This window comes from Pseudooceanicola profundi (genome assembly GCF_050897955.1).
GTDB lineage: Bacteria > Pseudomonadota > Alphaproteobacteria > Rhodobacterales > Rhodobacteraceae > Pseudooceanicola.
This window is the reverse complement of the sequence record NZ_JBPAXZ010000001.1, coordinates 112,706-167,295: the sequence shown is the minus strand read 5'-3', so window position 1 is coordinate 167,295 and position 54,590 is coordinate 112,706. Positions and strand designations below refer to the sequence as shown.

The following is a 54,590-nucleotide window of genomic DNA, read 5'->3' as shown; positions in this document are numbered from 1 at the left end:
GTACAAGGTAGGATCGGCCAGCTTTTTGGCCAGTTTGTCGGACATGTCCTGCAGCTTTTCCAGCCGCCCTTCGCATTTTCGGACATCCGCGCGCAGCACCAGGATTTCATCCCGCGATGCACGTTGCTTCTTTTTCTCTTTTTCTTTTTTTTCTGAAGCTTGAGGGGCGGAGTTCGTGTTAAGCAGGAAGTTTCTGTACCCTTCCAGATCGTCCTCAAACGCCGCGACCCGCCCGTCCTTCACCAGCCAGAGCCGGTCCGCGACAAGGCTCAGCAGGTGCATGTCATGCGACACCAGCACCACGGCGCCGGTGTAGTCGGTCAGCGCCTCCACCAGCGCCTCCCGGCTTTCGATATCGAGGTGGTTGGTCGGTTCGTCGAGGATCAGCAGATGCGGCGCATCAAGGGTTGCCAGTAACAGTGTAAGTCTGGCCTTCTGTCCACCCGACAGCCGCCCGACCTCCGTCTCCGCCTGTTCGGCCATCAGGCCAAAGCCCGCAAGCCGGGCGCGCAGCCTGGCGGGATTCTCTCCGGGCCGTTCGCGCTGAACATGCTGCACGGGCGTTTCGTCCAGATGCAGCTCATCCACCTGATGCTGGGCAAAGAAACCGATGCGCAGCTTGGACGACCGGGTGATCTTGCCGTCGATCAGCTTCAGCCGGTCCGAGAGCAGCTTGGCCAGCGTCGACTTGCCCTCGCCATTGCGGCCCAAGAGCGCGATCCGGTCATCTTGGTCGATCCGCAGATCAAGCCGCGACAGAACCGGCTGGCCGTCATAGCCGACCGACCCGCCCTCAATCCGGATGATCGGCGGCGACAGCTCTTCGGGCGAGGGGAAGGTGAAGGCGCGCAGCGCGGCCTCCTGCGGGGTCGTGATCGGCTTCATCTTCTCGATGGCCTTCAGACGTGACTGCGCCTGCCGGGCCTTGGATGCCTTGGCGCGGAACCGGTCGACAAAGCTCTGCAGATGTTCGCGCCGGGCATCCTGCTTCTTGGCCTCTGCCGCAGCGACGGCCAGACGGGCGGCACGAGTTTCGGCAAAGGTGTCGTAAGGCCCGCGATAATAGGTGAGCTTGCGATCCTCCAGATGCAGGATCGACCCCACCGCACGGTTCAGAAGCCCCCGGTCGTGGCTGATAATCAGCACGGTATGGGGATATTTCTGCAGATAGCTTTCCAGCCACAGCGCGCCTTCAAGGTCGAGGTAGTTGGTCGGCTCGTCGAGCAGCAGCAGGTCCGGCGCCGAGAACAGCACCCCCGCCAGCGCCACGCGCATCCGCCAGCCGCCCGAAAAGGCGGAGCAGGGCATGTGCTGCTCTTCTTCCGTGAAGCCCAGCCCCTTGAGGATGGCGGAGGCGCGCCCCTCCGCCGACCAGGCGTCGATATCGGCCAGCCGCGTCTGGATATCGGCGATCCGGGCGGCATCGGTCGCGGTTTCCGATTCCGCAATGAGCGCCGCGCGCTCCTTGTCCGCCGCCAGCACGGTATCGAGCAGCGAGACCTCATTGCCCGGCACCTCCTGCGCGACGCCGCCCACGCGGGCACGTTCGGGCATGGTGATGGTGCCGCCGTCGAGCACCAGCTCGTTCCGGATCAGCTTGAAAAGCGTCGTCTTGCCGGTGCCGTTCCGCCCCACGATGCCCACCTTGTGGCCCTCGGGGATGGTGGCAGAGGCATTCACCAGCAGCGGACGACCGGCAATGGAATAGGATATGTCATTGATGCGCAGCATGGCCGTCCCGTAGCAGAGAGCATCGCCCCCCGCCAGAGCCATCCCGCATACGCGGCCTCCGCGTCACCAAGATGCCTTTTCAAACCGCGGAACCCATGTTACCCGGGCGCCGATTTCATTCGGAGCAGACGCTCCACCGCAGGAGAGAGACCACCATGGCCACCGAACGCACGCTGAGCATCATCAAGCCCGACGCAACCCGCCGCAACCTGACCGGCAAGATCAACGCCAAGTTCGAAGATGCCGGTCTGCGCATCGTCGCCCAGAAGCGGATCCAGCTGACCAAGGCACAGGCCGGCAAGTTCTACGAAGTGCACGCCGAGCGTCCCTTCTACGACGAACTCTGCGAATTCATGGCCTCCGAGCCGGTTGTCGTGCAGGTGCTGGAAGGCGAAGGCGCCATCGCGAAGAACCGCGAAGTCATGGGTGCGACCAACCCCGCCGATGCCGCTCCGGGCACCATCCGCGCCGAATTCGCCGAAAGCGTTGGCGAAAACTCCGTGCACGGCTCCGACGCGGCCGAGACCGCAGCGCAGGAGATCGCCTATTTCTTCTCCGGCCTCGAACTGGTCGGCTGATCAGCTTCTGATCGGATCGGAACGAACAGGCCGTGCCTTCCGGGGCGCGGCCTTTTTCATATCCGGCGGTGCTTCGGCCAGCGCATGGGGCAGGGCATGCTCCCGCAGCAGCGCCGCGTTGCGGACATTGGCCTTCCAGCCGACATCAAAGATGTCGCCGATCAGCGGGACAAGGCCGATCGCCCAGTCCACCGCCAGATTGCCGACCATCCGTCCCATGACATGACGCGGCACACCCAGCCGGTGCGCCTCTGCCAGCACAAAGGCAGAGGGCAGCAGCGTCAGCGTATCGCCCACACCCGGCACCAGCCCCAACACGGAATCGAGGCCCAGCCGGATCCGCGTCCCCGGTAGCCGGACCGCCCGGTCCATCAGCTGGGCCACGCGGTCCACCCGGTCAAGGCGGCGCAGGATATCGGCCTGCGGGCTCATGCCCGGGCCGGTCCGCGGCTGAGAATGATATAGAGCGCATGCAGGATGCCGGGGATATAGCCCAGGATCGTCAGCAGCAGGTTCAGCCAGAACGCGCCCCCAAGACCAACCTGAAGGAAAACCCCCAGCGGCGGAATGAAGATCGCGATGAGAATACGAAGAATGTCCATGTGATTTGCCTTTCGGTTTCCCAACCAACCGCAAATCAGCGCAGAAAGTTCCCAAAGGTCAGCGCCGCCGCCCTGTCCCGATCTCGTTCAGCACCCGTTCCAGCGCGCTGTCGGGCGTCCCGCCCTGCGACCCCGCCACCAGCGCATCGAACCGCACCCGCATCTGCACCTTTTCCTCGCCCCGCAGGTCATTCCAGGGCCGTCCCTGCAATCCCATGACCAGAGCGTAAAAGCCGATGAAATGCGGCCGCGTGCCAGCCCGGACCATCGCGGCATAGACCACATCCGCTCCGGCCGCCCGCACCGCCTCCGCATCGGCAAAACCGGCCCGCTGCATCTCCGCCGCCATGGCAGGTCCGACGTTCCGGATCGCCGTGACCTCTTCGCTCATCGCGTCAGCCGGTCCAGGCCGTCCAGGATCAGGTCCAGCCCAAACTCGAAATCGTTGATCTCTTCGGGTTTGGCCACCGCCAGCGCCTCCGCCCGTCGCCGAAGACTGGAAAACCCCTGTGCGGGCAGAGACTTGAGCTCCCGCTTGGCCTCCCGCGCAATCTCCCGCGTGCGTTGCGGCCGGGTCAGGCGCTGACGGGTGAAGCCATAGATATGGTTGTCGATCGTCACCCGCGCGGTATCGGCCTGCAGCGGCGTGAACCCGACCGCCATGAGGCACCCAAGCGTGGCATCGAGATAGGTCATCATATGCGGGCCGGGCGCCGTCTGTTCCATGAATTGCGACACCGCCCAGGGATGTTTCATCAACACCGCATGCGCAGAGGCAGAGCGTGCCCGCATCTGGCCTTTCCAGTCGAAATCCGGTCCGGGAAGAGCGATCTCTGCCGCCACGAGGTCCGTGATACCGGCCACAATCTCCGCCTTGTTGGCAATGTGATTGTAGAGCGACATCGCCTCGACCCCAAGCTCTGCTCCGACCTTGCGCATCGACAGGGCGGTCAGCCCCTCGCGATCCGCATAGGCCAGCGCGGCAGCAAGAATCCGGTCGCGGGTCAGGGGAAGTCTGAGCAGGGTCATCGGGCACTCCGTCCGGCAGCAGAGAGTGCTTACGATGTAAGCTCAGCGCTCGCAACCAGAAGCACATGCCCGGCGCCTATTTACAGATAATTACGGTTTGTCTGGCACATCCTCTGAGCGGGCCGTGAGCAGACCGGGCCGCTGGAACGATGGGCGGAGATATTGATGCAACATATGGATGAGCTGACCGAACAGGCGCTGGAACCCGGGGGGGCATTGAATGTCCTGATCCTCGACGACAATGAACTTGACCGGCTCCGGCTGTCGCGCCTGTGCCAGAAAGCTGGGCTGTTGTTCGACGCGACAGAAGTGGGGAGCGTGGCTGAAATGCGCACGGCGCTCGACCGCGGAATTTATGAGCTCATTTTTATCGACCACAATCTGGGCATGGAAACCGGGCTGGACGCGCTACGCCTGATTACGTCACACGAAAATCAGGTCGATGCGATCCCGATCATGGTGACCAGCGTGACCAATCACGAGATCGCTGTTCAGGCCATGCGCGAAGGCTGTTTCGACTATCTCGTGAAAGAGGAGCTGTCGGTCGACAGCTTGCGGAAATCTGTGTCCACGGCCATTGAGAAACACCTGTTGATACGGGCGCTTGGTGACGCCAGATCGTTCAAGAATTCCGTCATGCTCGCGGTCAAAAGGTTTTCGCGCAGTTGTGGCCCTGAAATGCGGGGCATTTTGGCAAAGACAATCCGCCAGATCCGTATGTCCAAAATGTCCGGGACGCTTGATGAGCAGCTGTTACCCAACCTGACCACACTGGAGGTCGGCGCCCGCGACATAATTGAATTTCTGGATCACCTGAATCTCATCATTGAAAACAGGGACGTGCCGGCGATCGGCGGAACGCCCATCAAGCCGCGCCTGAATTGAGGTTCGCTACATGGGGCGCGACGACCGTTTTAACCGTCTTCTACGCTTTCGCATCGTCGCTCTGACGGTTTGTGCGGCGCTGCTTGCCTGCGTGACAACAGCGGTGTTGAATTTCAGCGCCGCGCGGGAACGAGCGCTGGAAAATGCTCATGCCGAAATGACCCGGGATGCCCGCCTGTTCAACGAACGCATATCCGAAGGTGTCCGCATTGCAATGACGGATGCCGCCGGGATTGAGATGTTTCCGCCAATTGCGGGCCTTCAGAATGCCGTCCGCTTGCGAGACACGGAGCCGGGACGCGCGCGTGAGGAGGAAGCGATCTGGCGCGACCGTCTCCAGCGGATTTTCCATGGGTTGCTCGAGGGGCGCGCGCATTACACGCAGATACGCCTGATCGGCCAGGCGGGTGGCTGGCGCGAACTTGTGCGTGTCGACCGCAGGACGGAAGGCATCTACACCGTGAAAGCGGCCGATCTTCAGGTCAAGGGCGCGGAGCCCTATCTTGAAATGGTTCAGAACGGCCAAGAACGACCGTATTTCAGTGATGTGACGCTCAACCGGGAACATGGTGTGATCGACGGCGGGCCTACCCTGCGCCTGGTGCATCCCGTTCTGGCGGAATCTGGCGCGATCTTCGCCGTTGTGGTCATCAACGTCGACTATATTGCGCTGCTCGAACTGGCGCGCCCCGCGGATATTCCCGGCCGGCAGGTTACCATTTCCAATGCCGCCGGCGGTGCCATGCAATTCAGGTCCGCCACTCCCGGCGCTCAGGCTATTCTCCAAAGCGTTGAGGACGCGCAGCCCGATCCCGATGGCTCTGCGTCCGCGCCTGATACCGGCGCCGATCGGTCGGTGGTGAGTGTCGCAATGAATTTGCCGAACCCGGGGGCCGTGAATTTCCCGTCATTGACCACCACCGTGACTTTACCGTCTGACACAGTCATGTGGGGGGTCAGGCAGTCTCTCATGAGGATGCTTGTGGTTTGCGCGGCTCTGACAGCTGTCGTGGGATTGGTCGCGTGGGTATTCGCTTGGCGGCTGACGCATTTTCTTGATCGTCTGACGCTTGCGCTTCGCAACCGGATGAGCACGTCTGCCTTCGCCTTGGACACCGACAATTTCGGTGCGTTCAAAGACCTGGCCGTGACCGTGATTTCGCTGACACGCGAACAGGAAGCGATGAGCCAGGCCATATTGTCCAGTACCGGCGACGGTATTATCGCCGTGAATGAGGACAGTCTCATCGAATTGGCCAACGACGCGGCCGCGGAGCTGTTTGGTTATGAACCGGGAGAGCTGCTGAACCAGCCGCTATCCCGCCTGATGGATCCGGATCTGGACGTGAAACACCAGGCGCTGATCCGCCAGTCCGAGGCGTTTAACCGCCCGCGCCCCATGCTCAACAACCGGGTGATCAATGGGCGCCGGCGCGACGGAAGTCTGGTGCCCCTGGACATCACGATTTCTGCAGCCCGGTACAGCGAGAAATGGCACTATTTCGCAATTATCCGTGATGCAACCGAACGTTTGGGACACCAGGAACTGCTGGAACAACTGGTCTCAAGGCTGGAGAAATCGAACAGCCAACTGGATGATTTCACCAATATCGCCGCGCATGACCTGAGGAGTCCGCTTCGGGTTATCCATAACAGCGCAAAAATGCTGGAGGACGAACTCAACGACCAGAAAAGCACCGTCGCCTCCTTCTGCCTGGACCTGATTGGGGAGAGGGCGCAGCAGATGGATCAATTGCTTGATGAGTTGCTGAATTTCTCCCGGCTCAGCTCGTCGCAAGAGCCTGAAAATCTAAAATCGGGCGCGGAAATTCTGGAGGCGGTTCTTGCATTGATCGAAATTCCCACCGGGTTTGACGTTGTCGCAACTGACAGGTTCCGGTCTGTCAGGGTTGCAGGCGCGCCCATGATCACCATCCTGATGAATCTCGTCTCTAATGCAGTCCGGCATCATGACAAAGATCGTGGAATGGTTCGGATCGACGTAAACATCGGGGCGGAGTTTCTGTCCATTTCCGTATCTGACGACGGGCCCGGAATTGACGAAAGCGCGCGTTCGCAGATTTTCGATCCTTTCGTGTCGCTGGCCCGCGACGAGGATGCAAATGGCCACGGCATCGGGCTGGCGCTTGTTGGTAAATTGGTCATTCGCTCCGGCGGCCGCATCACCTGCCAGCCGACAACGCCACGCGGCACGATCTTCATCGTAGACTGGCCGCGGGAGGCAGGCGCGCTCGCCGCATGAACCATCTGTTTTGGTCAAGACCGGCGCATGCCGGAGAAACGCAAAATGTGTAACCTGGTTTGAATATGACGCATGTACTGATAATCGACGACGATCCCGCAGACCGAATGTTTTTGAAACGTCATATTTTCAGCGCCGATCCGGATGGACTCGTATCAGAGGTGGCTTCGGTCGAAGAGGCGCTTACCCAGGATGGCGCGGAGCCGACTCACATATTTGTCGATTTCTATCTGCCCGGGGCAGATGGTCAGTCCGGTCTCTCTCAGCTGCGGACGAAATGGCCGCGCGCCGGTTTGATCCTGTTGACCGGACAGGGGAACGAAGAAATTGCGAAACAGGCCATTCTCGCGGGGGCCAATGACTATGCCTCCAAAGGGCGCCTGACCCCCGAAGCCGTGGTGCGCATGCTGAGGTCCAGCCGCTCTATGGCGTTACTTGCCGATGCGGCGCGGGAAAGGTCCGAAGACCTGGCCATATTTTCGGAAGTTCTCGTGCATGATATCCGTTCGCCGATCCGGGGAGGGCGCTTTCTCGTCTCCCAGATCCGCGAGGCACTTGAAACCGGTGACGCACAGCAGGCCCGCGAAGATCTGGACCGGCTGGACATGGCTCTGAATGTCATGAGCGATCTCGTCTCAAGCCTGACCGCTCATATAGCGACCGGAGAGCCCGAGCCGGCAGAGAAGATCACACTTGCAGTCCTCGTGGAACGCGCCCGTCTGGCCCTGCTCAAAGACGTTGAGGAAAGCGCGGCGAAGATCGCCACAACAAACGGCGATCTTGTCCTCAACTGTCCGCCGGCGCTGCTGGTTCAGCTTTTTCAGAACGTCATCGGGAACGCGATCAAATTCGCCGGCGGGTCCAGGCCGCGGATCGAAATTTCGGCCCATCGCAAGGACCAGCTCCTTTCCCTTACCATCCGCGACCACGGGCAGGGCATTCTGCCAGAATATCGGGAGAGCATATTTCATCCTTTCAAGCGGATTAACGGCGCTTCGAATGTGTCTGGGACTGGCCTCGGCTTGTCGACATGTCGCAAAATTGCCGGGCGCTTAGGGGGGCGGATCTGGTGTGACCCGGAGGTCGACCCCGGTCTGGCCATCCATGTGGACCTCCCTCAGCCCGCGGTACCGGAGTTGGTAGAGAGCTGATCTTGTCGCACATGATCCTCGGCCGGCTAAGCGCGAATATCCGATCAACGGCAACGCCAGTAGTCCAATCGATCAATGAAATACCTCAAATCTCAGGTAAATATCTCAGCCCGGCTCGCGTGTGCAGGATTGCTTTGCAACGCATTCAAAACATGAGGTCTGGCGACTTTACCCCGCCATTCAGGCTGATGTCATCATCGATCAGTACTGATAAAATAGCGCTCGGCCCACTGGCGAAATGCGCCAATTGGGGCTGACCCAAGTGGCGGAGAGACAGGGATTCGAACCCTGGGAGGGCTTGCACCCTCAACGGTTTTCGAGACCGCCCCGTTCGACCACTCCGGCACCTCTCCGCGGGGGTCTGGAGGCGCTACCTAACGGCGTTTCCTTGCCACCGCAAGGGGCGTTTTGCATTTGCACCGCCGGGGAAATGACCTAACTTTACAGAAACAAATTCCAGATACGGACGAGGCGGGGCGCGTCCCGCCTTGACGACACAGTCACAGGCACAATCCCGAGGGTCTTCCATGCACTCACTTCGCCCAGCAAAAGCGGCCGGCCTCTTTCTTTTTACGCTATTTCTCAGCTTCGCCGCCGCGCTGTCCGCAGCTGCCGCGGACCGCGCCCGGGTCGAAGCGTTTCTGAAGACCACGGGGTTTGACGTGGCGCTCGAAAGCATAAAGCTGTCGGCAGAGGATGCGCCGCGCATGCTGGGGCTTGAAGCACGCGATTTCGGGGCCTCCTGGACCCTTATGAGCCGGGACGTTTTTGACGTGTCGGACATGCAGGAGGATGCCGTCGATATTCTGAGCGAAGCGCTGAGCGACGAGGCACTGGCGCATGCCGCTGAATTCTACGCATCCGACCTTGGCCAGAAACTTGTCGAGGCGGAAAATGCCGCGCATCTGCGCGAACGGACGGAAAAGCGCGATGAAGGCGGGCGCATCCTTGCCGATATGATGGATAACGATCAGCCGAGGCTGGCTGTGCTCGAACGCATGATCAATGCGATCGGCTCGGAAGAGCAAAGCCTCCGGGCGGTGAACGAGCTTGAGATCCGGTTTCTGATGGCCGCGCAGCAGGCCGGTGTCATCCGGCTCAAGATCGATGAGCAGGGGCTTCGCGCTGCCCAGAAAGAAAAGGCCGAGGAAATGGTGAAACAGATGCGGCTGTCTTCGCTGGCCTCGTCTGCCGCGACCTACAAATCCTTTTCGGATGAGGAGCTGACAGAATATACCGAGGCTCTGGAAACGCCCCTCATGCAGGAGGTTTATGAGCTGATGAACGCGGTCCAATATGAGATCATGGCCGATCGGTTCGAAGAGGTGGCCGCGCGTCTGGCCGAACTCAACCCGGGGCAGGAGCTCTGACAATGGGGCGGCCTCTTCTGGTCTGGATCCGAATTTTGGCCGTCTCCATCGCGGTTGCGGCCGGCAGCACTACGGGCCCGGCGGTCGCGCAATCGGTGACTGACCCGGGCCGGGACATGGCGCGCCCGGCAAGCTCGACGGACAAGCTGGATCAAATCTGGGCGGCTCTGGATATTCCGCAGGCTCTGCAGATCATGCGGGAGGAAGGCGCGGATATGAGCGAGGCCATCGCCGCGGATTACCTCTCCACCCGTCCCGGGGCAGGCTGGCAGGCAGCAATGGCGCGCATCTATGCGCCCGACGCGATGAGCCAGACAATGCGCCGCGCCTTCGGGGAAGACCTGGAAGGCGCGGATATCGACCCGATGATCGCGTTTTTCGACAGCACACTGGGGCACCGGATCATCGCGCTTGAGATGTCGGCCCGCCGCACGTTCCTGGACCGCGACGCAGAAGAGGACGCGCGTCAGAAAGTCCGCCGCGGTGAAATCGACGAACATCGCGCCGCCATGATCCGCGATTTCATGGACACCAATGATCTGGTCGAATTCAATCAGGCCGGGTCGATGAACACGAATGTCGCGTTCTATTCGGGCCTGTCGCAGAGCGATGTCTTCAAGATGACGGAGCAGGAAATTCTGCAGACCGTCTGGAACCAGGCCGAAACGGACCGGGCGGATACCGACGAATGGCTGCGCGCCTATCTGAGCCTGGCCTATCAGCCGCTGTCGGATCAGGAACTTGCCGCCTACATCTCCTTCTCTGAGACAGAGGCGGGGCAGCGGCTCAACCGCGCGCTGTTTGCCGGTTTCGGAGAGATGTACCGCCAGCAATATGCCGCCCTTGGGCTGGCGGTCGCACGGCAGCTTTCGGCAGAGGAATTATAGGGGCGGGACCGATCCGGCCCTTGACTTGATACCCCATCCCTCGTACATGCGCGCAACCCGGCGGGCATGCGGCCTGCGGGGAGTTGATTCAATTCGCCCGTAAAGGGCGCGCTGTCTGTTGGCGGAGATACCTCCGAAACGCCTGTCGATCAGGGGCCTAGGGACGCGGTAGAAAAGGGAAGACGCCCATGTTTGCGGTCATCAAGACCGGCGGGAAGCAGTATCGCGTGAAATCCGGCGATATGCTCCGCGTGGAAAAACTGGCAGCCGATGCCGGTGAGAAAGTCCAGTTCAACGAAATCCTGATGCTCGGCGGCGATGACCTCGTTGTCGGCGCTCCGCTGGTGGATGACGCCGGCGTGCAGGCCGAAGTCGTCGATCAGATCAAGGGTGACAAGCTCATCCACTACGTCAAGCGCCGCCGGAAGCACTCCTCGCAGCGCAAGAAAGGCCACCGTCAGCAGCTGACCCTGCTGCGCGTCACGGACATCCTGTCCTCCGGCGCTGGCAAATCCGGCGTGAAAGAAGCCATCGGCGCGGGCTCCGTCTCCGGTGCCGCCGTGGCTGCCGCTGCTCCGAAAGCCGCGCCCAAGGCCGAAGCCGAAGCCCCCAAGGCGAAGGCTGCCCCCAAAGCAGCCAAGACCGATGGCGCGGACGACCTCAAGGAACTGTCCGGCGTTGGCCCCGCTCTGGAAAAGAAACTGCATGAGGCGGGCGTGACCACCTTTGCGCAGATCGCGGCATGGACCGAAGCGGATATCGCCGAAATGGACGAGAAACTGTCTTTCAAAGGCCGGATCGAGCGTGAAGGCTGGGTCGAGCAGGCCAAGGCAAAGCTGTAAGAGGGAACTGACACATGGCACATAAAAAAGCTGGCGGTTCATCCCGTAACGGGCGCGACTCTATCGGTCGCCGCCTCGGCATCAAAAAATACGGTGGCGAAGCCGTCATCCCCGGCAACATCATCGCACGTCAGCGCGGCACCAAGTGGTGGCCGGGTGAGGGCGTCGGCATGGGCAAAGATCACACGATCTTTGCAACCGTCGAAGGCTCCGTCCAGTTCCACAAGGGTCTGAAGGGTCGTACCTTCATTTCGGTCGCGCCAGTGGCGGAGGCCGCAGAGTAAGCCGTCCTTAAGGATGATGAGACATCAGGGGGATCGGCAACAAGGCCGGTCCCCCTCTTTGTTTCCGGGCTATAACCCGGGGAGGGGGCGCAATGCTCCGGAGGATGATCATGGACGACACGCTGAACCGCATACCGGAAATCCAGGGCGAAGGGCTTCTGCTCCGTCCGCTGCGCCGCTCTGACTCAGGTCTGATCGAACTTTATGGCGCGGATGAACGCGTCGCGCGCATGACCCGCTCCATTCCCCATCCGCTGCCCCCCGGCACGACAGAGGCCTTCGTCACCCGCGCCATGTCGCCCGAGAACGAAGAGGTCGTTTGGGCCATGGATGCGTCCAGCTTTGGCGGGGCGGAGCTCAAGGGCCTCATCGCGCTCGACCGAATGGAGATGGGTGAAAAGGGCGGCTCCCAGTCCGAAATCGGCTACTGGGTTGCGCCCGCCTGGTGGAACACCGGCGTCGCCTCTGCCGCCGTTCAGGCGCTGGTCAATGCCAACCCCCTGAAGAACGACACGATCTTCGCCAGCGTCTTTCAGGACAACCCGGCCTCGGCCCGCGTGCTGACCAATGCCGGTTTCGTCTATACGGGCGATGCCGAAACCTATTCCGTCGCCCGCAAGACCAAGGTGGCGACCTGGACCTATATACGTAAACTGAATTGAGCCGCAGGCCGGGCTAGGCTAAGTCCCCCCAGCGGCAGGAGACGAAAGATGAAGTTCCTCGACCTCGCAAGGGTGACGATCCGGTCCGGTGCTGGCGGCAATGGCGCCGTCTCCTTCCGCCGCGAGAAATTCATCGAATTCGGCGGGCCGGATGGCGGCAACGGCGGCCGCGGCGGCGATGTGATTGCCGAGGCGGTGGAAGGGCTGAACACCCTGATCGACTTCCGCTACCAGCAGCATTTCTTTGCCCAGAACGGACGCGGCGGGGCAGGGCGCATGAAAACCGGCGCCGATGGCGAGGATATCATCCTCCGCGTCCCCGTCGGCACGGAGATCCTTGAAGAAGATGGCGAGACGCTGATCGCCGACATGACCGAACTTGGCCAGCGCGTGGTGCTGGCCAAGGGCGGCAATGGCGGTTTCGGCAATGCCTATTTCAAATCGGCCACCAATCAGGCCCCCCGCCGCGCCAACCCCGGTCAGGAGGCAGTGGAGCGTGAGGTCTGGCTGCGGCTGAAACTGATCGCCGATGTGGGCCTGCTGGGCCTGCCCAATGCCGGCAAATCCACCTTCCTTGCCGCCACCTCCAATGCCCGGCCCAAGGTGGCCGACTACCCGTTCACCACATTGCACCCGAACCTCGGCGTCGTCGGCGTCGATGGCGCGGAATTCGTCGTGGCCGATATTCCCGGCCTGATCGAAGGTGCGTCGGAGGGGCGGGGTCTGGGCGATCTTTTCCTCGGTCATGTCGAACGCTGCGCCGTGCTGCTGCACCTGATTGACTGCACCGCTGACGATATCGCCAAGGATTACACGACGATCATCGGAGAGCTGGAAGCCTATGGCGGCGAACTGGCCGACAAGCCCCGCATCACTGTGCTGAACAAGATCGACAGCCTCGACGACGAGCTGCGCCAGATGCAGCGCGAAGAGCTGGAGGCGGTTGTCGGCGGCCCCGTCATGATGATGTCGGGCGCCTCCAAGGAAGGCGTGACAGAGGTGCTGCGGGCCCTGCGGGCCAAGATCAGCGAAGACCGGCTGCGCTATGCGCCCGCCGATGAGGAAGACGAGCCTTGGCAACCCTGAGCCCCAGCCTGAAAGACGCGGCCCGGGTCGTCATCAAGATCGGCTCGGCCCTGCTGGTCGACCGCGACACGGGGGCGCTGCGCCGCGACTGGCTGACGAGCCTTGCCGAAGATGTGGCGATGCTACGCGGACGCGGGCAGGATGTGGTGCTTGTCTCCTCCGGCTCTATCGCCCTGGGGCGTGGCGTGCTGGGGCTGGGCCTTGGTCCGCTGGCGCTGGAACAGTCGCAGGCCGCCGCCGCGACGGGCCAGATCGGCCTCGCCGCCGCCTATTCCGAAGCGCTTGGCCGCCACGGGATCACCATCGGGCAAGTGCTTGTCACGCTTGAGGATTCTGGCGACCGTCGCCGCTACCTCAATTCCCGCGCCACGCTGGAGACGCTGCTGGGCTATGGCGTCGTGCCCATCGTGAACGAAAACGACACCGTCGCCACGGATGAGATCCGCTATGGCGACAACGACCGTCTGGCCGCCCAGATCGCCGTGACCGTGGGCGCGGACCGTCTGGTGCTGCTCTCGGATGTCGACGGGCTCTATACCGCCAACCCGTCGCTCGACCCCACGGCGCAGCGGCTGGACCATGTGGTCCAGATCACGCCGGAGATTGAGGCGATGGCGGGCGATGCGGGCTCTGGCCTCTCGAAAGGCGGGATGAAGACCAAGGTCCTCGCCGCCAAGACCGCCACCAGCGCGGGCTGCGCCATGGCCATCACCCACGGCTTCCGGATGAACCCGATCCGCGGGCTTGAGGAGGGGGCGAACGCCACCTGGTTCCTCGCCAATGGCGATCCGCAGCATGCGCGCAAGGGCTGGATCGCCTCCATGAAGCCCAAGGGGCGGCTGATCCTCGATGCCGGTGCCGTGCGTGCCATGGGGCAGGGGAAATCCCTGCTGCCCGCCGGGGTCGCCCGGATCGAAGGGCGGTTCGGACGGGGCGATCCGGTTGAAATCTGCACGCCCGAGGGGGAGGTTCTGGCGCAGGGCCTGACCCGCTACACGGCGGAGGAGGCGCGCCAGATCGCCGGACACCGCTCCGATGAGATCGAGGCGCTGCTGGGCTATCCCGGCCGCGCCGCGCTGGTACATCGCGATGACCTCGCGCTGCTGGCCACGGTTCACTAGACCAGAAAGGGAAGCGAAATGAAGGACATGGATGATATCCCCGGTATCATGCGCCAGATGGGCGAAAACGCCCGCAAGGCCGCAGCCGAATTGGCCTTCGCCTCCCCACAGCGGAAACATGCTGCCCTGATCGGCGCCGCCGAAGAGGTCTGGAACACCCGCGAGGCGATCCTTGAGGCCAATAAGGAAGACTTGACTTACGGTGTAAACAAGGGCCTCAGCGCCGCCATGATGGACCGGCTCAAGCTCGACGAAGACCGGCTGATGGATATCGTCAACAGCCTGCGCATGATCGCCGAACAGCGCGATCCCGTGGGAGAAGTCATCGCCGAATGGGACATGCCCTCCGGCCTGAATATCCGCCGCGTCCGCACGCCGCTGGGCGTGGTCGGCGTGATCTATGAAAGCCGACCCAATGTGACCGCCGATGCCGGTGCGCTCTGCCTGCGGTCGGGCAATGCGGTGATCCTGCGCGGCGGGTCGGAGAGCTTTCACAGCTCCACCGCCCTGCATAGCTGCCTGACCACCGGGCTGAAACAGGCCAACCTGCCCGAAGCCGCGATCCAGCTCGTGCCGACCCGCGACCGCGCCGCCGTCAGCGAGATGCTGACCATGACCGACCACATCGATGTCATCGTGCCGCGCGGCGGCAAGGGCCTTGTCGGGCTGGTGCAGCGTGAGGCCCGCGTGCCGGTCTTTGCCCATCTCGAAGGCATCTGCCACATCTACGTCGGCGCTACCGCCGACCCGGCCATGGCGGTGGAGGTCGTGCTGAATGCCAAGACCCGGCGCACCGGCATCTGCGGTTCCATGGAATGCCTGCTGATCGACTGGCGGTTCTACACCCAGCACGGGTCGATCCTGACCGATGCGCTGGCCGCCGCCGGTGTCGAGATCCGCGGCGACAAGGAACTGGCGAAGCTTGACGGTGTCATCCCGGCCAAGCCCGAAGACTACGGCCATGAATTCCTCGACATGATCTGCGCCGCCAAACTGGTCGACGGGGTGGACGAGGCGATCGACCATATCCGCACCTATGGTTCCAACCACACCGACGCGATCATCACCGAGGATCAGAAGGCGGCCGATTACTTCTTTGAACGGCTGGATAGCGCGATCCTGATGCACAACGCCTCCACCCAGTTCGCCGATGGCGGCGAATTTGGCATGGGGGCGGAGATTGGCATCGCCACCGGCAAGATGCATGCGCGGGGCCCGGTGGGCGCTGAACAGCTGACCAGCTTCAAGTATCAGGTCACCGGCAAGGGCACGATCCGGCCATAACCCGGTTGCGACGGGCTCAGGCCGGCAGCTCCATCACGGTAATAGCGCCGGTACTGTCGATCTGAGCCCGTTTGCCCTGCTCGCAAAGCGCGCTTGCCAGCAACAGGAATTGCACATGGGACGGGGCCGCCTCGCCCCCGGCGCTCCCCTGGCGCAGCAGATCCCAGAGCGCCGGGCCCGGTCGCGACAGATCGGCCGGACCGCGCAGTGTCCAGCCTGTTTCCGTCCGGTCGGCAACAACCTCACCGCCGCGCGGCATCGCGGCCTCCATACATAGAAAGCCAAGAAAGATTATCTGCAGGCTCGGACGGGAACAGCTCTCTGCCGTTCCCCATTTAAAGCGGACCTGGGCCGACTGGCTCAGGCTTTCCAGGATGCTTACGATTTCCTTGGCGCTCAGACGCTCGGCCCCGGCATGGCCAAAGGCGATCCGCATGAACCGTATGCGCGCTGTCGCATTGTCGACGGCATCCTGGATCAGCTGCATCTCCGGGCCAGACCGGCCCTCCATCTGCAGCAGCTCCAGCCCATTCTGGATTGCCCCGACCGGAGAAATCAGATCATGGCAGATGCGCGAGCCTAGGAGCGTGGCAAGATATCGCGTAGTGTTCTGCATGGTGTGCTCGATCTACCTCTCGCGGAGCCTGAATTATGGATGACTTGAACGCATTGCTCGAACCCGGCATGCGGGTGTCCCACCCGGACAATCCGGATTGGGGGGTAGGACAGGTCCAGTCAAACATCGCCGGAAAGGTCACTGTCAACTTTCCCGAGGCGGGCAAAGTTGTCATTGATGGCTCCCGCATCGCTTTGGTTCCGCATTTCTGAACATGGCGCCGCAGCTTTCACGGGTAAGGGTAAATATTTGGTTAACAACACGGAGGGCGCGACCGTCAGGCGGGGATTGCACCTTGGCGTGACACTCCGTAAACCTGCGCCACCCTTTTTGCTACGGCGGATCGATGCCCCGACCTGACCCAGAATTCAGTGTTCGCCTTGCGCGGGACGCGGCCGATCTCGAGGCGGCGCAGCACCTCAGATATCGCGTATTCATTCAGGAACTGGGTGGCAACGGCGCGCTTGTCGACCATGAAGCAGAGCTGGAAAAAGACCGCTTCGACCCGGAATTCGACCACCTTCTGCTGCTTGATGCGTCACGGGGCGGATCGGTGCGGGACCAGATTGTCGGCGTCTACCGTCTGCTGGACCAGGCCGGCGCCGACCGGATCGGGCAGTTCTACAGCGAAGACGAATATGACCTGACACCGCTGCGACAGTCGGGCCGGCGGCTGCTGGAGCTTGGCCGGTCCTGCCTGCATGCCGACTATCGCGGGGGCACAGGCATGTTTCATCTGTGGTCGGCTCTGTCGGATTATATCGCCGAGCGGGGGATCGAGCTGCTGTTCGGAACGGCCTCCTTTCACGGTACGGATGTGACCGCGCTGGCAGAGCCGCTGTCCCTGCTGCACCATCGCCACCTCGCGCCGCCGGAGCTGCGGGTGCGGGCCGCGCCGGGCGCATATGAGTCTATGGATCTGATTGCGGAACAAGACCTCGACCGGCTGTCGGCCATGCGGGCGATGCCGGCGCTGATCAAAGGGTATCTGAGGCTGGGGGCCATGGTGGGGGACGGTGCCTATGTCGACCATGATTTCAACACCACCGATGTCTGCATCATCATCGACACCGCCGCGATGAGCGCGGCGCAGGCGCGGCTCTATGGCGGGCGTGGCCGATGACCTGGAACCCCAATGAACACGAGGCAGAGACGCCGCCGAACCCGCTCTCCGTCCGGATACGCTTCTGGCTGCGTGCCGTGCCTTTTGCGATTATCTGTTTCGGCAGCCTCGGCATCCTGCTGATCCTGCGCCAGCCTGAGCGCTGGATCTACGGCATGCGGCGGCCCTTCACGCCCTACGTCACGCAATTTGTATGCCGGATGTTCTTTGTCATCACCGGCATACGGTTCCGCGTCACCGGCACGCCGATGCGCGAGGATCGCGGTGCCATCGTTGCCAACCATTCCTCATGGCTCGACATCTTCACGCTGCATGCCGCGAAATGGGTCTATTACGTGTCGAAGGCCGAGGTGCGCGGCTGGTTCGGCATCGGCTGGCTGGCCCGGGCGACCGGCACAATCTTTATCAACCGGGTACGCGGGGAGGCGAAGCTGCATGAGACCATGCTGCGGGACCGCCTTCTGCTGGGTCACCGGCTGCTTTTCTTCCCCGAAGGCACCTCGACCGATGCGCTGCGGGTGCTGCCCTTCAAGACGACGCTTTTTGCGGCCTTCTATGACCCTGCGCTGCGGGATGTGCTGAAAATCCAGCCCGTCACGGTGATCTACCGCGCCCCCGACGGTGCAGAGCCCACGTTCTACGGCTGGTGGGGCGAGATGGGCTTTGGCTGGTCGCTGGTCAAGGTGCTGGGCGCGGCCCGTCAGGGCTCGGTGGAGGTCGTCTACCACGCCCCCGTCGCCGTGGCCGATTACCCGGACCGCAAGGCACTGGCGAAAGCTTGCGAAAATATCGTGCGCGGCGGCATGCCGCCGGAGCGGCAGATTTAGCCCAGCGGCGCCAGCAGCGCCTTCAGCGCGGCCTTGGGATCATCGCCCCAGACCTCCTCGCCAATGCCGAAGAAATCGGTGACCGGCGCCAGCTGCCCGATCAACTCTGCCGTCAGCCCGCCCTCGGCCACCACCGGCAGTTCGATCATCTGCGACCACCATTCGAAGGTCTCGAAATCCGCGCTCTCGCCGTCAGACAGGGCCGAGGCGCCCACGGGCCCGAAGCTCACGTAATCCGCGCCCGCCTCGCCCGCGCTCATCCCGTCATGCCGGGACACGCCGCAGAAGGCGCCCACAATGGCATCCGTGCCAAGCTGCTTGCGCGCCTTGCGCACCGACCGGCCCGCATCGGTCAGATGCACCCCGTCGAGGCCCAGCCGTTCCGCCAGCAGGATATGGTTGTCGATCACCAGCGCCACGTCGCGCTGATGGCAAACCTCGCGCAGCGTATCGGCCGCGCGCGACAGCCGGTCTTCGTCCCGCGTGGCCAGCGCCATGCGGACACAGGCGATCTCGGCCACGTCCAGCACCGCGCCCAGCTCCTCCGAAAAGGTCGACAGGTCGAACTCGGGCGGCGAGATCAGGTAGATTTGCGGCTGCTCGTCACTGGCCATACTGGATTCTCCGGAAAGTTGCGGCGGTATACCCGCGAAGCCCCTGAAACGCAAAGGCTTGTTCCGAAGGGGCGCGGGCGGTAGAGGGGGCGGGTCCAGAGAGGTTCCCAGATGTCCCAGCCCGCCTTTGTCCTTGTCCGCCCCCAGATGGGGGAAAACATCGGCGGGGCCGCGCGCGCCATGTGGAATTTCGGCCTCGACCGGATGCGCATCGTCGATCCGCGCGACGGCTGGCCGAACCCAAAGGCCGTCGCCATGGCCTCCGGCGCGGGGCGTCTGCTGGATCACGCCGGGCTTTTTGACGACACGGCTAAAGCGCTCGAAGGCGCCACCCATGTCTTTGCCACTACGGCCCGTGCCCGCGGACTGACAAAACCCGTCGTCACCCCCGAACGCGCGATGGAGATGGCGGCAGAGATGATCGGGCAGGGCGGCCGCGTCGCCGTGCTCTTCGGTCCCGAACGCGCGGGGCTGGAGAATGACGACATCGCCCGCGCCAATACCCTGATCAACGTGCCGGTGAACCCGGAATTCGCCTCTCTCAACCTCGCGCAATGTGTGCTGCTCCTCGCCTATGAGTGGCGCCGCCAGACCGCACAGGTAGAGGCCGAGCGGGTGGAGCTTGCCGGCACTGACTGGGCCGAGGCGATCGAGGTGGAGAAACTGGCCGAACATTACGAAAGCCGCCTCGACGAGGCTGGCTTCTTCTTTCCGGAGCCCAAGGCGGAGGGGATGAAGATCAACCTGCGCAACCTCTGGTCCCGCATGCCGCTGACCCGTGCCGATGTGCAGATGCTGCACGGCATCCTGCGTCAGATGGTCCGCTGGAAGGAACGCGGCTGACCACCCGTTCGCCTTGCCGCCCGGACGGGACCGCACTAGGTTCCGCTCACCAGACAGCAAGAGGCAGGCATGGCCGAGAAACGTAAGCTTTTCGAAGAGGTCACCACCGACCAGCGCCCGGAGATCGCCACCGGCGCCATCGACAAGACAAGGCGCGGCGCCCGGCGTGGCATCCGCATCTGGCTGATGATCCTCTTTGCCCTGGTCGTCGTGATGATCGCCGTGGGCGGTCTGACCCGGCTGACTGACAGCGGGTTGTCGATCACCGAATGGAAACCGCTGACCGGGGCGCTGCCGCCGATGTCAGCGGCCGACTGGCAGTCGGAGTTTGAGAAATACCAACAGATTCCGGAATTTCAGGTGCAGAACGCCTGGATGGATCTGGCCGCCTTCAAGCAGATCTACTGGTGGGAATGGGGTCATCGTCAGCTGGGCCGGGTGATCGGCCTTGTCTGGGCGCTTGGATTCTTCGGTTTCCTGATCGCACGGCAAATCCCGCAGGGCTGGACCGGACGCCTGTTTTTCATCGGCGTGCTCGGCGGCATTCAGGGGGCGATCGGCTGGTGGATGGTCTCTTCCGGCCTCGAAGGCACGATGCTGGATGTCGCCTCCTACCGGCTGGCGACCCATCTTGGCCTCGCCTTCATCATCCTGGGCTTCATCACCTGGTACGTGCTGATGCTGGGCCGCCCGGAGCGGGAGCTGATGCAGGCCCGCCGGTCCCGCGATGCCAAGCTCTTCTCGCTGGGCACGGGCTGGATGCATTTCGCCTTCCTACAGATCATCTTGGGCGCGCTGGTGGCAGGGATCGACGCCGGGCGCAGCTATACCGACTGGCCCACCATGGGCGGCCAGTTCATCCCGCCGGACCCGATGATGCTGACGCCCGCCTGGCGGAACTTCCTTGAAAATCCGGGGCTTGTGCAGTTCATCCACCGGATGTCCGGCTATCTTCTGCTGGCCTTTGCGATCATGATCTTTGTGAAATCCCGCCGTGCATCGAACCGCGTGACCAAGGGCGCCTTTACCGTCGCCTTTGTCGCGCTCTGCGGTCAGGTCGTGCTGGGCATCGTCACCGTGATGACCGCCGCCCATCTGCATGTCGCGCTGACCCATCAGCTGCTGGCCGTCGCGACCTTCGTCTTCATCATCCGCGCGCGCTTCAACGCCGCCTATCCCATGCCCCAGTCCGTCCGAGGTTAATCCATGTCCACCAACGCCCAGACCGCCGCCCTGACCGACCTCCTCGCCTTCCAGAAGGAGACGGAGGCGCTCGCCCAGGTCTCCGGCCGGCTCGGCTGGGATCAGGAGACGATGATGCCGCGTGGCGCTGCGGAACAGCGGGGGGAGGAGATGTCGGCCATGGCCTCCATCCTGCACGCCCGCCGCACCGATCCCCGCATCGCCGACTGGCTGGCAGAGGCGGAAGGCGCCGACAAGACCGCCCCGCAGGCGTCGATGCTGCGTCTCATCAAGCGTGACCTCGACCGCACGATGAAGGTGCCCGCGCGTCTGGCGTCGGAAATCGCCCGCGCCACCTCTGTCGCTCAGGGCAAATGGGCGGAGGCGCGTGCCAATGACGATTTCAAGGCCTTCGCGCCCATCCTCGCCCAGATCGTCAAGCTGCGGCAGGAGGAGGGCGCGGCGCTGGCCGAGGGCGGCAATGTCTACGACGCGCTGCTCGACGTTTACGAGCCGGAGATGACGGCGGCAGAGCTGGAGAAGATGTTTGGGGAGATGCGCCCGCGCCTGACCGCCCTGCGCGCCGCCGTGCTGGAAAAACCCATGCCCAAGGGGCTGGACGGCCGTTTCGATCCCGACACACAGATGAAACTGACGGCAGAGGTCGCCAGGGCCTTTGGCTATGATTTCACCCGTGGCCGGATCGACAAGGCGGTGCACCCGTTCTCCTCCGGCTCCGGCTCCGACGTGCGGATCACCACGCGGACCAACCCGGCGAACCCTTTCGACTGCCTCTATTCCACGATCCACGAGGTTGGCCATGCCTGTTACGAACAGGGGATCGACCCGGATTATGCGCTGACGCCGTTGGGTCAGGGCGTGTCCATGGGCGTGCATGAGAGCCAGAGCCGCATCTACGAAAACCAGATCGGACGCTCGCGGGCCTTCACCGGCTTCCTCTTCGGCAAGATGACCGAAACCTTCGGCGATCTGGGCCTGCCCGATGCCGATGCTTTCTATGCTGCCGTCAACACGGTGCGAAAGGACTTCATCCGCACTGAATCCGATGAGCTTCAGTACAACCTCCACATCATGCTGCGCTTCGATCTGGAGCGTGCTCTGATCGCTGGAGATCTCGCTGTGCCGGATCTTGAGGCCGCCTGGAACGACCGGTTCGAAAAGGATTTCGGCTATGCGGTGCCAAAGGCCTCGCTCGGCTGTCTGCAGGACGTGCACTGGTCCGTCGGGCTCTTCGGCTACTTCCCGACCTATTCGCTGGGCAATGTCTATGCGGGCTGCCTGCATGCCGCGCTGCGCCAGTCCGTGCCGGACCTCGACGCCCATCTGGCAGGTGGCGACACCGCCCCCGCAACCAGCTGGCTGCGCGAGAATGTCCAGCAGCATGGCGGACTTATGAAACCGGCAGAGGTCATCACCCAGGCCTGCGGCACCGCCCCCACGGCGGCCCCGCTGCTGGACTATATCGAGGCGAAATTTACCGCGATCTACGGGCTCTGAGCGCTCAATAGGCGGGGAACAGCCCCCGGCTGTCCCGCCGACCAAACCGCGCGCCCTGACCGAATTCAAAACTCACCGCGGCAGAGGCGACAGTGTCGTGGTTATCCGTCCGGCCCACCATCAGCCCGGTCCGCACGCCGTTGCGGAACATGAATTCAGCGCCGACATAGCCGAAATTTTTGCGTCCCGTCGTCATCCCGGTTTCGGCAACGGCCCCGGCTGAGAGACCGAAGCCGCGCCAGGCGTCGGGATGAAACCCGGCATCCAGACCATAGCGCACGCCGTCCGTGGCAACATCCAGATCGTCGCGATAGGCGAAATGCCCTTCCAGCGCGATATCCCCGGTGGCATAGGCGGCCTCGATCCCGGCGTAATAGGAGCTCCCGGGGCGCCTGTCTTCGGCCGTCGCAAAGACGCCAACAGCCAGGTCCTCGTCCACTGCATAGTATAGATGCAGACTGCCCGAAGGGGAGGTGGAGGTGATCTGTTCATATTTGCCGATGCCCAGATCCATCTGCACACCGGCGCCGAACCCCAGCTCTGTCCCCAGCGACATCTCGGCCCGTTTGAAGTTTCCGCCGGTTCCAAAATTCCGGCCCAGCTCAATGACCGCCTCGCCCCGCACCATGTCCTGCGCTGCCGCTGTTGGGGGCAGGGCGATGCACGTTAGCAATGACAGGACGGCGGGTATCAAAACTGCGCGCATGCGACACCTCTTTTTTCTAAATCTAGCTGAAATTTCTGGTTTCGACAATAGATCCCGTTGGCCACACTACAGATTGTGTCTTGGTCGGAGATAGCAGCAATACGGGGCAGAGAAAAAAATTGGGCCGACGCAGGGCCGGCCCAGTATGGAATTTGGCGCGGTAGATCGCCAACTCCGCTTTGGCGGGACCGGGCGCGTGTGCCACGGTTCCCTTTCCCGCTGCTAGGACGGAAAAAGACATGCGAAAGCCAAGCTGACGAAGGACGAGGGTATATGTCCGGGAGCCGCCAGAATTTGACCAAGCCTGCCAAATGCAAATTCATATGTGCACGCATTGGTTGCATGATCAAGTTCTGAAAAGCAGAAATAACACAACGATCACAGGGGTGTGTTCGCTTTGCCTCAGATGCGAATTAGCATCTTGGCTGACCCTGGGGCACGTCAGGGTTGTGCTGTCCTCTCAGAGAGATGCGGCAGTTTCAAACGCCTCGGTTGCCCAGTCGATCACGGCCTGCAACAGCGGGTCACGGCGCCGTGTTTCATGGTAACACAGGTACAGAGGCGTCTCGATATCGGGATAGGAGGGGTCGTAAAGGTCAAGCTCCGGCTCTCGTTTCGCATCGATGCGCAGGGTCAGCCCTGGCAACCCCGTGACTCTGATGGCCGTAGCGATATCGGTCATGGTCTCCAGCCGCAGTGACGGTGGACGTCCCATCAGCTCCATCGCGCTCTGCATCGGTCCGTGGCTGTCGAAATGACGGAGCAGGCCGACCCAATGCCCATCCCGAGTTACATTCTGGGGCGCATAGACATTGGCATGGACCTTGCCGATAGGTCGCACGATCAGTCGGCCCTGCTGCGGTCGCAGCGGAGAGATGATCAGGTCATTCTCGCCAAGGGTATCGCGATATGTCTGCGCATGCAGACTAATGCGGATCCCGGGGTGTTTGTCGATCAGACGGCTGATGCGCGGACACAGGACACCGTTTGCCAGTGAACCCGGCATGCCGATGGAGACGGACCCGACCACCTGTCCTTCCATGACATCATTTGCGTTGAGGTAGCTTTCAATCTCGCCTTCAAAACTGGCAACGCTTTCGATCAGCGCCCCGATCGCATCGCTGGCCACCCAGCCGTCCGGTGTCTTGTGGAAAAGCTCATAGCCAAGCGCCTCGGAAAGACGCGCCAGGCGGCGCGACACGGTCGCCGGGTTGGTGGACAATAGCCGGGCGGCGGCGCTCATCGATCCGGTCTTGTGAACCGCCATCAGGTAGCGCAGATCGTCCCAGTTCTCGACTCGGGATTCCGTTCCCTTCAGCATCAGCTTTCTTCCGTCTCTCCGGCCTCGTCCTCATCACCCTGATCCGCGATCCGCGCGACCGAGACGACGACCTCGTTCTTGCCGGTGTTGAACACCTTGACCCCGCCAGCCGCCCGCGACCGGAAAGAGATCCCGTCGACCGGCACCCGGATCGACTGGCCCTTGGAGGTCGCCAGCATGATCTGGTCGTCCATATCGACGGGGAAGGCCGCGATGATCTCGCCCGTGCGCATCGACTTCTCCCAGGCGGTCACGCCCATGCCGCCACGGCCCCGGACAGGATAGTCATGCGACGACGAGATATGACCGGCGCCACCCTCCGTGATGGTCAGGATCAGCGTCTCCGCCGCCGACATCGCCGCATAGCGCGACTGGTCGAGTGGCATATCCGCATTGCCCTCTTCTTCCTCCGTGGCCTCCGTATCGCCGGCCATGGCGCGGCGCATCTTGAGGTAGGAGGCGCGTTCGTCCGACTCCGCCAGGAAATGCGGCAGCACGAACATCGACGCCACTTCGTCCTTTTCGTTCAGCTTCACGCCGCGCACGCCGGTGGAGGCGCGGGAGTTGAAGACCCGCACGTCATCCGCCCGGAAGCGGATCGCCCGGCCGGATTGCGTGAACAGCATCACATCATCCTCGGGCCCGCAGATCGCGGCGTTGATCAGGCGCATGCCCTCATCCTCGCCCTCGAACTTCATCGCGATCTTGCCGTTACGCATGACATTGGTGAAATCCGACAGCGCATTGCGGCGCACTGTCCCGGCAGAGGTCGCAAAGACGATCTGCAGATCGCCCCATTCCTCCTCATCCCGGTCCACGGGCATGATCGCGGCAATGGAAACACCTGTCGGGATCGGCAGGATATTCACAATCGCCTTGCCCTTGGAGGTCCGCCCGCCCAGCGGCAGGCGCCAGGTCTTCAGCTTGTAGACCATGCCTTCGGTCGTGAAGAACAGAAGCTGCGTATGGGTATTGGCGACGAACAGCGTGGTGACCGCATCGTCATCCTTCAGCGCGCCGCCGGAAACCCCCTTGCCGCCGCGTTTCTGCGACCGGAAATCCTCCAGCGGGGTGCGCTTGATATAGCCGCCGGCGGTGACGGTCACGACCATCTCCGCCCGTTCGATGAGGTCTTCATCCTCCATATCGCCGGACCAGTCGACGATCTCCGTCCGGCGCGGCACGGCGAAGAGTTCCTTCACTTCGCGCAGCTCGTCAGAGATGATGCCGAGGATCCGTTCGCGGGAGCCGAGGATCTCAAGGTATTCCTTGATCTTGCCCGCCAGCTCTTCCAGCTCGTCGGTGACTTCTTTCACACCCAGCTGGGTCAGGCGCTGGAGGCGCAATTCGAGGATGGCACGGGCCTGCGTTTCCGACAGGTTATAGGTGCCGTCGTCGTTCATCTTATGCGTCGGATCGTCGATCAGCCGGATATAGGCGGCGATATCGCCTGCTGGCCAGCGCCGCGTCATCAGCTTCTCCCGCGCCTCTGCCGCATCGGCCGACGACCGGATCGTCGCCACGACCTCGTCGACATTCGACACCGCCACGGCCAGACCGCAGAGGATATGCGACCGCTCCCGCGCCTTGCGCAGCAAATAGGCCGTGCGGCGCGCAACCACGTCTTCCCGGAAGCTGATGAAGTTCGACAGGAAACCGTAAAGCGTCAGCGTCTCAGGCCGGCCGCCGTTCAGCGCCAGCATGTTGCAGCCGAAGTGCGTCTGCATCGGCGTGAAACGGTACAGCTGGTTCAGCACCACATCCGGGGTCGCATCGCGCTTCAGCTCGATCACGACACGCACGCCGTGGCGGTCGCTCTCGTCCTGCACATGGGCGATGCCGTCGATCTTTTTCTCGCGCACCTGTTCCGCGATCTTCTCGATCATCGCGGCCTTGTTCACCTGGAACGGAATCTCGTCAATGACGATGGCGTAGCGTTCCTTGCGGATCTCCTCCACGTGCTGCTTACAGCGTATGATGACCGACCCGCGGCCCTCCAGGTAAGCCTTTCGCGCCCCGCCACGGCCCAGCATGATGCCGCCCGTGGGAAAGTCGGGGCCGGGGACATATTCGATCAGGTCCTCTACGCCCATGTCGGGGTTCTGGATCAGCGCAAGCGTCGCATCCACGACCTCGCCCAGATTGTGCGGCGGGATGTTCGTCGCCATGCCAACTGCGATGCCGCCTGCGCCATTGACCAGCATGTTCGGGAACTTGGCGGGCAGGACGACCGGTTCACGGTCTTTGCCATCATAGTTCAGCTCGAAATCGACGGTATCCATGTCGATGTCGCCGAGCAGATAGTTGGCCGCCTTGGCCATCCGCACCTCAGTGTAACGGAAGGCCGCAGCCTTGTCCCCGTCCATCGACCCAAAGTTGCCCTGACCGTCGAGCAGGGGCAGCGACATAGAGAAATCCTGAGCCATCCGCACCAGCGCGTCGTAGATCGCGGAATCACCATGTGGGTGATATTTGCCCATGGCGTCCGCCACGGGGCGCGAGGACTTCCGATAGGGCTTGTCGTGGGTATTGCCGACCTCATGCATGGCGAAAAGAATGCGCCGGTGCACAGGTTTTAACCCATCGCGCAGATCGGGAATCGCGCGTGAAACGATGACGGACATCGCATAGTCCAGATAGGACGTCCGCATCTCGTCGACGATGGAAACCACCGGCCCGTCATAGGGCGGCCGAGTAATTTCTTCTTCGTTGTCAGGGGGTTCGGGAGTGTCGGTCAAAGGATCGGCCCAGTCTTGAAGGAGCTTCTATATCTAGTTGGCCAGACTATAGCACCCACTTTCTCTGGGGTGCAATGGCCGCTTTGCAGATGCGTTGGCAGCCGGAGGGGGTGGCTGCTAGCACACTGTTTTTGTTGATTATTAATCGGCGGAGCGCATCATTTTTCTGTGGATAACAAGAAAGGTGCTTAAATGACCACGGACTGCGCGATGACAGAGACGGAAATGATGTTGAAGGGATACGGGCTGACCACGGCGGAATTCCTCTACCGGATGCCCGATTACAAAAGCGTGCTGAACAGTTTCATCTGGCAAGAGTACGATCTGGCCCCGGATCATCCCCGGCTCTTCAAGTTTATCGAGTTCTGGCAGGACGAGATCGAGGGCCCGCTGCATTCCGTCCGCTTCACCCACCGTAAGCAGATCGCGCCGGGCGAATGGCGCAACTGCGTGGGAGAGTTCCGGCTGCATTGACGTCTGGCCCGCTGCGCAACCGCGCGGAACAAGGCCGCAGGCCGCCGCGCGATCGCCGGGCCGCCCTCCGGCCCGGCGATTGGCCGACGCAGGCGCGACGCTCGATCAGAGCGCTACCACGGCAGCCATAAAGCGCTGATGTTCTGATGTCGGATCGCCGCGCCGCGGCCCTGCGACCGCACGGCTCCGCACGCAATTCAACCCGCGCAGCTCGCCCCGCCCAGCACGCAGAACTTGGCGCAATGCGGATGGTTCAGCGCCACTGCTTGGCCGATCTCCGGCGCCTGTGTCCCCATGTCGAACTGCGGATCATAGGGCAGCAAGGTGCAGGCGGCGAAGGACGGCGCTTCGCCACGCCGTTTCACCAGCATTCGCGATGACGAACACATCACACCAGAAGGTTCCTTGCCCAGAATGCCCCAGCAGGCGGTGGTGATTTCCGGCACCTCGGCGCCCAGGTCCATCTCCGGAAATAGCACCAGCGCTCCGGGATTGCCCGCATCGATCAAAAATGCCTCGTCAGCGAACAAAGCCGCATAGCCCGCCCGCATTTCCGCTTCTGTCTCATGGGTGAACCCACGGCCCGCGACAGCCATCTCCACCCCCAGATCGCGCAGCCAGCGCATGCCTGTCAGGCTTTCCTCAAAGGCGCCATCACCGCGTTCCGCATCATGCGCCGGTGCCCGGTAGTGATCCAGCGACACCCGCAGCACCATCTGGCCGGGATAGGCATGATGCAGCCGCTCCAGCGCCGCCCGGCAGCGCGGCCGCATCATCGGACGCATCGCATTGGTCAGGATCAGCACCCGCAGACCGCGCCGCAAGACATCCTCGATGATCGAAGGAAAGGCGGGATTGAGGAACGGCTCGCCGCCGGTAAAGCCAACCTCTTCAACGGGATGCCCCTTGGCCAGCAGATCGTCCAGCGCCGCCGCAGCCTCATCCGCCGTCAGATAGACCAAAGCGTCATTTGTCGGAGAGCTCTCGATATAGCAATGCGAACAAGCGATATTGCACAGCGTCCCGGTATTGACCCAAAGCGTGCGGATCCCCGTCAGAGCAACCGTCGCACGCGCTTCACCCTTGGCCGTTACAAGGGGATCGAGGAATTTGCCCGCATTGGCGGCGATCTGGTCTTTCATGTCCGCTCCAGGCCGGAATTTGTCCGGTCTAAGCAGGTCTAGCGGCTGGACACCGGCGTGGAAAGGCTGGTCTATGGCCTCAAGCCATTGTGAAACCGGGGCAGGACGCTATGTTAGCGCCAAAACTGGCCCCTCAGGCAGCAAAGGAACGCCGCCCATGGTATCTCGCGTCATCCCCGTCGATGCTTTCGATCTGGTGATCTTCGGGGGCACGGGCGATCTCGCCAAACGCAAGATCCTGCCCGCGCTCTTCCGCCGCTTCTGCGCCGGCCAGATGGAAGGCGACAGCCGCATCATCGGCGCCGCCCGGTCCGAACATGATCAGGCCGAATATCGCCAGATGGTGGCCGATGCGATTGCCGAGTTCAACACGACCTCCCATTGCGAGGTGGGCACGCTGGAGTCCTTTCTCGACCGGATCGACTATGTCCACGTCGATGCCAAGGGCGACGAGGGCTGGCAGACGCTGGCCGACAAGATGGGCCGCGGCACCAAGGACGGCCATATCCGCGCCTTCTACTTCTCTGTCGCGCCCAGCCTCTTTGGCGATCTGGCCGAACGTCTGCACACCTACGGCATGGCCGACGGCAATTCGCGCATCGTGGTGGAAAAGCCATTCGGTCGCGACCTTGAAACCGCCAAGGCGCTCAACGACGTCCTGGCCCAGCACTTCGACGAAAGCCAGATCTACCGGATCGACCACTACCTCGGCAAAGAGACGGTGCAGAACCTCATGGCCGTCCGCTTTGGTAATATGCTGTTCGAACCGCTGTGGAATTCGCAATACGTGGATCACATCCAGATTACCGTGGCCGAAACCGTGGGGGTCGGGGGCAGGGGTGAATATTACGACCGCTCCGGCGCTATGCGGGACATGGTTCAGAACCATATCATGCAGCTCCTCTGCCTTATCGCGATGGAACCGCCGGCGAAATTCGACCCCGACGCCGTGCGCGACGAAAAGCTCAAGGTCATCCGCGCGCTCAACCCGGTGGAGCCCGCCGATATCGTGCGCGGCCAGTATGATGCGGCGGATGGCAAGCCCGACTACATCTCCGACGTGGAAAACCCCCGCGCCACCTCCGAAAGCTTTATCGCCATGCGGCTGGGGATTTCCAACTGGCGTTGGGCCGGCACGCCCTTCTACATCCGCACCGGCAAGAAGCTTAAGGCGCGCGCCTCGGAAATCGCCGTGGTCTTCAAGGAAACCCCGCATTCCATCTTCGGGCCGGAGGCCGGGCGCCACCGCAATATCCTCACCATCCGCCTGCAGCCGAACGAAGGCATGGACCTTGACGTCACGATCAAGGAACCGGGGCCGGGCGGGATGCGTCTGATCGACGTGCCGCTCGACATGACCTTTGCCGATGCTCTGGGCCCGGATGGCGAAGAGGTGCCCGATGCCTATGAACGCCTGATCATGGATGTGATCCGGGGCAACCAGACGCTCTTCATGCGCGGCGACGAGGTGGAGGCCGCCTGGGCCTGGACCGACCCGATCATCGATGATTGGGAAACCCGCGCCGCCAAGCCCATGCTTTATGAACCCGGCTCCTCCGGCCCCGAGGATGCGCTGGCGCTGATGCATCGCGACGGCCGCCGCTGGCGGGAGATACGCCCATGATCTGGCACGATTATCCCGACCGCGACCTGATGGCGCTGGACCTGGCCGACACGCTGGCGTCAAGCATATCGAGCGCGCTGCGGCATGAGGATCGCGTGACCCTCGCTGTGCCCGGCGGCACCTCGCCGGGGCCGATGTTCGATGCGCTCTCCTCGGTCCATATGGACTGGGACCGCGTCGATATCCTGCTGACCGACGAACGCTGGGTGCCGGAGACGAGCCCGCGGTCGAACACCGCGCTGCTGCGCAACCGCCTGCTGACCGGCCATGCCGCCGCCGCCAGCCTCGTCCCGCTCTATGCCGAGGCCGAAACGCCTGAGGAAAAGCTCGACGAGCTGATCGAGGCGCTGAAGCCCAAACTGCCGATCGACGTGCTGGTGCTGGGCATGGGGGCGGATATGCACACAGCCTCGCTCTTCCCCGGCGCCGACCGGCTGGAAGAGGCGCTGTCGAACCATGCCCCCGCGCTCCTGCCCATGCGCGCGCCCGGCGCGCCGGAGCCGCGCGTGACGCTGACGGCCCCGGTCCTGAAAGGCGCGATTGATACCCATATTCTGATTATGGGCACGGAAAAGAAGGACGCCATTCAGAAAGCGGCCCGTATGAAACCGATAGACGCCCCGGTTTCCGTTCTGCTGGACGGGGCCCATATTCATTATTGCGACTGAATTTGAAGGACGCACCCATGTGGAGCGAAATTGAGACCCGCGCGGCAGCTGCCCGCGACCGAAACATCGCGGCCCTTCTGGCAGAAGGCGACCGCCTGCCGGATTTCACGGTGAAATTCGGGGATTTCCTGCTGGACTATTCCAAGACCCAGATCACCGCAGAGGACCGCAGCGCCTTGCTGACCCTGGCCGAGGTGACCGAGGTCGAGGCCCGCCGAGACGCCATGTTCGCCGGTGAAAAGATCAACGAGACCGAAGGGCGCGCGGTACTGCACACGGCACTGCGCAACCTCTCCGGCACCCCGGTGGAGGTCGACGGCGAAGACGTCATGCCCGGCGTTCTGGACACGCTCACCCGGATGGAACGCTTTGCCGAAACCATCCGCGACGGCAGCTTTGCCGGGGCAGGCGGCGCCTTTACCGATGTCGTCAATATCGGGATCGGCGGGTCGGATCTGGGCCCTGCCATGGCGCATCTTGCTCTGGCGCCCTGGTGCGACGGACCGCGCGTGCATTACGTGTCCAATGTCGACGGCGCCCATATTCATGACACGCTGGAACATCTCGACCCCGCAACAACGCTGGTTATCGTCGCCTCCAAGACCTTTACCACCTCAGAGACGATGACCAATGCGCGCACGGCCCGCGACTGGATGGCCGCCCGCGTGGCCGACCCGGCGGCGCAATTCGTGGCGCTGTCCACCGCTCTCGACCGGACGGAGGAATTTGGCATCCCCGCCGACCGTGTCTTTGGCTTTGAGGATTGGGTTGGCGGGCGCTATTCCGTCTGGGGGCCGATTGGCCTGTCGCTGATCATCGCCGCAGGGCCGGGCGTGTTTCAGGATTTTCTGGCGGGCGGCCATGCGATGGATGCGCATTTCTGCGGCACGCCGCTCAGGGACAATATGCCGGTGATCCTCGCGCTTGTCGGCATCTGGCACAATCAGGGCATGGGCCATGCCACCCGCGCGGTGCTGCCCTATGACCAGCGCCTGCTGCGTCTGCCCGCCTACCTCCAGCAGCTGGAGATGGAATCGAATGGCAAATCGGTGGCGATGGATGGCACCGACCTGCCCGTGACCGCAGGCCCCGTGGTCTGGGGTGAGCCCGGCACCAACGGCCAGCACGCCTTCTACCAGCTGATCCATCAGGGCACCCGCGTCGTGCCCTGCGAATTCCTCGTCGCCGCGAAAGGGCATGAACCCGAGCTTGCCCATCACCATCAGCTGCTGGTCGCCAACTGCCTCGCCCAGTCGGAGGCGCTGATGCGCGGCCGCTCGCTGGAGGAGGCGCGGGCGATCATGGCCGCCAAGGGCCTGACCGGAGACGAGCTCGACCGCCAGGCCCGCCACCGCGTCTTCCCCGGCAACCGTCCGTCGGTGACGATGATCTACCCCCAGCTCACGCCACATATGCTGGGCCAGATCGTGGCGCTTTACGAACACCGGGTGTTTGTCGAAGGCGTGATCCTCGGCATCAACTCCTTCGACCAATGGGGCGTGGAGCTGGGCAAGGAACTGGCCAAGTCGCTGGCACCGGTGCTGTCAGGCGAGGTCTCTGCCGAGGGCAAGGACGCCTCGACGGCGGGGCTGGTGGGGTATGTGCGGGGGCATGGGGGGTAAATGAGCGGATGGTTGAATGTCGGCTGTGCAGGCATATTTGACTTTCGCCACGTTGCAGACGTTTCTGCGACGGCAGGAAAGCGAAACGAAAGTTTGGCGGCGTCAGTATCTGAGCATCTCATAGCGGCACTATGATTGAAGCATGCTTTTCGCGGACCTACCACTTTATTAGTTTTTTGATAAATTTTTTAGTTTTTCTCCACGCCCTATTAATTTTTCGAGCCGCCTTTTTTAAGTGATGTGCGATCGTATCAAGAATGTCACCTCCACCCGGGTCTCCGAGCAGAGAGATGGAAAACATTGTCAGGTATAGCGGGGCGACAAAGGCCGGAAGAATTATCTCTTTTGGCTGGAAATCGTCGATTGCGCCTACTTCCTTTTCCCACATATCCTCAGGATCGTAAGAATAACCATTGAGAGTGAACATGTAAATATTGTCGTCGCGCATATACTCGCGCACTTGAGGGGGCGGATCTGATATCTCGATTTCCGCTCCTGGAATGAAAGAGTCCTCAATCATCTGAGCAACGATATCGCCGTAATTGTCGTGAAGTAAATAGCAGGCCTTCACGAAAATAGTTGCCTCCTCCCAAGAATACCCTGATTCAGTAAGTGCAGACTTTACAGCATTCCAATACCGCTCGGAGTTTTCTCCAGTATAAGCATACTTCAACGGATCGATATCAAGGATCGCCTCGATTCCGGCACCTATCCTTTTGTCTATACTAAAGTTTGAAGCTTTCAGCGTTCTAAGAAGATCTTCTTTGGCCGCTTCGCCACGATCATCAACCAGAGTCTTTAATTCATATGACATGACTAGTACTTCTTTCTTGGATAGCAAGGAAGTTTCCATCGAGACTTATCAAAGCGAGTTGCCTTGCTATATACGCTCACGCAAGATCATCTCTAGATCAACGATTTTTTTGCCCTGATCTGAACCTCTCGCTGAATAAGATGCTGGTGTTGCGTTGGTTTGTCGGTAGTTTGGGCTCAAACCAGTCCTCCACCACCCCCCACAAAAGCAAAAACGGGGCACGCGGCCCCGTTTTCCGATCGGTATTCCGATCCGCCCGCCTTCGCGGGGTTTTGCCGTCACTTGCCCTTTGACTGAACCGGGGTCCGGCTGGTCTCGGGCGCCTTCGGTACTGCCAGGAAAGGCAGCACATCCAATGCCGTGTCGATAGGGGCGTTCATCGCCATTTTTTCTGCTCCTGCGGTCTGCGCGCGCGCTCGTAGCCTGCCTCTTCCCTCTTGGCAATATACACGATGACGGTTTCGCCCGCGTTTCACATCCTGTTGCAAAATGTTGCTTACGGGATCGAAAACCCGGGCGGCGCCAGCTCGAACCCCTCGAACTGAAAGGCCGGTGACACGGTACAGCCCACCAGCGTCCATCCGCCCCGGCTGGTGGCGGCCTGCCAGTGCCCCTCTGGCACGATGACCTGCGGGGCCGAGTCGGCGTCCAGCAAAGGCCCCAAGGTCCAGTGCCGCGCCGGTCCCCGCGCTTCCGCCGCCACTGACAGAACCAGGGGCGCGCCGGCGTACCAGTGCCATATCTCCACCGCATCAACCCGGTGCCAGTGGCTCCGCTCCCCCGCCGCAAGAAGGAAATAGATGCAGGTCCCGGCAGGCCGCCCCGGCCCGTCGCCGATCCATGTCTGGCGGTAATGCCCGCCCTCCGGATGCGGCGCCAGATCGAGCGCGGCGATCACCTCCTGCGCCGACATGTCCTGCAAGGCGCTCATGACGCCCGCCAGGGACGCCGCGCCAGATAGCGGCGGGTAAAGGCCAGATAGCCCGGCGCGGTCACGCCGAGCGCCGCGCGCATATGGCCATGCAGCCGGGGCAGGGCATGGAAGGGCACATTGGGAAAGGCATGATGCTCGATATGATAGGGCATGTTCCAGGCGATCAGCCGCACCAGCCGCGTCGTGAAGGTCGTGCGGGTATTTTGCAGAACATTGGCAATCTGCGGACAATCGCCATGTTCGGCCAGAAGATAGACCCGCAGCGCGGGCTGCCCCACCAGCGCCGGCAGGATCCAGACCCAGAACAGCAGCGGAGAGACCACAAGGCTCAGCCCGGCCACCAGATAGAGCACGACAAGGACCCGCGCCTCACGCTCCGCCCGGGGCCGCGCCCGCTCCGGCAGATAACCGGGCCGCTCCCGCCCGCGCAGGAGCCGTGCGAGCAGCGCGATATTGCCAGCCCAGAACGGCAGGCCGGACACATGCCAGGCCCAGGCCAGCCAGCTGCCGGGTTTCGGGCTCTCCAGCTCCGGGTCCTGGCCGGGCAGGTTGGTGTAGCGATGATGCGCCAGATGGAAATAACGGAACCAGATAAACGGCAGCAGGTTCAGCGCACCGCAGATATGCCCCGCCCAGGTGTTCAGCCAGTCGCTTTGAAAGGGCGTCGCATGGGTCGCCTCATGCTCCAGCGTAAACAGAAAGGCGATCAGCACGCCCTGCACCGGGATCAGGAGCGGCCAGAACGGCACGCCCGCCGCGATTCCCGCAGCCGATGCTAGGATGCTCCCGAAATGAATCGCCGCCCGGCCCAGCCCCGGCCCGTTGCGACGCAGGTTCAGGGCCGCCCGGACCTCAGAGTCGAGCCGGGGAAGACCCGTATCGGTGGCAGGGGGCATCTCCATCTCCTCAAGCCTAGGCCGATGGCCGCGCCGCGACAAGATCACAGCCGGATGCCATAAAACCGGATCAACTCCTCAAAGCCCTCGGGCACGTCGTAAAACGGGGCCCATTCGGAAAACCCGAGCCTGTCATAAAGCGCCATCGCTTCGGTCAGCCATATCATCGTATCCAGCACCATCACCCGGTACCCATCGTCCCGTGCCAGCGCCATCGCCTCGGAAAAGATCGCCTTTGCAGCGCCATGGCCCCGCGCCGCCTCGGTCGTAAAAACCCGTTTGATTTCGCAGGTCTCGGGGCCGACCCGATGCGTCATGCCACAGCCGACGATACGACCATCGAGCTCCGCGACAAAGATGGCCCCGTCCGGCCGCGCATGCTTCTCTTCCAGACTGGCCAGAAGCGCCTCATAGGATGCCTCGGCATAGTAATTGGCCAGCACCTCCGGTCGCTCCAGGGTCCGCTCCGCCAGCAATGCGCGATAATCCCGGCAAAGCGAGCGCACCGCTTCCAGATCCGCCGCTGCTCTCGCTTGCCTGACACGAAGTTCACCCATAGGCCAACCCTGCCACAACACCCCATGACTGCAATGCAAAACGCGTGGTCGCAAGAACCACGCGTGCTGCTTCTCTGGTCACGAAATATCCCGGGGGGAAGCGGCAAAACACGTTTTGCCGTGCGGGGGGCTGGCCCCCCGCCACCGCCCGGGTCAGGCGCTCACTTCAGAATGGACGTCCCGGCATATTCAGCAGCCTCGCCCAGCATCTCCTCGATGCGGATCAGCTGGTTATACTTTGCCAGCCGGTCCGATCGCGCCAGCGACCCGGTCTTGATCTGACCGCAGTTCGTCGCCACCGCCAGATCGGCAATGGTGGAATCTTCCGTCTCACCCGACCGGTGCGACATGACATTGGTATACCGCGCCCGATGCGCCATATCGACGGCGCGCAGCGTCTCGGTCAGCGACCCGATCTGGTTGACCTTGACCAGCATGGAATTCGCCACCCCCTTGCCAATCCCCTCGGCCAGACGGGCCGGATTGGTCACGAACAGATCGTCGCCCACCAGCTGCACCTTGTCGCCCAGCTTATCGGTCAGCATCTTCCAGCCGTCCCAGTCATCCTCCGAACAGCCGTCCTCGATGGAGATGATCGGATAATCGCCGCAGAGCGCCGCGAGATAATCGACATTCTCCGCCGCCGTCAGGGATTTGCCTTCCCCCTTCATCTCGTACTTGCCGGCCTCGAAATATTCGGTCGCGGCACAGTCGAGCGCCAGGTAGATATCCTCGCCCGGCTTGTAGCCGGCCTTCTCGATGGCCTTCAGGATGAAATCCAGGGCATCGCGGGTGGAGGCCAGCTCCGGCGCAAATCCACCTTCATCGCCCAGCCCGGTGGACATGCCCGCCGACGACAGCTCTTTCTTCAGCACGTGGAATACTTCGGAGCCCATGCGCACGGCGTCGCGGATATTCCCCGCGCTGACCGGCATGATCATGAATTCTTGAATGTCGATCGGGTTGTCGGCATGTTCGCCGCCATTGATGATGTTCATCATCGGCACCGGCAGCATCCGTGCCGAGGTGCCGCCGACATAGCGATACAAGGGCTGCATTGTGAAATCCGCCGCGGCCTTGGCGGCGGCCAGCGACACGCCCAGGATTGCATTGGCCCCTAGGCGGCCCTTGTTCTCGGTCCCGTCGAGCGCAATCATCGCCATGTCGAGCCCGATCTGATCGGTCGCATCCATGCCCAGCAGCTCTTCGGCGATCTCGCCGTTCACGGCCGCCACGGCCTCCAGCACGCCCTTGCCGGAATAGCGTGCCTTGTCACCATCGCGCTTCTCCACCGCCTCATAGGCGCCGGTGGAGGCGCCCGAAGGCACGGCGGCCCGGCCCATCGAGCCGTCTTCAAGGGTCACGTCGACCTCGACGGTCGGATTGCCGCGGCTGTCGAGGATTTCGCGCGCGTGGATGTCGATGATGGTGCTCATGGGGTCGTCCTTCCGGCCGGATGCATCTTTGCTCTGGGCTTGTAAGCCCCCGAAAAGCCGTTGCAAAGAGGGCTTTCAGACGTTTGCGCAAACACCCGGCCGGGCAGGGGGGCGCTGCCCCCCGTCGCTGCGCGCCTCCCCCCGAAGTATTTCGGGAAAGATGAAGGGGCGGCCGTGTTCATCTTTCCAAAAATACTCCCGCCGGAGGCAAATCTTCGCCGCAAAAGGAGCGGGCTGGGCATCTGGGAGCGCGGGATCGGGTAACCCCGCCTCGGTGCTGGTTTTGTGACCGGCGATGGGGAATAGTGCCGGAGGATTCCCTTCGCGAGGCGCACATGCTCGACGAGAAGACGATCTCCGATACCGTGACCGCGACCCGGACGGAGCGACCGAAGCTCTACAAGGTCATCCTGCTCAACGATGATTTCACCCCGCGCGCCTTTGTGACCAAGGTGCTGCAGTGGGTTTTTCGCATGTCCGAAGGGGAGGCAGAGGGTGTCATGTTGACGGCCCATATGCGCGGCGCCTGTGTCGTGGCCGTGTTCACGCGCGAAGTGGCAGAGGAGAAGTCAAAACAGGCGACAGAGCTTGGCCGCGGGCAGGGTTATCCTCTGACCTTCACGACGGAACGGGAAGACTAGTCGCCGACGACTTTGCGGCGCCCGTAAAGTTCCAACCGGTGGCCCAAGAGCTCAAACCCGAGCTTGGCCGCGATTTTTTCCTGAAGCGCTTCTATTTCGGGATCGACAAATTCGATGACCCGTCCTGTCTCCAAATCGATCAGGTGATCATGGTGATCGCGCTCTGCATCTTCATAGCGGGATCGGCCGTCGCCAAAATCGACTTTTTCAAGTATTCCGGCTTCTTCCAGGGTTTTTACAGTCCTGTAGACGGTTGCAAGGGAAATCCGCGGATCCTGGACAGCGGCTCTGGCGTGCAGTTCCTCCACATCGGGGTGATCGCGCGACGTATCAAGCACAGACGCGATCACGCGGCGCTGCTGCGTCAGGCGTAGACCGTTGTTCTCACACCGTTCCAGTATGGATACGCGCATGACCACTCCTCATGTTTCGCTCCATTCTGACCTGCCATGCCGGTTGGCTCAACCCGTGTTGTGTTTCGGTCCTCACTCCCACTCGATCGTGCCCGGCGGTTTCGAGGTCACGTCATAGGTGACGCGGTTGATCCCCTCGACCTCATTGATGATCCGGGTGGCGGTTTCGCCCAGGAAGTCATGGCTGAACGGGTAATAATCGGCAGTCATGCCATCGACGCTCGTCACGGCGCGCAGCGCGCAGGCATAGTCATAGGTCCGCCCGTCGCCCATGACGCCCACGGTCCGGACGGGAAGGATGGCCACGAAGGCCTGCCAGATCTCGTCGTAAAGCCCGTGCTTGCGGATCTGGTCGATATAGACCGCATCGGCCTTGCGCAGGATCTCCAGCTTGTCGCGGGTGATCTCTCCGGGGCAGCGGATCGCCAGACCGGGTCCGGGGAAGGGGTGGCGGCCGATGAAACTGTCGGGCAGGCCCAGCTCGCGGCCAAGTGCGCGGACCTCGTCCTTGAAGAGCTCGCGCAGCGGCTCCACCAGCTTCAGGCCCATCTTCTCCGGCAAGCCGCCGACATTGTGGTGCGATTTGATCGTGACCGAGGGGCCGCCGGAAAAGCTTACCGATTCAATGACATCTGGGTAGAGCGTGCCCTGTGCGAGGAAAGAGGCCCCCTCGATCTGATCGGCATATTTCTGGAAGACGTCGATGAAGAGCCTGCCGATGATCTTGCGCTTGGTCTCCGGGTCCGACACGCCGTCGAGCTCCCCCAGGAACAGATCCTGTTCCTGCGCATGGATGACCGAGAGGTTCATATGGTCGCGGAACATGCCGACAACTTCGTCGGCCTCGTTCAGGCGCAGGAGGCCGTGATCGACGAAGACGCAGGTGAGGTTTTCCCCGATCGCCTCGTGGATGAGCGCCGCGGCAACAGAACTGTCGACGCCGCCCGACAGCGCACAGATGACCTTGGCATCGCCGACCTTATCACGGATCGCCTGCACCATCTCTTCGCGGTAGGCCGCCATGGTCCAGTCGCCCGAGAATCCGGCCAGTCGCACGAAATTCTCGTAAAGCGTCTTGCCGTTTGGCGTATGGTGGACCTCCGGATGGAACTGGACGGCAAAGAAATTGCGCGAGAGATCGGCGGTGATCGCATAGGGCGCATTGGGCGAGGTGCCATAAACGGCAAAGCCCGGCGCCAGCTGGCTCACATGATCGCCGTGACTCATCCAGACCTGTTCGCGCGCGTCCAGGAACCAGCCCGAGAGCAGCTCGATCCGGTCCGTTGTGGGAGAGACCCAGGCCCGGCCGAATTCCGCCGTGCCGCCGCCGCCTGTGATCTTGCCGCCTTCAACCAGCCCGCCCAGGTCCTGCATCATCACCTGCTGGCCATAGCAGATCCCGAGGATCGGCACGCCCAGGTCATAGACGGTCTGCGGCGGGCGCGGAGAGCCGTCACGGGTCACTGAATCCGGCCCGCCCGAAAAGATCACCGCTTTTGGCGCGAATTCGGCCAGAAAAGCGTCGGTGACGTTCTGGTAGGGGTGGATTTCACAATATACGTTCAGCTCTCTCAGGCGGCGTGCGATCAGCTGCGTCACCTGGCTGCCGAAGTCGATAATCAGAAGGCGGTCATGAGAGATCTGGGTCATGAGGATGCTCTAGTTTGCGGCGGCGCGGCGCGCAAGAGGATTGCGCCCCCTTCCGGCTGTCGCCGGGCGGAGGGCGCGGCGGGAGGGGGCTGTCTGCCCCCTCTGTCGCCCTTCGGGCGCCATTCACCCCCGAGGATATTTGCCGGACCAGAGAAAGGGGGAGCCGCAGTGCTGAGCGGCTGTTGACCCGAAGTACCCCCGCCCCGCAGATGCGAAGCGGGGGCTTCTCCGGTCGCGGTCATCGGCGTCCCCGCCTGTACCGCCATGGCAGAATGGCGGGCGATGGTTAATTTTTCGTTGTTCTCTGGTCTTGAAATATCCTCGGGGGACAGCTTGGAGCCAGAGGCTCCGAGCTGCGGGGGCAGACAGCCCCCGTCGCGGCCAGCCATAAGGCGGGTGATGTCGTTTTTTCCCCCCACCTGCCGTTAATCGTGCCTTTTGACGCGCTGTGGCCGGATATCAAAGGGAAAGCCGGGCGGGAATGCCGGGCCATGCGGCGTGAGGGTTTGAGATGAGCGAGAGTGCAACCACAGGGCGGCGGGGACGGTCCGGCGGAGGCGCCGCGCGGCGCGCCGAAAGAACGACTTTGAAGATCGGAGCTGTGCCGGTCATCCAACGGGCCATTCCGAATACTGAACTGCTGAGCGAGGAGACGCTCGCCATCATCGAGGCCAATGCCGAAACGGTGCTGGAAGAAATCGGTGTCAACTTCGTGAACAATCCGGCGGCGTTGGAGCGCTGGCGCGCAGCCGGCGCGGATGTCCGCGCCGAGCGGGTCCATATCCCGCGCGGGCTGGCCAGAAAGCTTTGTGCGACGGCGCCATCGCGCTTTGTCCAGCATGCGCGCAACCCGGAAAGATCGGTCGAGATCGGCGGCCGGAACCTGGTTCTCGCGCCGGTTTATGGCCCGCCCTTTGTCCGTGATGCAGATGGCGGCCGGCGATATGCCACGATGGAGGATTTCCGGAATTTCGTGAAGCTTGGCCATATGTCCAAATGGCTGCACCACTCCGGCGGCACGGTCTGCGAGCCGACCGACCTGCCGGTGAACAAGCGCCACTTCGATATGTTGCATGCGCATATGACGCTGACCGACAAGCCCTTCATGGGCTCTGTCACGGAACCCAGCCGGGCGCAGGACTGCGTCGAGATGTGCGGCATCCTCTTTGGCGAGGAGTTCGTGCGCAACAACACCGTCATGACCTCGCTGATCAACATCAACTCGCCGTTGACCTTCGACGACGTGATGATGGGCGCGCTGGAAGTCTATGCCGCCAATATGCAGGCCACCATTATCTCTCCCTTTATCGTTGGCGGTGCCATGGCCCCGGTCTCTGTCGTCGGCACGCTGACGCAGGTTCTGGCCGAGGTTCTGGCCGGGATCGCCTATTCCCAGCTGGTCCGGCCCGGCGCGCCGGTGATCTTTGGGGCCTTTGTCACCTCCATCGACATGAATTCGGGCGCGCCGACCTTCGGCACGCCAGAGGCGAGCCAGATCCTGTATGGTGCCGGGCAGCTGGCGCGGCGGATGAACCTGCCGTTCCGATCCGGCGGCGGGCTCTGCGGGTCCAAGCTGCCGGATGCCCAGGCCGGGTATGAGACCGCCAATACGCTGAATGCGGCGCTGATGGGCGGGGTGAACTTTATGCTGCACGCCTGCGGCTGGCTGGAAGGCGGGCTGGTGTCCTCCTATGAGAAATTCGTTCTCGATGCGGATCAGCTGGGCACCTTGCACAAGATGGCCGCCGGTGTTGCCGCGGATGAGAATGCCCAGGCCATGGAGGCCCTGCGCGAGGTGGGGCCCGGCGGGCATTTCCTTGGCTGCGCCCATACCCAGGCCAATTTCAAATCGGCCTTCTGGCGCAGCGAAGTGTTTGACTATAAACCCTTCGAAACCTGGGATGAGGAAGGCGCGAGAGACAGCCAGTCGCTGGCATCGGCCCGTGTCAAAACCCTGCTCGACGCCTATGAGGCGCCGCCGCTTGACCCTGCGATCGCGGAGGCTCTGGCGGGCTACGTAGCGGCCCGCAAGGCGGAAATGCCGGACGCCTTTATGTAAATCTGCCAAGGGGGCACCAGCCGTCATGCCCCCACGTCGCCCGCGATCTGCCGCGACAGCCGGTCTTCGGATATCAGCGCTGTCAGAATATCCAGATGCCGCTGAACCCGGTAGCCGGGCGCGCGGCACTGACGGGCGTATTCCTGGTCCGCCTCACACTCCAGAAGCGCCAACCGTGCGGCCGCGGGGCTGGGGGTTTCGCCCAGCAGCCGGACCAGGACGCGCGCTCTGTCGTAGGACTGGCACCCGTGCCGGGCGGCCCGCACCAGCAGGGCAGGCCTGCGCAGGGACGAAAGACGATTGGATGGGTGGTGCATGGCTGAACTCCTCGAAAGTGACTCGGAGCACAGCCTGCCACAATCCAACCCTGCGTTGCGTCGGGCAGGCGCCGTTCGCAGGTGATAGAATTCGTTCATAAATTTAAACCAGAGTTTCCGCGTCGCACACTGTTAACCATTAGGAAACTATTAACCTGTCAGGTTGTGGATACATCTGTGGGTATCTGACCGGGGGGCCTGTCAGCGCAGTGAATGCCAGTGACGTGAAAGGATGAACACATGGACCAGGACGTCCAGATCTATCAACAGGTCATGCCGACCTGGGTGCCGGATGCTGTACGGCGCTATATTGCGCATACGGAGGGGGGCACATCGATCCGGTCTTTGGCGCGGTTGGAGGGCTGCCATGCCTCGACCGTGATGCGCCAGATCCGGCAAGTGGAGACACTGCGCGAAGACCTTCTGGTCGATGAGGCGATCGGGTGGCTGGGAAACATCTTTCCCAAAATCGTTTCCGAAAAGAAAACAGTGTCGCGGCCCGATCCCGGGTTCCGCAGCGACGACACTCTGCCGCATTCGGCACCTTTGGAAAAGGAAACGGTGCCGGCGTTGCGCCGTCTGGCACAACCAGGAGCGGTGCTCGCCGTGGCGCCGAACATGGACCGTGCGGTCATCGTGCGCAATGGCAACGGGGCCGAGACCCATCGTCTGGGGATCGTCGACCGGCGGGTCGCGCAGGCGCTGGCGCTGAACGGCTGGATCAGCTGCGAACTGTCCGGGGAGCCCGGCGGGGCCGGCCGGCTGTCGCGATACCGGATCACCGATATCGGGCGGCAGGAGCTGAAGACGATGCTGGCGCGGGCCGAAAACCGCGCTTCGGGCTTTGCGGAACAGCCCGCTCTCTTTGCAGCGCAGCGTCCGGCGCCGCCCCGGCCGCGGCAGCGGTCGAGCCTGCCCGAAACGCCGGTGCAATCCCTGGCACGGCGGCGCGAAGCGGATGGCACGCCGTTTCTGGATCAGGATCTGGTGCGCGCGGCGGGGCGGATACAGGACGATTTCGAACTGGCCCAGATGGAACCCCGCATGACCACGCGGTGGAGCGATTATCTGACGCAGGGCGTGACAGGCGGCCCGGCCGGGTCCGGGGAGGGGCAGACCACCGCCGCCGCCGCGCGTCAGCGTGTGACCGATGCGTTACGGGTGTTGGGTCCGGGGCTGGGGGATGTCGTGCTGGAATGCTGCTGCCGCCTTCACGGGCTCGAAGCGGCCGAGCGCAAGCTGGGCTGGTCGTCACGCTCGGCCAAGGTCGTGCTGCGGATCGCGCTGCAGCGGCTCAAGATGCATTACGACAGTCTGAACGATGGCGGTGGGTTGATCGGATGACTCAGCCGCCGACAATCCAGCCAACCAGATAAGCGACCATCGCACAGGCAGCGCCAACAACGACGGTTTCGCCAACCGTCCGGGTCAGGGCTTCGGATGTCGCGCGCCAGCGCAGCAGCCCAAGCCCGACCAGCGCGCCAAACGTGGCGATGATCGACAGCACAAAGGTGCGGCCCGAAGGCTCGGCCAGGAAATAGGGCACCAGCGGCACCGCACCGAACAGCAGAAAGGCGCAAAAGGTGATGAGCCCATTCAGCGCCGGGCTGTCTTCGGCCGGGTCATGCATGCCGAATTCGTAAGTCATCATGAGGTCGGTCATCATGTCCGGATGCCGCATGAGAATATCTGTGACGCGATCGGCTTCTTCGGGGGGCAGTCCGCGCTGGCTCAGAATCCGGAACAGCGCGATGCGCTCCTGCTCCGGGTCTTCCTTGATGGCGCGGGCTTCCAGCTTGCGGCGGTGCCGGTAAAGGTCGTCCTGCGCCCGGCCCGACAGGAATTCGCCCAGACCCATGCTTACGCCGTCGGCAAAGAGATTAGCCAGACCAAAGACCAGCACCGCCAGCCCCCCGATCTGTCCCACGCCGTCGGCCCGGGCCCCGGCAAACCCCGCCACGATGGCAAAGGTCGTCACGATCCCGTCATTGCCGCCATAAACGATCTGCTTGACGAATTCCTGTAGCCGGCCAAGCGACTGGGCGTGACGGCGATGCGTGCTCCGGTCCATGGTGAGAGTGCCGCCTCTGTTGTGTGCCGTGTGAATAGCCACCTGCCGGAGGGCCGGCAAGGCGCGTCGGGATGGCGCAAAGCCGGGCAGCCTATGCGTGGCCGGGCGGTGGGACGTACCGCCCCGTCACATACCCTTGCGCCGGGGCGAGATTTGCAGGATGTGAGCTTATGCACCTGACACTCAGGCAACTCATCTATTTCAAGGCCCTGGCCGAAGAGGGCACTTTCGGACGTGCCGCCGAGCGATGCCGCGTTTCTCAGCCGGCCCTGTCGATGCAGATCAAGGAAATGGAGGCGCAGCTGGGCGCCGATCTGGTCGAACGTCAGCCCCGGCGTATCCTGGTGACGCCCTTCGGTCGCCGCATCCTCGATCATGCAGAGGCCGTCCTGCAGGAGATGCAGCGCCTGGAAGAAACCGCGCGCTGGCAGGACGGTTTGGCCGGGAAGCTCGCGCTTGGCGTGATCCCGACGATCGCGCCCTATCTCCTGCCCGAGCTTCTGGCGCGTCTCAGGGCAGACGATATTGCGCTGGACGTCCAGATCCAGGAAGGCAAGACAGCTCGGCTTTTGGCCGATCTGCGGGACGGGCGGCTGGATGCCGTCATCATGGCGCTGCCCGGCGGAGAGCCCGGGCTGGTGGAACGTCCGCTCTTCCGCGATCATTTCCTGCTGGCGGGCAGTGCCGCGCGGATAGAGGGCATGGGCGCAAGGGCCGAGACGCTGCGCCCGACCGAAATCGGCCCCGGTCAGCTGATGCTGCTAGAAGATGGCCATTGCCTGACCGATCAGGCGCTGGAAGTCTGCGGCCGTGGCCGTGGCCATGCGCAGATCAATATGGGAGCCTCGTCGCTGGCCACCCTGTCGCGTCTGGTCGCCGCCGGGTTTGGCCTGACCCTGATGCCGGAAATGGCCGTCGCGACAGAGGGTCGCGACCTCAAACTGCTGCGGTTTGCCGCGCCCGAGCCCTTTCGCACGGTTGGTCTGGTCCGCCGTGCAACCTCCTCCGGTGCCGGATGGTTCGATGCGCTATGCGATATCATCACGCGCTGTGCTGATGGGGCCAAAGACGCCAAGACGGGACGAAATGGCACAGGGCATTGAACTTCCCCAAGCCATAATATCTTAACCGAATAGATGTTCTAACCGGAGAGCGGCATGTTCGACGCCACAGCGCTGGAACTCGCGAGGTTCCAATTCGCCTTTACGGTTTCTTTTCATATCATTTTTCCCGCCTTTTCGATTGGCCTTGCCTCTTATCTGGCGGTTCTGAACGGGTTACATCTGTTCACCGGTCGGCCCGTGTTCATGCGGCTTTTCGACTATTGGAAGACGATCTTCGCCGTGGCCTTTGGCATGGGCGTCGTATCGGGCATTGTGATGTCCTACCAGTTCGGCACCAACTGGTCGGTCTTTTCCGACAAGACCGGCCCGATCCTGGGGCCGATGATGGGCTACGAAGTCCTCTCGGCCTTTTTCCTTGAGGCCGGGTTCCTGGGGGTCATGCTTTTCGGGCGGGACCGCGTGGGGCCGAAACTGCATTTCCTGGCAACGCTGATGGTGGCCATCGGCACGCTGGGATCGGCATTCTGGATCCTGTCGGTGAACAGCTGGATGCAGACGCCGGTGGGCTATGCGATCAGCCAGAACGGCCAGTTCGTGCCGGAGGACTGGTTGCAGATCGTCTTCAACCCGTCTTTCCCGTATCGCTTCGTGCATATGGTGCTGGCTGCCTACCTGACCACGGCACTGGTCGTGGGGGCGGTTGGCGGCTACCACCTGCTGCGCGACAGTTTCGACCGCGCCGCGCGGACCATGTTCGCGATGGCCATGGGCATGCTGGTGGTGACCGCCCCGCTGCAGATCCTCGCAGGCGATATGCACGGCCTTAACACGCTGGAGCATCAGCCCGCCAAGGTCGCCGCGATGGAGGGGCATTACGAAAGCTACCCCGAGGGCCGCGCGCCGCTGGTTCTCTTCGGCATCCCCGATGACGCGGCGGAGGAGGTGCATTACGAGATTAAGATCCCTTTGCTGTCCTCGATTATCCTGACCCATGATCTGGACACGCCGATCCGCGGCCTGTCGGATTTCCCCGAAGACGAACGCCCCTCGGCAGAGCTGATATTCTGGACCTTCCGCATCATGGTGGCCCTGGGCTTTGCCATGCTGGGGCTGGGAGCCTGGGGCGCGCTGTCCTACTGGCAGCGGCAGCTCTATGACCGACCCTGGCTGCACCGGGCGGCAGTGGCCATGGGGCCCATGGGGTTCGTCGCCGTGCTCTGCGGCTGGATCACGACAGAGGTCGGACGCCAGCCCTGGACGGTCTACGGGCTGCTCAAGACGCAGGATTCGGCCTCTCCGATTGATTTGCCGGCGGTCTCTGCATCGCTGACGGCCTTCATCATCGTCTATTTCATCATCTTCGGGATCGGGACCTATTACCTCTTCCACCTGATGAAAGCGCCGCCGGACAAGGGCGATCCGGACCCGGCCATGGGGCCCACGCGCGCGGCGGGCACCACGCCCGGACCGGCCATGGAACAGGAGGCAGGCCAATGATGGGGTTTGAGCTGTCTTTCGTCTGGGCGGGCCTCATTGCCTTTGCCGTGCTGGCCTATGTCATCCTCGACGGGTTCGATCTGGGGACCGGCATCCTGTTTCCCCTGCTGGGCAAGGAAAAGCACCGCGTCCATGCCATGAACACCATTGCACCCGTCTGGGACGGCAATGAAACCTGGCTGGTGCTGGGCGGCGGCGGTCTGTTTGCCGTTTTCCCGCTGGCCTATGCGGTGATCATGCCCGCGCTCTATCCGCCGGTGATCGCCATGTTGCTGGCGCTCATTTTCCGCGGCGTGGCGTTTGAATTCCGCCACCGTTCGCCCAAACGCGCGATCCTCTGGGACATCAGCTTTTTCGGCGGCTCACTGGTGGCGACCCTGTCGCAGGGCCTGATCCTCGGCGCGCTGGTGCAGGGGATCGAGGTCGAGAACCGCGCCTATGCGGGCGGCCACTGGGACTGGTTCTCGTTCTTCTCCATCCTGACGGCGGTGGCGCTGGTCGCGGGCTATGCGCTGCTAGGCTCCACATGGCTGATCATGAAAACGGACGGAGAGCTGCGGGACCGCGCCCGGAAACTGGCCTGGATCGCAGGCGCGGCCACGGTTGTGCTGATTGGTTGCGTGTCACTGGCCACGCCCTTCCTCGACACGCTCTACCTCGACCGCTGGTTCGACCGGCCCAATGTCTATTTCACGCTGATCGTGCCGCTGGCCGTGGCCGTGACGGCCCTTGTCTTTGTCACCCAGATGCAGCGCAAACATGACCACTGGCCGTTTTTCGCGGCGCTGATGCTGTTCGTGCTGTGTTTCATCGGGCTGGGGATCAGTTTCTACCCTTATATGGTGCCCCATGCGATCACCATTGCCGAGGCCGCCGCCCCGGATGAGAGCCTGTGGTTCCTGCTGGCCGGCGCGCTGGTGCTGATCCCGATGATCCTGGGCTATACGGCCTATGCCTATTGGGTGTTCCGGGGCAAGACCGACCCGGGCCATGGCTATCACTGATGCCTGAGGGGCTGAAAAAGGCGCTGTGGTTCGCGGCCTACTGGCTGGCGGGCGTGGCCTGTGTGGGGGCGGTGGCCTTTGCGATCCGGTCGGTGCTTTTGTAGCGCATGGTCACAGACCGAAGAGCAGGGCTCTTGGTATAGGGCCAAAGCAAAAGCGGCCCCCGAAGGGACCGCGCATGTTCAGCCAGCTGTCGCCGCAACCTCAGGCCATCGCCGCCAGCACGACAAATGTCCCGGCAATTGCCACGCCCGAGATCACCAGCCAGACCAGCAGGTAGCCCATGATGTCGCGCGCGGAGAGCCCCGCGACGCCCAGCAATGGCAGCGCCCAGAAGGGCTGGATCTGGTTCGTCCAGCCGTCGCCCCATGTGAAGGCCATGATCGTGCGTGCGGGATCGGCGCCAAGCGCATAAGCGGCCTCCATCATGATCGGACCCTGAATGGCCCACTGACCGCCGCCCGAGGGGATGAAGAAGTTCACCAGCCCGGCCGACAGGAAGGTCAGCAGCGGAAAGCTCTCCCGCGTGGCGACGGAGATGATCGCCTCCGAAAACTCTGTCACCAGGCCCGACGACGTCATCATTCCGGCGATCCCGGCATAGAGCGGGAATTGCACGATGATGCCCCGTGCTGCGCCCACGGCCTTTTCCGCCGCATGCAGATAGGCGGAGGAATTGGGATGCAGCAGCAGACCAAGCGCCAGGAAAATCAGGATGACGGTGTTCAGCGTGATGGAGAATTCGCCCGCCACGATCTGACCGGCCAGAAAGGCCACCGTAAGCAGCCCCAGAAACAGCGTCGGCAGGCGAGAAAATTCCATCCGGTCAGACGGCGTCATCTCGGCCGGACGGGCAGGGGCCGCGTCATCCGCATCCTCGGCCTCGAACTTGATCATGTCCTGCGGCAGCCGCTGCAACAGGAAGAACCCGACCAGCAGCACCAGCAGAAGGACGGTCAGGAAGATGTTCCAGGGCGCGTAGAGCGTTTCCGACACCGGCACGAGGCCAATCCGGTCTTCGAGGAAATGGCCGGGCGTGGCGATCACCAAAGGGATCGACGACGAGGGTCCCCGCACCAGTTCCCCGCCATAGGCAGCAGCGACGATCAGCGGGAAGTGGATGGCAACACGCCGCCCCATCTCCCGCGCGAGGATGGCGCCCGCCACCATGCCGAAGCCCCAGTTGAGGTAGTAGCAGATGAAGGAGGTCACGATGGTGATGACCAGCGCCTGTTTCGGTGTGCTGGCCATATTGGTGAGCCCCGTCAGCATGGCCTGCACCGGCGGCGTCATGGCCAGAACATAGCCGGTCAGCAGCACCAGCACCATCTGCATCCCGAAGGTGAAGAGCTTGGAAAAGCCCGCCCCCCAAAACCCGGCCATGGCCATCGGGCTCTGCCCGCCCACGACCATGCCCAGAACAAAGACCACCGCCGTCAGCAGCAAGGCCAGAACATAAGCGCTCGGCAGCCAGCGCTGCACGACGCGCACGGATAGGTTGGTGATGGTTTCCACCCGGGTTCCTCCGATAATTGACATTGCAAATCAACGGAGAATTGCAGGTATTCCCGGTGGGTTACAAGCAGATGACCCGACGGTTCAGGTCGCCCCCGCCTTTGCGGAAATAGAAAACGCCGCCGTATGGCACGGCGGCGTTGATGTCGTGAAAAGGCGGGCTGGCCTCAGGCCGCCACTTCTTTCGAGGCCTCTTCGAGATACTTCAGCAGGTTCTCGGGCGAGCTTTCGCCATAGGGGTCGTCGCCGAAATTGTCGCAGATGCCGGGCTCTTCAAACCAGGCTTCGACCACACCGTCGTTGACGATGGCCGCATAGCGCCAGGAGCGCAGGCCGAAGCCGAGGTTGTCCTTGCGCACCAGCATGCCGACGCGGCGGGTGAACTCGCCGGAGCCGTCGGGGATCACCTTCACATTCTCGATGCCCTGCGCCTTGGCCCACTGGTTCATCACAAAGCTGTCGTTGACGGACATGCAGTAGATTTCGTCGATCCCGTAGGCCTGGAAGGCCTCCATGTTATTCTCGAACCCGGGCAGCTGGTAGGTGGAGCAGGTGGGGGTGAAGGCACCGGGCAGGGAGAAGAGCACGACGCGCTTGCCGGCGAAGTAATCCGCCGTCGTCTTGTCTTCCCAGCGGAAAGGGTTCGGGCCGCCGACGGACTCGTCACGGATACGGGTGTGGAAGGTTACATTGGGAAGTTTCTGGCCGGCTTGCATGGCGTCCCTCGCTGTCACTGAACAATCGGGTGAAGATGATGGCACCGGAATTAGAGCGATTCCAAACCCGGCCTCAAGGGCGGTTCTGCAATGCGGCACGAATATTCACAGGCGCGTCATGGTACTGGCCCTTTCATTGTGCAGTTGCGGCGTAAGCCTTGCGCGGAGCTCATGGCGGGGCTGCGCCGGCGCGGGGATCTGGCAATATGCCGGACGAGGGATTATGGTCGCAGGGATGCAACCCGCAGGCGCCAAGGGCGCAAGCGAAAGGCCAGAACGATGCGCGATCTGAAGATCCCCGAACAACGCCACCCCGAAAAGGCGCGCAAGCCCGACAATCCGCAGCCCAAGAAGCCGGACTGGATCCGGGTCAAGGCGCCGACCTCCAAGGGCTATTTCGAGACGCGGGAGATCATGCGCGAGCATCGCCTCTCGACCGTCTGCGAAGAGGCGGGCTGTCCGAATGTCGGCGAATGCTGGTCGCAGGGCCATGCCACGATGATGATCATGGGCGAGGTCTGCACCCGCGCCTGCACCTTCTGCAACATCGCCACTGGCAAGCCGCCCGAGGCGCTGGATGTCTTTGAGCCGGGCCGGGTTGCCGATGCGGTGGCCAAGCTGGGGCTGAAGCATGTCGTCATCACCTCTGTTGACCGCGACGATGTGGAGGACGGCGGCGCGGAGCATTTTGCCCAGACCATCCGCGCCATCCGCCACCGTGCGCCTGACACGACGATCGAGATCCTGACGCCGGATTTCATCCGCTCGAAGCCGGGCTCGCTGGAGGTGGTTGTGGCCGCCAAGCCGGACGTGTTTAACCATAATCTGGAGACGGTGCCGGGATTGTATCCCGAGGTCCGTCCCGGCGCGCGCTACTTCCATTCGCTGCGGCTGCTGCAGCGGGTGAAGGAGCTGGACCCGACCATGTTCACCAAATCAGGCATCATGGTGGGGCTGGGCGAGGACAAGCAGGCCGTGGTGCAGGTCATGGAAGACATGCGCGCGGCCGATATCGATTTCCTGACCATCGGCCAATACCTGCAGCCGACGCCGAAACACCACCGGGTGGACCGTTTCGTGACGCCGGAGGAATTCGCGAGCTACGAAAAGACCGCCTGGAACAAGGGCTTCCTGATGGTCTCGGCCACGCCGCTGACGCGGTCCTCCTACCATGCGGGGGATGACTTTGCCCGGCTGCGGGAGAACCGGCTGCGCAAGCTGGGTCGGCTGGAGGCCTGAGGGGCGTCTGACGGGGCGCTGATCCAAAGGCGACCCCCTGCGGGGATCACGCCATGGTTTGCGCCCGCCTGCGGCGGGCGCGGTGCCTCCGGCGGGAGTATTTTTGCCAAGATGAAGAGGGGGCGGGGTGCCCGGGGGGAGGGGTTACTCCACCGCGGGCACGGCCTTGAGATAGGCGGCGATGGCGGCGACATCGGCGTCGGAGAGGTGGGACATGTTCTGGACCACCTCGGCCATTTCGCCGCCAGCGCTGTCGAATTCAGGCGTGAAGCCGGTTTTCAGATAGGCGGCGATATCGGCCTCCGACCAGTCGAGCTTGCCGGGGGTGATATTGGGGACCGTGCCCGCGCCGCCCGGCAGGGGGGCGCCGCCCAGCCAGCGGGAGGTGTCGAGCCCGCCTAGCGCATTGCGCGGCGTGTGGCATTCGGCGCAATGGCCCAATGCCTCGGCCAGGTAGCGGCCGCGGGTCAGGGTGGCATCTTCGCCGGTATCGGCGAGGACCCAGTCGTCTTTGAAGAAGAGCAGTTTCCAGCCGCCCAGCAGGCGGCGGATATTGAAGGGGAAGCCGACCTCATGCGGCAGATTGGCCGTGTCCGAGGCGGGCAGAGTCTGCAGGAAGGCATAGAGATCGGCAATGTCCTGCGGCGTGGCCTTCACATAGCTCGTATAGGGGAAGGCCGGGTAATAGTGCTGACCGTCAGGAGAGGTGCCGTGCTGCATGGCATTGGCGAGGTCGGTAAGGCTCCAGCCGCCGATCCCGGCCTCGGATGGCGAGATATTGGGCGCGTGGAAGGTGCCGAAATCCGATGGGAAGGCGCGGCCGCCCGACAGGATGAGGCGGTCTTCGCCCTCTGCCCCCTTGGCGGCGTGACACGAGGCGCAGCCGCCGGCCCAGAAGACCTGTTCGCCGGCTGTGGCATCGCCGGTGAGCGCGGAATAGCTGGCGGTATCGACCGAACCGGGACGGGTGACCAGCCAGAAGATGCCGAAGCCCAGAACGGCGAGAAGAGCGAGCAGGGCCACAACCCTGAGAAAGAGGATCATGGCCCTGACCTTTTAGTTGGAGGCGCGGAAATTCTGGTGGCAGCCGCCGCAGGACTTGCCGAGATCGCCCATGGCGGCCTTCATCGCGGCCTCGTCGCCGGCGGCCTCTTCCATCGCCATGGAGGCATCGACCATCGCCTTGGACGCGGCCATGATGCCATCCATGTCTTCCCAGATCGCGGGCAGGGCCTTGGTACCCTCCATCGAAGCATTGTCGGTGCCGGGCAGCCACATGGCCATCTGATTGGTGGTGGAGAGCTTCACCAGGTTGCCCGCCGCCGCCTTGGCCAGATCGGCATCATAGGCCATGGCGCCCTTGGCCATATTGCCCAGTTGGCCGAGGTTGAACGCATAGAGCTGCATGGTCGACTGGCGCGCCTTAACGGCGGCCATTTTCATATCGTCGGTGATGTGGCTTTCGGCAGATGCCGCGCCTGCGAAACCAAGGCCGGCGATCAGCAGGCCGGCAAGTACTCGGGTCATGGGGTGACTCCCTTTGGACAAGTTACGCTCGCACGCTAGCAAAGCTCTATGTGTCATGGGCTGACTAATTCGTGATCGGGCGGGCAGGGCCGCGCAGGTCATTGGGCGTCAGCCAGTCGGGAAAACCGACAAGCTTTTCAAGCCCGACGATGGCCAGGCAGAGCGCGATGACCGCAAGCACCAGCTTGACCCGCGCGGCGGAGGGCGGGTTGCGGGCCCATCGGGACATGCGGAGGAACCAGAGCGGGGTCATTCCGTGAACCGGACCTTGCCGATATAGGGCAGGTTGCGGTTGCACTGGGCATAGTCGATCCCGTAGCCCACGACAAATTCATCGGGGATCTCAAACCCGATCCAGTCGGCGCGGAAATCGACCTCCCGGCGCGACGGCTTGTCGAGCAGGGCGATGGTCTTCAGCTTGGCCGGATTGCGCGCCTTGAGCATGTGGATGACGTGAAAGAGCGTATAGCCCGTGTCGACGATATCCTCGACCACCAGCACATTGCGGCCCTCGATCTCGCCGCGCAGATCCTTGAGGATGCGGACCTCCCGGCTCGACTCGGTGGAATTGCCGTAGGAGGAGGCCTCGATGAAATCGACCTCCACCTCGCGGTCGCGCAGCTCCCGCACCAGGTCTGCGATGAAGACAAAAGACCCGCGCAGCAGGCCCACGACGACGATGCGCTCGCCTTCGGGGAAATCCTGCTTGATCTCCTCGGTCAGCGCCTCGATCCGGGCGGCGATGGCCTTGGCGGAGATCATCTGGTCGATGACATATGGACGCGTTGTCATGATCTTTCCTTGATCTTGCGGCGCCACCATACGACATGAGACCTTCAAGTAAACGCGTCAAAGAGGACCGATGCCCCGCCATTCCGAGACCCGCCCGCTGCCCTATACCGCGCAGCAGATGTACGACCTCGTGGCCGATGTCGCGTCTTATCCGCAGTTCCTGCCCTGGTGCGCCGCGGCGCGCATCCGCTCGACAGAGGAGCAGGGCGATCACATCGTGATGCTGGCCGACCTCGTCATTTCCTTCAAGGTGTTCCGGGAGAAGTTCGGGTCGCGCGTGGTGCTCTGGCCGGAGCAGATGAAGATCGACACCGAATACCTCGACGGGCCGTTCCGCTACATGAAATCCAACTGGGCCTTTGCGGACCGCGAGGATGGCGGCTGCGACGTGTCCTTCTTTGTGGATTTCGAATTCAAGAACGCCGTGTTGCAGGGTATCATCGGTGTGGTGTTCAACGAGGCGATGCAGCGGATCGTCCGGGCCTTTGAACGGCGGGCGCAGGAGCTCTATGCGCCGGCTTGAAAACCACCCCTAAAAACCACCTGTGAAATTTCTGCAAAGTTGTATTTGCGGTAATCATTAAGATTAAGGCAGGGATGACCCGTCGCAAACATGTTCCGACCGCAATTGAGGCGCAGCCTGCGGTCAGGGTAT

Annotated in this window: 57 protein-coding genes and 1 tRNA gene (1 of these 58 cut by a window edge); 31 read left to right on the top strand and 27 right to left on the bottom strand. The window is 62.7% G+C overall.

What is annotated here, in order from left to right; translation table 11 throughout:
- Positions 1-1,731, bottom strand: the 5' portion of a protein-coding gene (locus ACRARG_RS00840; protein WP_432691292.1) for an ABC-F family ATP-binding cassette domain-containing protein. 126 nt of this gene lie to the left of the window's left edge; only the first 1,731 of its 1,857 coding nucleotides appear in the window; the start codon lies at positions 1,729-1,731; the stop codon falls past the left edge of the window.
- Positions 1,732-1,886: 155 nt separating this feature from the next.
- On the opposite strand from ACRARG_RS00840, the gene ndk reads away from it, so the two are divergent.
- A complete protein-coding gene (ndk, locus tag ACRARG_RS00835) occupies positions 1,887-2,309 on the top strand; it encodes a nucleoside-diphosphate kinase (protein ID WP_432688083.1) in 423 nt (140 codons plus the stop codon).
- Here ndk and ACRARG_RS00830 read toward each other — a convergent pair whose 3' ends face one another.
- The 4 genes from ACRARG_RS00830 to ACRARG_RS00815 are packed head-to-tail and all read right to left on the bottom strand — an operon-like array spanning position 2,310 to position 3,940.
- Entirely contained in the window at positions 2,310-2,741 is a 432-nt protein-coding gene (locus ACRARG_RS00830; RefSeq protein WP_432688082.1) for a DUF4112 domain-containing protein, read from the bottom strand.
- On the bottom strand, positions 2,738-2,911 hold the full coding sequence (locus ACRARG_RS00825; protein ID WP_432688081.1) for a YqaE/Pmp3 family membrane protein: 174 nt from the start codon (positions 2,909-2,911) through the stop codon (positions 2,738-2,740). Before ACRARG_RS00825 ends, ACRARG_RS00830 begins: the two co-directional genes overlap by 4 nt.
- Positions 2,912-2,969: 58 nt before the next feature.
- The gene (locus ACRARG_RS00820; RefSeq protein ID WP_432688080.1) at positions 2,970-3,302 is read right to left on the bottom strand and encodes a TfoX/Sxy family DNA transformation protein; all 333 of its coding nucleotides are present in this window, start codon (positions 3,300-3,302) and stop codon (positions 2,970-2,972) included.
- Positions 3,299-3,940, bottom strand: coding sequence for a TetR/AcrR family transcriptional regulator C-terminal domain-containing protein (locus ACRARG_RS00815; protein WP_432688079.1), 642 nt, complete (start codon positions 3,938-3,940; stop codon positions 3,299-3,301). Before ACRARG_RS00815 ends, ACRARG_RS00820 begins: the two co-directional genes overlap by 4 nt.
- Positions 3,941-4,114: 174 nt before the next feature.
- On the opposite strand from ACRARG_RS00815, the gene ACRARG_RS00810 reads away from it, so the two are divergent.
- The 3 genes from ACRARG_RS00810 (at position 4,115) to ACRARG_RS00800 (ending at position 8,239) form a co-directional block, all read left to right on the top strand.
- Positions 4,115-4,825 carry a response regulator gene (locus ACRARG_RS00810; RefSeq protein WP_432688078.1) on the top strand — a complete coding sequence of 237 codons (711 nt, stop codon included), beginning with the start codon at positions 4,115-4,117 and terminating at the stop codon, positions 4,823-4,825.
- Positions 4,826-4,835: 10 nt separating this feature from the next.
- Positions 4,836-7,088 (top strand): sensor histidine kinase, encoded by a 2,253-nt coding sequence (locus ACRARG_RS00805; RefSeq protein WP_432688077.1) that lies wholly within the window; start codon positions 4,836-4,838, stop codon positions 7,086-7,088.
- Between the two features lie 65 nt (positions 7,089-7,153).
- The gene (locus tag ACRARG_RS00800; RefSeq protein WP_432688076.1) at positions 7,154-8,239 is read left to right on the top strand and encodes a sensor histidine kinase; all 1,086 of its coding nucleotides are present in this window, start codon (positions 7,154-7,156) and stop codon (positions 8,237-8,239) included.
- 263 nt (positions 8,240-8,502) lie between these two features.
- On the opposite strand, the gene ACRARG_RS00795 is transcribed toward ACRARG_RS00800, so the two are convergent.
- A tRNA-Ser gene (locus ACRARG_RS00795) sits at positions 8,503-8,592 on the bottom strand.
- 174 nt (positions 8,593-8,766) lie between these two features.
- Between ACRARG_RS00795 and ACRARG_RS00790 the strand changes: the two genes are divergently transcribed.
- The 8 genes from ACRARG_RS00790 (at position 8,767) to ACRARG_RS00755 (ending at position 15,775) form a co-directional block, all read left to right on the top strand.
- On the top strand, positions 8,767-9,609 hold the full coding sequence (locus ACRARG_RS00790) for a DUF2059 domain-containing protein (RefSeq protein WP_432688075.1): 843 nt from the start codon (positions 8,767-8,769) through the stop codon (positions 9,607-9,609).
- 2 nt (positions 9,610-9,611) lie between these two features.
- Entirely contained in the window at positions 9,612-10,496 is an 885-nt protein-coding gene (locus ACRARG_RS00785; protein ID WP_432688074.1) for a DUF2059 domain-containing protein, read from the top strand.
- Positions 10,497-10,684: 188 nt separating this feature from the next.
- On the top strand, positions 10,685-11,338 hold the full coding sequence (locus tag ACRARG_RS00780) for a 50S ribosomal protein L21 (RefSeq protein ID WP_432688073.1): 654 nt from the start codon (positions 10,685-10,687) through the stop codon (positions 11,336-11,338).
- A 14-nt stretch (positions 11,339-11,352) separates the two neighbouring features.
- Positions 11,353-11,622, top strand: coding sequence for a 50S ribosomal protein L27 (gene rpmA, locus ACRARG_RS00775; protein ID WP_432688072.1), 270 nt, complete (start codon positions 11,353-11,355; stop codon positions 11,620-11,622).
- A gap of 110 nt (positions 11,623-11,732) precedes the next feature.
- Positions 11,733-12,284, top strand: coding sequence for a GNAT family N-acetyltransferase (locus tag ACRARG_RS00770; protein WP_432688071.1), 552 nt, complete (start codon positions 11,733-11,735; stop codon positions 12,282-12,284).
- 48 nt (positions 12,285-12,332) lie between these two features.
- Positions 12,333-13,370 (top strand): GTPase ObgE, encoded by a 1,038-nt coding sequence (gene obgE, locus ACRARG_RS00765; protein WP_432688070.1) that lies wholly within the window; start codon positions 12,333-12,335, stop codon positions 13,368-13,370.
- A complete protein-coding gene (gene proB / locus ACRARG_RS00760) occupies positions 13,367-14,491 on the top strand; it encodes a glutamate 5-kinase (protein ID WP_432691291.1) in 1,125 nt (374 codons plus the stop codon). The genes obgE and proB overlap by 4 nt, the downstream gene beginning before the upstream one ends.
- An 18-nt stretch (positions 14,492-14,509) precedes the next feature.
- A complete protein-coding gene (locus tag ACRARG_RS00755) occupies positions 14,510-15,775 on the top strand; it encodes a glutamate-5-semialdehyde dehydrogenase (protein ID WP_432688069.1) in 1,266 nt (421 codons plus the stop codon).
- Positions 15,776-15,791: 16 nt separating this feature from the next.
- On the opposite strand, the gene ACRARG_RS00750 is transcribed toward ACRARG_RS00755, so the two are convergent.
- On the bottom strand, positions 15,792-16,391 hold the full coding sequence (locus tag ACRARG_RS00750) for a histidine phosphotransferase family protein (RefSeq protein ID WP_432688068.1): 600 nt from the start codon (positions 16,389-16,391) through the stop codon (positions 15,792-15,794).
- A 35-nt stretch (positions 16,392-16,426) separates the two neighbouring features.
- Between ACRARG_RS00750 and ACRARG_RS00745 the strand changes: the two genes are divergently transcribed.
- The 3 genes from ACRARG_RS00745 (at position 16,427) to olsA (ending at position 18,341) form a co-directional block, all read left to right on the top strand.
- Positions 16,427-16,603 (top strand): DUF3553 domain-containing protein, encoded by a 177-nt coding sequence (locus ACRARG_RS00745; RefSeq protein ID WP_432688067.1) that lies wholly within the window; start codon positions 16,427-16,429, stop codon positions 16,601-16,603.
- Between the two features lie 134 nt (positions 16,604-16,737).
- Positions 16,738-17,514 carry an L-ornithine N(alpha)-acyltransferase gene (olsB, locus tag ACRARG_RS00740; RefSeq protein WP_432688066.1) on the top strand — a complete coding sequence of 259 codons (777 nt, stop codon included), beginning with the start codon at positions 16,738-16,740 and terminating at the stop codon, positions 17,512-17,514.
- Positions 17,511-18,341: a lyso-ornithine lipid O-acyltransferase gene (olsA, locus tag ACRARG_RS00735; protein ID WP_432688065.1), complete on the top strand. Its 831-nt coding sequence runs from the start codon at positions 17,511-17,513 to the stop codon at positions 18,339-18,341. The genes olsB and olsA overlap by 4 nt, the downstream gene beginning before the upstream one ends.
- Here olsA and ACRARG_RS00730 read toward each other — a convergent pair.
- A complete protein-coding gene (locus tag ACRARG_RS00730) occupies positions 18,338-18,955 on the bottom strand; it encodes a thiamine phosphate synthase (RefSeq protein ID WP_432688064.1) in 618 nt (205 codons plus the stop codon). The two genes, olsA and ACRARG_RS00730, sit on opposite strands and share 4 nt — an antisense overlap.
- Positions 18,956-19,066: 111 nt before the next feature.
- Here ACRARG_RS00730 and ACRARG_RS00725 point away from each other — a divergent pair, with 111 nt between their 5' ends.
- The 3 genes from ACRARG_RS00725 to ACRARG_RS00715 all read left to right on the top strand — a co-directional run bounded on the left by ACRARG_RS00725 (position 19,067) and on the right by ACRARG_RS00715 (position 22,498).
- Positions 19,067-19,798, top strand: a complete 732-nt coding sequence (locus ACRARG_RS00725) for an RNA methyltransferase (RefSeq protein WP_432688063.1) — start codon at positions 19,067-19,069, stop codon at positions 19,796-19,798.
- Positions 19,799-19,867: 69 nt separating this feature from the next.
- On the top strand, positions 19,868-21,001 hold the full coding sequence (gene ctaA, locus ACRARG_RS00720; RefSeq protein ID WP_432688062.1) for a heme A synthase: 1,134 nt from the start codon (positions 19,868-19,870) through the stop codon (positions 20,999-21,001).
- Between the two features lie 3 nt (positions 21,002-21,004).
- Positions 21,005-22,498, top strand: a complete 1,494-nt coding sequence (locus ACRARG_RS00715; RefSeq protein ID WP_432688061.1) for a carboxypeptidase M32 — start codon at positions 21,005-21,007, stop codon at positions 22,496-22,498.
- 4 nt (positions 22,499-22,502) lie between these two features.
- Here ACRARG_RS00715 and ACRARG_RS00710 read toward each other — a convergent pair whose 3' ends face one another.
- The 3 genes from ACRARG_RS00710 to gyrA form a co-directional block, all read right to left on the bottom strand.
- Positions 22,503-23,204 carry a hypothetical protein gene (locus ACRARG_RS00710; protein WP_432688060.1) on the bottom strand — a complete coding sequence of 234 codons (702 nt, stop codon included), beginning with the start codon at positions 23,202-23,204 and terminating at the stop codon, positions 22,503-22,505.
- A 460-nt stretch (positions 23,205-23,664) separates the two neighbouring features.
- Entirely contained in the window at positions 23,665-24,525 is an 861-nt protein-coding gene (locus ACRARG_RS00705; protein WP_432688059.1) for a LysR family transcriptional regulator, read from the bottom strand.
- Entirely contained in the window at positions 24,525-27,263 is a 2,739-nt protein-coding gene (gyrA, locus tag ACRARG_RS00700) for a DNA gyrase subunit A (protein ID WP_432688058.1), read from the bottom strand. Before gyrA ends, ACRARG_RS00705 begins: the two co-directional genes overlap by 1 nt.
- Before the next feature lie 192 nt (positions 27,264-27,455).
- On the opposite strand from gyrA, the gene ACRARG_RS00695 reads away from it, so the two are divergent.
- Entirely contained in the window at positions 27,456-27,737 is a 282-nt protein-coding gene (locus ACRARG_RS00695) for an usg protein (protein ID WP_432688057.1), read from the top strand.
- A gap of 197 nt (positions 27,738-27,934) precedes the next feature.
- On the opposite strand, the gene ACRARG_RS00690 is transcribed toward ACRARG_RS00695, so the two are convergent.
- The gene (locus ACRARG_RS00690; protein ID WP_432688056.1) at positions 27,935-28,879 is read right to left on the bottom strand and encodes a radical SAM protein; all 945 of its coding nucleotides are present in this window, start codon (positions 28,877-28,879) and stop codon (positions 27,935-27,937) included.
- A 157-nt stretch (positions 28,880-29,036) separates the two neighbouring features.
- Between ACRARG_RS00690 and zwf the strand changes: the two genes are divergently transcribed.
- From zwf to pgi, 3 genes are read left to right on the top strand one after another with little or no spacing between them, the layout of a single operon-like run.
- Positions 29,037-30,503, top strand: a complete 1,467-nt coding sequence (gene zwf / locus ACRARG_RS00685) for a glucose-6-phosphate dehydrogenase (protein WP_432688055.1) — start codon at positions 29,037-29,039, stop codon at positions 30,501-30,503.
- On the top strand, positions 30,500-31,171 hold the full coding sequence (pgl, locus tag ACRARG_RS00680; protein WP_432688054.1) for a 6-phosphogluconolactonase: 672 nt from the start codon (positions 30,500-30,502) through the stop codon (positions 31,169-31,171). The genes zwf and pgl overlap by 4 nt, the downstream gene beginning before the upstream one ends.
- 2 nt (positions 31,172-31,173) lie before the next feature.
- On the top strand, positions 31,174-32,793 hold the full coding sequence (pgi, locus tag ACRARG_RS00675; RefSeq protein ID WP_432688053.1) for a glucose-6-phosphate isomerase: 1,620 nt from the start codon (positions 31,174-31,176) through the stop codon (positions 32,791-32,793).
- Between the two features lie 157 nt (positions 32,794-32,950).
- On the opposite strand, the gene ACRARG_RS00670 is transcribed toward pgi, so the two are convergent.
- From ACRARG_RS00670 to eno, 5 genes are all read right to left on the bottom strand, one after another.
- Positions 32,951-33,607 carry a hypothetical protein gene (locus ACRARG_RS00670; protein WP_432688052.1) on the bottom strand — a complete coding sequence of 219 codons (657 nt, stop codon included), beginning with the start codon at positions 33,605-33,607 and terminating at the stop codon, positions 32,951-32,953.
- 496 nt (positions 33,608-34,103) lie between these two features.
- The gene (locus ACRARG_RS00665) at positions 34,104-34,520 is read right to left on the bottom strand and encodes a cupin domain-containing protein (protein ID WP_432691290.1); all 417 of its coding nucleotides are present in this window, start codon (positions 34,518-34,520) and stop codon (positions 34,104-34,106) included.
- Positions 34,521-34,534: 14 nt separating this feature from the next.
- On the bottom strand, positions 34,535-35,437 hold the full coding sequence (locus ACRARG_RS00660) for a fatty acid desaturase (RefSeq protein ID WP_432688051.1): 903 nt from the start codon (positions 35,435-35,437) through the stop codon (positions 34,535-34,537).
- A 44-nt stretch (positions 35,438-35,481) separates the two neighbouring features.
- Positions 35,482-35,994, bottom strand: a complete 513-nt coding sequence (locus ACRARG_RS00655) for a GNAT family N-acetyltransferase (RefSeq protein WP_432688050.1) — start codon at positions 35,992-35,994, stop codon at positions 35,482-35,484.
- Between the two features lie 161 nt (positions 35,995-36,155).
- The gene (eno, locus tag ACRARG_RS00650; protein WP_432688049.1) at positions 36,156-37,430 is read right to left on the bottom strand and encodes a phosphopyruvate hydratase; all 1,275 of its coding nucleotides are present in this window, start codon (positions 37,428-37,430) and stop codon (positions 36,156-36,158) included.
- A 335-nt stretch (positions 37,431-37,765) separates the two neighbouring features.
- Between eno and ACRARG_RS00645 the strand changes: the two genes are divergently transcribed.
- Positions 37,766-38,071, top strand: a complete 306-nt coding sequence (locus ACRARG_RS00645) for an ATP-dependent Clp protease adaptor ClpS (protein WP_432688048.1) — start codon at positions 37,766-37,768, stop codon at positions 38,069-38,071.
- On the opposite strand, the gene ACRARG_RS00640 is transcribed toward ACRARG_RS00645, so the two are convergent.
- Both ACRARG_RS00640 and guaA read right to left on the bottom strand, forming a co-directional pair.
- A complete protein-coding gene (locus ACRARG_RS00640; RefSeq protein WP_432688047.1) occupies positions 38,068-38,484 on the bottom strand; it encodes a Fur family transcriptional regulator in 417 nt (138 codons plus the stop codon). The genes ACRARG_RS00645 and ACRARG_RS00640 overlap by 4 nt on opposite strands.
- A gap of 72 nt (positions 38,485-38,556) precedes the next feature.
- Positions 38,557-40,134, bottom strand: a complete 1,578-nt coding sequence (gene guaA, locus ACRARG_RS00635) for a glutamine-hydrolyzing GMP synthase (protein ID WP_432688046.1) — start codon at positions 40,132-40,134, stop codon at positions 38,557-38,559.
- Positions 40,135-40,645: 511 nt separating this feature from the next.
- Here guaA and ACRARG_RS00630 point away from each other — a divergent pair.
- Positions 40,646-42,193, top strand: a complete 1,548-nt coding sequence (locus ACRARG_RS00630; protein ID WP_432688045.1) for a trimethylamine methyltransferase family protein — start codon at positions 40,646-40,648, stop codon at positions 42,191-42,193.
- A gap of 23 nt (positions 42,194-42,216) precedes the next feature.
- On the opposite strand, the gene ACRARG_RS00625 is transcribed toward ACRARG_RS00630, so the two are convergent.
- The gene (locus ACRARG_RS00625) at positions 42,217-42,510 is read right to left on the bottom strand and encodes a DUF6477 family protein (RefSeq protein ID WP_432688044.1); all 294 of its coding nucleotides are present in this window, start codon (positions 42,508-42,510) and stop codon (positions 42,217-42,219) included.
- Positions 42,511-42,750: 240 nt separating this feature from the next.
- On the opposite strand from ACRARG_RS00625, the gene ACRARG_RS00620 reads away from it, so the two are divergent.
- Positions 42,751-43,854 carry a DUF6456 domain-containing protein gene (locus ACRARG_RS00620; RefSeq protein WP_432688043.1) on the top strand — a complete coding sequence of 368 codons (1,104 nt, stop codon included), beginning with the start codon at positions 42,751-42,753 and terminating at the stop codon, positions 43,852-43,854.
- Position 43,855: 1 nt separating this feature from the next.
- On the opposite strand, the gene ACRARG_RS00615 is transcribed toward ACRARG_RS00620, so the two are convergent.
- Complete coding sequence (locus tag ACRARG_RS00615; protein WP_432688042.1) at positions 43,856-44,581, bottom strand: VIT1/CCC1 transporter family protein; 726 nt, start codon at positions 44,579-44,581, stop codon at positions 43,856-43,858.
- Between the two features lie 170 nt (positions 44,582-44,751).
- Here ACRARG_RS00615 and ACRARG_RS00610 point away from each other — a divergent pair, with 170 nt between their 5' ends.
- From ACRARG_RS00610 to ACRARG_RS00595, 4 genes are read left to right on the top strand one after another with little or no spacing between them, the layout of a single operon-like run.
- Positions 44,752-45,684, top strand: coding sequence for a hydrogen peroxide-inducible genes activator (locus tag ACRARG_RS00610; RefSeq protein ID WP_432688041.1), 933 nt, complete (start codon positions 44,752-44,754; stop codon positions 45,682-45,684).
- A 54-nt stretch (positions 45,685-45,738) separates the two neighbouring features.
- Complete coding sequence (locus tag ACRARG_RS00605) at positions 45,739-47,142, top strand: cytochrome ubiquinol oxidase subunit I (protein ID WP_432688040.1); 1,404 nt, start codon at positions 45,739-45,741, stop codon at positions 47,140-47,142.
- The gene (cydB, locus tag ACRARG_RS00600) at positions 47,142-48,146 is read left to right on the top strand and encodes a cytochrome d ubiquinol oxidase subunit II (protein WP_432691289.1); all 1,005 of its coding nucleotides are present in this window, start codon (positions 47,142-47,144) and stop codon (positions 48,144-48,146) included. The genes ACRARG_RS00605 and cydB overlap by 1 nt, the downstream gene beginning before the upstream one ends.
- Positions 48,146-48,250 (top strand): DUF2474 domain-containing protein, encoded by a 105-nt coding sequence (locus ACRARG_RS00595; RefSeq protein WP_432688039.1) that lies wholly within the window; start codon positions 48,146-48,148, stop codon positions 48,248-48,250. The genes cydB and ACRARG_RS00595 overlap by 1 nt, the downstream gene beginning before the upstream one ends.
- A 100-nt stretch (positions 48,251-48,350) precedes the next feature.
- Here the strand turns inward: ACRARG_RS00595 and ACRARG_RS00590 are convergent, their stop codons facing one another.
- Positions 48,351-49,685 (bottom strand): short-chain fatty acid transporter, encoded by a 1,335-nt coding sequence (locus ACRARG_RS00590; protein ID WP_432688038.1) that lies wholly within the window; start codon positions 49,683-49,685, stop codon positions 48,351-48,353.
- Positions 49,686-49,828: 143 nt separating this feature from the next.
- On the bottom strand, positions 49,829-50,377 hold the full coding sequence (locus tag ACRARG_RS00585) for a peroxiredoxin (RefSeq protein ID WP_432688037.1): 549 nt from the start codon (positions 50,375-50,377) through the stop codon (positions 49,829-49,831).
- 279 nt (positions 50,378-50,656) lie between these two features.
- Here ACRARG_RS00585 and lipA point away from each other — a divergent pair, with 279 nt between their 5' ends.
- Positions 50,657-51,616 (top strand): lipoyl synthase, encoded by a 960-nt coding sequence (gene lipA, locus ACRARG_RS00580; RefSeq protein ID WP_432688036.1) that lies wholly within the window; start codon positions 50,657-50,659, stop codon positions 51,614-51,616.
- Between the two features lie 144 nt (positions 51,617-51,760).
- Here lipA and ACRARG_RS00575 read toward each other — a convergent pair whose 3' ends face one another.
- From ACRARG_RS00575 to hpt, 4 genes are all read right to left on the bottom strand, one after another.
- Positions 51,761-52,660 carry a cytochrome c gene (locus ACRARG_RS00575; RefSeq protein WP_432688035.1) on the bottom strand — a complete coding sequence of 300 codons (900 nt, stop codon included), beginning with the start codon at positions 52,658-52,660 and terminating at the stop codon, positions 51,761-51,763.
- 12 nt (positions 52,661-52,672) lie between these two features.
- Positions 52,673-53,143, bottom strand: coding sequence for a c-type cytochrome (locus ACRARG_RS00570; RefSeq protein WP_432688034.1), 471 nt, complete (start codon positions 53,141-53,143; stop codon positions 52,673-52,675).
- A 64-nt stretch (positions 53,144-53,207) separates the two neighbouring features.
- Positions 53,208-53,396: a hypothetical protein gene (locus tag ACRARG_RS00565; protein WP_432688033.1), complete on the bottom strand. Its 189-nt coding sequence runs from the start codon at positions 53,394-53,396 to the stop codon at positions 53,208-53,210.
- On the bottom strand, positions 53,393-53,935 hold the full coding sequence (gene hpt, locus ACRARG_RS00560) for a hypoxanthine phosphoribosyltransferase (protein ID WP_432688032.1): 543 nt from the start codon (positions 53,933-53,935) through the stop codon (positions 53,393-53,395). Before hpt ends, ACRARG_RS00565 begins: the two co-directional genes overlap by 4 nt.
- 70 nt (positions 53,936-54,005) lie before the next feature.
- On the opposite strand from hpt, the gene ACRARG_RS00555 reads away from it, so the two are divergent.
- Positions 54,006-54,458: a type II toxin-antitoxin system RatA family toxin gene (locus ACRARG_RS00555; RefSeq protein WP_432688031.1), complete on the top strand. Its 453-nt coding sequence runs from the start codon at positions 54,006-54,008 to the stop codon at positions 54,456-54,458.
- Positions 54,459-54,590: the final 132 nt, after the last annotated feature.

Excerpts from the sequence above, each read along its gene's own strand:
- zwf (WP_432688055.1), top strand. The coding sequence starts at position 29,037 with ATGGTATCTCGCGTCATCCCCGTCGATGCTTTCGATCTGGTGATCTTC.
- ACRARG_RS00595 (WP_432688039.1), top strand. The coding sequence starts at position 48,146 with ATGCCTGAGGGGCTGAAAAAGGCGCTGTGGTTCGCGGCCTACTGGCTG.
- ACRARG_RS00725 (WP_432688063.1), top strand. The coding sequence starts at position 19,067 with ATGTCCCAGCCCGCCTTTGTCCTTGTCCGCCCCCAGATGGGGGAAAAC.
- cydB (WP_432691289.1), top strand. The coding sequence starts at position 47,142 with ATGGGGTTTGAGCTGTCTTTCGTCTGGGCGGGCCTCATTGCCTTTGCC.
- ACRARG_RS00610 (WP_432688041.1), top strand. The coding sequence starts at position 44,752 with ATGCACCTGACACTCAGGCAACTCATCTATTTCAAGGCCCTGGCCGAA.
- lipA (WP_432688036.1), top strand. The coding sequence starts at position 50,657 with ATGCGCGATCTGAAGATCCCCGAACAACGCCACCCCGAAAAGGCGCGC.
- ACRARG_RS00755 (WP_432688069.1), top strand. The coding sequence starts at position 14,510 with ATGAAGGACATGGATGATATCCCCGGTATCATGCGCCAGATGGGCGAA.
- ACRARG_RS00590 (WP_432688038.1), bottom strand. The coding sequence starts at position 49,685 with ATGTCAATTATCGGAGGAACCCGGGTGGAAACCATCACCAACCTATCC.
- ACRARG_RS00750 (WP_432688068.1), bottom strand. The coding sequence starts at position 16,391 with ATGCAGAACACTACGCGATATCTTGCCACGCTCCTAGGCTCGCGCATC.
- ACRARG_RS00665 (WP_432691290.1), bottom strand. The coding sequence starts at position 34,520 with ATGTCGGCGCAGGAGGTGATCGCCGCGCTCGATCTGGCGCCGCATCCG.
- ACRARG_RS00585 (WP_432688037.1), bottom strand. The coding sequence starts at position 50,377 with ATGCAAGCCGGCCAGAAACTTCCCAATGTAACCTTCCACACCCGTATC.
- ACRARG_RS00780 (WP_432688073.1), top strand. The coding sequence starts at position 10,685 with ATGTTTGCGGTCATCAAGACCGGCGGGAAGCAGTATCGCGTGAAATCC.
- ACRARG_RS00710 (WP_432688060.1), bottom strand. The coding sequence starts at position 23,204 with ATGCGCGCAGTTTTGATACCCGCCGTCCTGTCATTGCTAACGTGCATC.
- ACRARG_RS00615 (WP_432688042.1), bottom strand. The coding sequence starts at position 44,581 with ATGGACCGGAGCACGCATCGCCGTCACGCCCAGTCGCTTGGCCGGCTA.
- ACRARG_RS00805 (WP_432688077.1), top strand. The coding sequence starts at position 4,836 with ATGGGGCGCGACGACCGTTTTAACCGTCTTCTACGCTTTCGCATCGTC.
- ACRARG_RS00555 (WP_432688031.1), top strand. The coding sequence starts at position 54,006 with ATGCCCCGCCATTCCGAGACCCGCCCGCTGCCCTATACCGCGCAGCAG.
- pgl (WP_432688054.1), top strand. The coding sequence starts at position 30,500 with ATGATCTGGCACGATTATCCCGACCGCGACCTGATGGCGCTGGACCTG.
- ACRARG_RS00770 (WP_432688071.1), top strand. The coding sequence starts at position 11,733 with ATGGACGACACGCTGAACCGCATACCGGAAATCCAGGGCGAAGGGCTT.
- olsA (WP_432688065.1), top strand. The coding sequence starts at position 17,511 with ATGACCTGGAACCCCAATGAACACGAGGCAGAGACGCCGCCGAACCCG.
- ACRARG_RS00815 (WP_432688079.1), bottom strand. The coding sequence starts at position 3,940 with ATGACCCTGCTCAGACTTCCCCTGACCCGCGACCGGATTCTTGCTGCC.
- guaA (WP_432688046.1), bottom strand. The coding sequence starts at position 40,134 with ATGACCCAGATCTCTCATGACCGCCTTCTGATTATCGACTTCGGCAGC.
- ACRARG_RS00825 (WP_432688081.1), bottom strand. The coding sequence starts at position 2,911 with ATGGACATTCTTCGTATTCTCATCGCGATCTTCATTCCGCCGCTGGGG.
- ACRARG_RS00705 (WP_432688059.1), bottom strand. The coding sequence starts at position 24,525 with ATGCTGAAGGGAACGGAATCCCGAGTCGAGAACTGGGACGATCTGCGC.
- ACRARG_RS00690 (WP_432688056.1), bottom strand. The coding sequence starts at position 28,879 with ATGAAAGACCAGATCGCCGCCAATGCGGGCAAATTCCTCGATCCCCTT.
- ACRARG_RS00630 (WP_432688045.1), top strand. The coding sequence starts at position 40,646 with ATGAGCGAGAGTGCAACCACAGGGCGGCGGGGACGGTCCGGCGGAGGC.
- ACRARG_RS00660 (WP_432688051.1), bottom strand. The coding sequence starts at position 35,437 with ATGCCCCCTGCCACCGATACGGGTCTTCCCCGGCTCGACTCTGAGGTC.
- ACRARG_RS00575 (WP_432688035.1), bottom strand. The coding sequence starts at position 52,660 with ATGATCCTCTTTCTCAGGGTTGTGGCCCTGCTCGCTCTTCTCGCCGTT.
- olsB (WP_432688066.1), top strand. The coding sequence starts at position 16,738 with ATGCCCCGACCTGACCCAGAATTCAGTGTTCGCCTTGCGCGGGACGCG.
- ACRARG_RS00695 (WP_432688057.1), top strand. The coding sequence starts at position 27,456 with ATGACCACGGACTGCGCGATGACAGAGACGGAAATGATGTTGAAGGGA.
- ndk (WP_432688083.1), top strand. The coding sequence starts at position 1,887 with ATGGCCACCGAACGCACGCTGAGCATCATCAAGCCCGACGCAACCCGC.
- ACRARG_RS00655 (WP_432688050.1), bottom strand. The coding sequence starts at position 35,994 with ATGGGTGAACTTCGTGTCAGGCAAGCGAGAGCAGCGGCGGATCTGGAA.
- ACRARG_RS00800 (WP_432688076.1), top strand. The coding sequence starts at position 7,154 with ATGACGCATGTACTGATAATCGACGACGATCCCGCAGACCGAATGTTT.
- ACRARG_RS00625 (WP_432688044.1), bottom strand. The coding sequence starts at position 42,510 with ATGCACCACCCATCCAATCGTCTTTCGTCCCTGCGCAGGCCTGCCCTG.
- eno (WP_432688049.1), bottom strand. The coding sequence starts at position 37,430 with ATGAGCACCATCATCGACATCCACGCGCGCGAAATCCTCGACAGCCGC.
- ACRARG_RS00670 (WP_432688052.1), bottom strand. The coding sequence starts at position 33,607 with ATGTCATATGAATTAAAGACTCTGGTTGATGATCGTGGCGAAGCGGCC.
- ctaA (WP_432688062.1), top strand. The coding sequence starts at position 19,868 with ATGGCCGAGAAACGTAAGCTTTTCGAAGAGGTCACCACCGACCAGCGC.
- ACRARG_RS00785 (WP_432688074.1), top strand. The coding sequence starts at position 9,612 with ATGGGGCGGCCTCTTCTGGTCTGGATCCGAATTTTGGCCGTCTCCATC.
- ACRARG_RS00570 (WP_432688034.1), bottom strand. The coding sequence starts at position 53,143 with ATGACCCGAGTACTTGCCGGCCTGCTGATCGCCGGCCTTGGTTTCGCA.
- ACRARG_RS00565 (WP_432688033.1), bottom strand. The coding sequence starts at position 53,396 with ATGACCCCGCTCTGGTTCCTCCGCATGTCCCGATGGGCCCGCAACCCG.
- ACRARG_RS00645 (WP_432688048.1), top strand. The coding sequence starts at position 37,766 with ATGCTCGACGAGAAGACGATCTCCGATACCGTGACCGCGACCCGGACG.
- ACRARG_RS00820 (WP_432688080.1), bottom strand. The coding sequence starts at position 3,302 with ATGAGCGAAGAGGTCACGGCGATCCGGAACGTCGGACCTGCCATGGCG.
- ACRARG_RS00715 (WP_432688061.1), top strand. The coding sequence starts at position 21,005 with ATGTCCACCAACGCCCAGACCGCCGCCCTGACCGACCTCCTCGCCTTC.
- ACRARG_RS00745 (WP_432688067.1), top strand. The coding sequence starts at position 16,427 with ATGGATGACTTGAACGCATTGCTCGAACCCGGCATGCGGGTGTCCCAC.
- ACRARG_RS00605 (WP_432688040.1), top strand. The coding sequence starts at position 45,739 with ATGTTCGACGCCACAGCGCTGGAACTCGCGAGGTTCCAATTCGCCTTT.
- rpmA (WP_432688072.1), top strand. The coding sequence starts at position 11,353 with ATGGCACATAAAAAAGCTGGCGGTTCATCCCGTAACGGGCGCGACTCT.
- hpt (WP_432688032.1), bottom strand. The coding sequence starts at position 53,935 with ATGACAACGCGTCCATATGTCATCGACCAGATGATCTCCGCCAAGGCC.
- ACRARG_RS00790 (WP_432688075.1), top strand. The coding sequence starts at position 8,767 with ATGCACTCACTTCGCCCAGCAAAAGCGGCCGGCCTCTTTCTTTTTACG.
- obgE (WP_432688070.1), top strand. The coding sequence starts at position 12,333 with ATGAAGTTCCTCGACCTCGCAAGGGTGACGATCCGGTCCGGTGCTGGC.
- ACRARG_RS00730 (WP_432688064.1), bottom strand. The coding sequence starts at position 18,955 with ATGGCCAGTGACGAGCAGCCGCAAATCTACCTGATCTCGCCGCCCGAG.
- ACRARG_RS00620 (WP_432688043.1), top strand. The coding sequence starts at position 42,751 with ATGGACCAGGACGTCCAGATCTATCAACAGGTCATGCCGACCTGGGTG.
- ACRARG_RS00640 (WP_432688047.1), bottom strand. The coding sequence starts at position 38,484 with ATGCGCGTATCCATACTGGAACGGTGTGAGAACAACGGTCTACGCCTG.
- ACRARG_RS00810 (WP_432688078.1), top strand. The coding sequence starts at position 4,115 with ATGGATGAGCTGACCGAACAGGCGCTGGAACCCGGGGGGGCATTGAAT.
- ACRARG_RS00830 (WP_432688082.1), bottom strand. The coding sequence starts at position 2,741 with ATGAGCCCGCAGGCCGATATCCTGCGCCGCCTTGACCGGGTGGACCGC.